This is a genomic window from Flavobacterium profundi (assembly GCF_006491645.1).
In the GTDB taxonomy this organism is placed as follows: domain Bacteria; phylum Bacteroidota; class Bacteroidia; order Flavobacteriales; family Flavobacteriaceae; genus Flavobacterium; species Flavobacterium profundi.
This window is the reverse complement of the sequence record NZ_VDCZ01000008.1, coordinates 1-57,671: the sequence shown is the minus strand read 5'-3', so window position 1 is coordinate 57,671 and position 57,671 is coordinate 1. Positions and strand designations below refer to the sequence as shown.

Below are 57,671 nucleotides of genomic sequence, written 5' to 3'. Positions count from 1 at the left end.
AAACTAATTGGACAATATGCTGAATTTGTTGATGCTTATAGATTACCAAAAGTCTTTAAAAACACCGACGTACCTACAGATATATTAATTTTTAAAAGGAAATAAGATGCAAGAAAAAATCAGAAAAGCAATTGAAAATGAACTTGGTTTAATAACTAAGGAAAACGCTCCAAAAATCTATGATTTTATTCAATCAGAGAATGGATATAAAGAAATTGAAGATAAAATAATTGTTATGATGGTCCAAGAACAATTTACTATCTCAGAATGTTTTATTCATATTGAAGAAAGTTTATAATATGGATTTTGTAGAAATAACCTCGAACAATAGGTTTTTTGAATTACATCCTGAAAAAATTGCAGGTGTAGAGTATGAATCTTCGTCTATTTTTTTTCCTAAGATGATTAAAGGAACAAAAGAAGATGTTTTGAGAGTTACAGGAATGATTAACGATAAATCCAAAAGAATAGCAATTGCAAAAGCAAAAGCAAAAGCTATAAAAATGAGAATTAAATTACTATAAAAGCAACCATTTAACCACATCGCAAAATGAAAATTTACAAAGGTGAACTTAAAGCTTCTACAAAAGCACTTATCGATCAGAATAAAAGGTTTTTTGAAAAAATTTTAAAACCAATTGGTTTAGGGAAAGTATCACAACCTATTTATACCTTAGATGAAACAATAGAGAAACATAATCCTGGCATTTCAAAAGATGAAATAAATGCATGGATTTGGTATAGAAATAAAAAGGGAATCCCAATGAAAAACTGGGGTGATTTTTACCAAGAACCTACTAAAAGTCAAATTATTGATTTTGTCAAAAGAGGTATATTATTCGTCGATAATTCTAATAATAAAGCAGAGCTTGTTCCCTACCCTGTTTTCGTTTTTGGAAATTTATATGAAAAAATAGCTAAGACAAAAAAAATTGAAGAAGAGATAGTTTCAAATTATGGAATCTCTACTTACAATAATCATTTGGAAGTATTAGAAAAGCTAAAACCTAAAGTCCTTTCAATTACAAACCCCGTTGTAAGTGAAAGACCTGTTTTTTTGGCAATTGGTGAGACTGCAAAGTCTTTCGTTGTTAATTCTATTAAAGATATTGTACTTAGAGAACCTGAAACACTACAAGAAGCTTTTAAGGATTGGTTAAGAGCTTTACCTGATGATATGTTTAATAATACTCGTTCTCTCGAGATAATAAACTACTATCTTAACAATGAATCTAAACCAAGAAGAATAGATGAGATTGAATGGAAGTCCATTAAAAAAATTACTCGAGATGAGGGTGAAAGGTTATTTAAGATTTTCTTACATACTGGATTGGAGTATAGAGACCAAGTAAGATTAGATGCAGAATACAATTCCAAATTTAATGCGATTGCGCCTTTACAATATCATAAAATACCAGTAGCTTTTCAGGTTTCTAAACTTTTTAATGGATTACCACTTTCCATTCGTGATGCTCAAAGAGAGGGCATTGCTTTCTTAGAATTAGTTGGTTCAGGAATTGTCGCTTATGATGTTGGAGTAGGAAAAACAATTACAGCAATTATCGAAATGGCAAATGCATTAAACACAGGTAAATGCAAAAGACCTATTGTTGCAGTTCCAAATCCTACTTACAAAAATTGGATTGCTGAAATTATTGGAATTGACGGTAAAGAGGGTATTTTAACAGGTACAGGCATTACTATTAATGAATGGTACAATTTAGGCTCTGATTATTCTCATATTGATTTAGAAAAGAAAGTTCCTGAAAGGTCAATTACATTAGTTACCTATGAGGGTTTACAAAAGATTGGTTTTAGTAAAGAAACTTCTGATGAACATTTTCAAGAACTTGCTAACATCTTATCGCAAAACGATGATAAATCTGAAAGAGATGCTGAAAAAGAAAATGAAAAATTAAGAGAAATCATTGGAGTTGGTAATAAAGAAACTATTGCAGATATTGAAACACTAGGTTTTGATTATATAGTTGTTGATGAAGCACATAATTTCAAAAATGTTTTTTCAGAAGTAAAAGCAGATAAGCAATCCGGTAAACAATTTCATATTAGAGGTGGGCAACCCTCAAATAGAGGAATTAAACTATTCTTTTTATGTAATTACATTCAAAGAACTTATGGAAGAAATGTAATGCTACTTACCGCTACACCATTTACAAATAGTCCATTAGAAATTTACTCAATGTTATCTTTTGTTGCTTATGACTATATGAAATCATGGGGTATCTACAACATTAGAACCTTTTTTGAACAATATATTTCAGAAACCACAGAAGATGCAGTAGGTGTTGATGGTGAAATTCAACAAAAAAATGTTGTCAAGTCATTTAACAATAGGATATCGCTTCAAAAATTAATTAATTCACATATTAATTTTAAAACTGGAGAAGAAGCAAACATTCCAAGACCATGCAAAATTAATTTACCTAAAACTTCAATTATTACAGACGATGGATTGGTAAAGAAACTCACAAAGGATAAGCAGCTGCTTACTTATCTTAAAATGAATCCTATTCAGGAAGCTAATCAACGAAGAATTAATTCAGAAGCTTCAGAAGGAGCTTCACAAGATGATCCAGGCAAACTATTACGTTTAATGTCTCAATCATTAAATAATGCTTTGTCACCATTTTTATATAGTGGCACTCCAAAAGATTATTTAGATTTTATTGAAAACAGTCCTAAGATAAAATATACTTTGGAATGTATCAAAACAGTAAAACAATGGCATGAAAAAAGAAACGAGCCAGTTTCAGGTCAAGTTATTTATATCGATAGAGGAAAGCAATTTTTTCCATATATAAAAGAATATCTCGAGAAAGAATTAGGTTATAAAAAAGGCGTTTCTTTAAAGTCAAATCCGAAACAAAAGGTTGATGAAGTAGAATTTATCACTTCGGGTATTACCCAAGCCAATAAAGAAAAAATTAAAGCAGCATTTAACGAGGGAGTTTGTAAAATAATTATTGGAACTTCAACAATTAAAGAGGGGTTAAACCTACAAAAAAAATCTACTGTTCTGTATAATCTTTATCCAAATTGGAATCCAACTGATTTAAGGCAATTAGAGGGTAGAGTTTGGAGACAAAAAAATGAATTTGGATACGTACGTATAGTTATGCCTTTAATGGAAAATTCTATGGATGTCTTTGTTTTCCAAAAATTAGAAGAAAAGACCTCACGAATTAATGATTTATGGTCCAAATCTGATAGAGGAAATGTGTTAGACGAGGAATCCTTAGACCCTAATGAAGTTAAGTTTGCATTGGTTACAGATTTGGGCGTTTTACTACGTTATCAATTGAAACAAATTGATGCAGATTTGAGAAGAAAAGTAATAGTGCTGAATAATAATTTTAAAGATTTAGAAAATTATACTTCTTTAAAACAAAACTTAGAAAGTTTCCGTACTCATTTTCATAAATCAATTTTAGAGAAAAAAGCATCTTTTAAAAGTCTTATTCTTTTTGATGATTTAAGTTTTAATGAAATTGGAAACTATGAGTTAGAGAGTTTTACAAAGGAAAAACAAAACATAATTGAGAAGTATCAAAGCCTTTATGATAGCATTAATAATATTACTCAAAATTATGATGATAAAGAACTAATTACCGTTAATATGCAATACAGTAGAATAGTTCATAAACTCACTAATTATCAATTAGAGAAGTATAAAGAAACGCTTTCTCAGTATCTAAAAATCAAACGAACAATATTTGAATTAAGAGGTTATTCTGAAAATACAGATTTAGAAATTATAAAAGATGAAATTCAAAAAGAATTGCTTTTAACAGCTACTGAACTTGAAAATATTAATACAGTAGAATTTCAAGAAAAATTAATGGATAAAATTATTGAGGATAAAAAGAAATACTCAATTAAGGGCGGTGAGCTTTCCGATAGAGTAAAAGATTTTTCTTCGTTAAATTATCTTATGAGTTATAAATTTAGTGATATCGATCACACAAGTTGTAGCATTCCTGGTATTGAAAATAAGTCACAAAGTATACCAATTGATAAAGATAGAAGATTAAGACTAGCAAAGGCAAAAGCCAAAGCTTTGAAAATTAAATTAAAATTAATAGCATAGTATAACCATTTAACCAAAAAATATGATAACAATTTCAAATTACCGAAGCCAAAAAGGGTCAATTAATTGGAAAGAATTACCTAAAGAAATTACTAATCTAAAAGAAGATATTGACGAAATTGTTGAATTTTACAACGATGATGATGATATAAAAGAGACTGTAGATTTATTTTTTAAAAAAATAAATGCATTGTTGCCTACCTCAAAAAAAGAAAAAGAAATATTTGTAATCTATAAAGACGGCAATTATTTAACGAAAAAGACCATTGATAGCGGTTATTCATTTACCGACAATCAAAATTTTGCTTATACATTCTCGAATGATGAAAAACAAAATGCAGAAAAAATAGCTGAAAAATATGATGGTTTAGTCCTAACTATTGCTGAAGCAAATAAAATGACGAAACTTTATGATGATGTAAGAAAAAAAGTAGCTAAAAAGTCAAAGTATACTCCATTATTTAAAAAAGGAGATTATGTAGAAATTGTTTCGGGTTCCGAAAAAGGTGCTTTTGGAACAATTATAAAAGTTATTAAAGAACATAGTTCGGCAAATTATGAAATTTTAAATACTGATGATGATGAAATTGAGATAAACGAAAAACACTTAAAATTAGCCGAAAAAATTACAATTGGCAAGGCATTAGATAATACAAAATATTTAAAAAATGTTATGCCTTTAAATCAACAAAAGGTATTAAAAGGTTATGAAGATTCAGAAGAAAAAGATTTTTTTATTAATCTAATTTCTGAATTAGAAAACGACTTCAAATCCGCACTTAAAAGACAGAACAAGCCACTTCATGATAGTATAGTAATGGCGCATTATTTTCATGGACAAAGTCATTGGTTTATTTTGGACTATGAACCAAAAGAAGATAGCTTTTTCGGATATGTAATTCTTAATGGTGATATTGAAATGTCTGAAGCAGGGTATATTTCAATTGAAGAACTTCAAAATATTAAGTCTTTAGAATTGGATTTTTATTTTACTAAAAAGACGCTTGGTAAAATTTTAAAAGAAAGATATCCTGACGTTAATTTTTTTAATGAAGAAATTTCAAAAGACAACAAAATCAAAGAAAATAATAGTTCAAAAACAACTTCTAAAAAGAAAATTACCAAAACAGTAGAGCAAAAAGAAGTTGATAACTACTCTTTTGAATTTCTATTAATCAAAAGGTTTTTCAACATGATTAATCAAGACGAAATTTATCATCCATTTAGAAAAATTCAACTTCTTTACAATGCATTCAACAAAGCTGCAATTGAAAGAAAAGTTAGAAAAACTTCTGAAGATGCCGATTTGTTTAATAAAGTACTTAAAAAAATCACTACTATTTATAAAGATTATGCCGAACCAAAACAACAAGATGTAAAAATTAATTTTACTGATAAAACTCTTTTCAGTGAAATAGAAGAATATGCATCTGGAAGAAAGGTATCTCCAATAATTAATTTAATGAAACGGTTTGTTTCTTTTCAAGGTACAATGCCTGATGTAAAAAAAGCACAAACGCTATTAAATAGTATAAAAAAGAATAGAACTCACCTTTCAAAAGAAAATCGATTTTATGATGTTTCTGAAAAGGCAATTTCTGCACTTAATGAATACATTAAAAAGCCAACTGAAAAAGTTGATGTTTTTCAATTTGGTTTAAGTTCGCCCCGATCATTATGCACAAATAGAATTAAGTGTTCAGGGATTGATAAAAATGGAAAACTTCATAAAGGTTATAAATTTCAAGAGAAAACAGGTAATGTTATCAAGGTAAAAAAAAAAGGCTTAAATAGTTCAATTGATATCGATGAAATTGAAAATTCTCCAGTAGAAACAATAATTATTCCAAATCAAAATATTGCACAAACATTTAATCCAATAATTCCAACACCTATAATTCCTGTTATTGAGAATAATCCTGTTCAGGTAAGAAATAGTGAAATATCAATTGAGAATAAAGAAGTGCAGATACCTGAACCAAGAATAACACCAACAGTAGAAAGAAAACAAGTTAGAGATAGACCAACAAACCCTTATGTTAAATCTATGGCAGATTGCGGTAGTAATGGAAATGCTAATTATTTTGACTTCTATGGACCATTAGGAGAGTTTTTAGGAGATTTAGAAGTAAAGCCTAGTGAAAGTATTGTAATAACCATTGATGCTCCACAAGGCGCAGGAAAAACACGTTTGTTGTTTCAAATTATTAATATGGTGGCATCTGCTGGATATAATCCTTTGTTTTTATCATTAGAAGAGCATCCTGATTCAAGTTTGTTTACTGGAAAAAGAGATGAATACCTAAGTGAAGAAAACAAAGACAAAGTACACACAATGGGTTCATTACCTGAAAATCCATTAAAGCTCTATGAAATTATTGATAATTACGAAATTGTTTTTATTGACAGTTTTGGAAAATTGTATAACGGCATAGACTTAGATAAAGATATAAGAAAGCGTTACAACGGAAAATTATTCTTTGTGATTTATCAGAGAACTCAAGATGGAAAAATGCGTGGTGGTTCAGCTTCTCAGTTTGATGCAGATGCAACCATGAAAGTTGAAAAAGATGCACTAGATTATAAGAATAGTTATGCTTATTTCGACAAACATAGGTATCAATCAATTCCACTTGGTGAATTAAAGTACAATATATTTAGTAAAGAAATTCTATAATACGATTACTAAGTCATCATTAAAAAAGGAATGTAAAATAATTACATTCCTTTTTTGTTGTCTTCATTTGAACCAATGTCTTTTTTAAATTTATCTATGTCCTTTTTGGCTAATTCCTTTATTTTATCATTCTCCTTTTTGTATTTTTCGATGTCTTTTTTTATTCTATCTTTCATAAGAGTATTTTTAATTACTTTAAAAATACGAATTTTGCATAAAAAGAAAAAATGAATGATGATGAATTAAATAAAATTTATCAAATTTTCAAACAGCTAACTCCAAAGCTGGATGAAAACATACAGTTGTACAATCCATTGTACAAAAAAAGAGAACTTCATGTGGTTAAATATGAGAAAGCAAAAAAAATAATTGCAGTATGGCTAGATTTTGATGAGCTTAATCAATGGAAGCTAAAAATATTATTTAAAAGACACAAAGAAGTACAACATCAATTTTTTATTAAAGAGGTTGAAAACTTCTATAGAGTAGGTTGGAAAATTAAATAATTTATCAATTGTCGGCTAATTGTCGGCTAAATTTAAAAACAAAAAAGCCTTAAACCCTTGTTTATAGGGGTTAAGGCTAATTTTACGTGGTCCCACCTGGGCTCGAACCAGGGACCACCTGATTATGAGTCAGGTGCTCTAACCAACTGAGCTATAGGACCAGTTGTTTACGACTTTTATGTTGTTACAACAAACAAAGTCTAAGACTTTATTTTGAGGATGCAATATTACTACTATTTTTTTTTCGTTGCAACATTTTTTATTATTTTATTTTATCTCTTGACAAAGCTCAACCAAAACTCCATTTGTTTCTTTAGGATGTAAAAATGCGACCCACTTATTATCAGCTCCTTTTTTAGGTTTTTCGTTTAACAAAACAAAACCTTCTTGCTTTAATCGTTCCATTTCTTCTAAAATATCTTCCACATCAAAAGCAATATGATGAATTCCTTCGCCTCTTTTTTCAATAAATTTCGCAATAGGACTATTCTCGTTTGTAGCTTCTAACAATTCTATTTTATTTGGACCCACTTGAAAAAAAGAAGTTTTCACACCTTCAGTTACAACCTCTTCTTCTTTATAAGAAGGAACTCCTAACAATTTTTCATAAATTTTGTTTGAAACCTGTAAATCTTTAACTGCAATTCCTATATGTTCAATTTTTTTCATTCTAACAATTTTTCATTTTTCTATTCAACAAAGATATAAGACTTTCTGCAAACATTTAATATTTGCCATCGAATCATCTATGAAAAAATCTGAAAAAGATACGTTTCAAAATAACAAATAAAGCAAAGTTTCTACTTTATTGCTTATTTTTGCAACATGGAAACGAATCGACAAAAAAAAATAGGTGCATTACTCCAAAATGATCTGGTAGATATATTGCAAGGAGAGATAAGAAAAAATGGAATTACCAATTTAGTTATTTCGGTATCTAAAGTAAACGTTACTTCTGATTTATCTATTGCTAAAGTGTTTTTGAGTGTTTTTCCTACTGACAAAGCAGGTGAAATCTTAAATGCAATTAAAACAAACACTCCTTTAATCAAACATGATTTATCTCAAAGAGTAAAAAATCAATTAAGAAAAGTACCTAATCTTATTTTCTATATAGATGATAGCTTGGATTACATTGAAAAAATTGACAATGCTTTAAGCGGGAAAGAGAATCCTGTACTAAATCCAGATCTTTTAGACAAAAGAAAGAAATCGTAAGCTTGAATTTACCATTTTACATAGCCAAAAGATACGCTGTTAGTTTTAGTAAAAATTCAGCAATTAATACTATAACTATAATTTCATCTATAGCTATTGTTGCAAGCGCGATGTCTTTATTTGTATTCTTATCTATATTTAGTGGGTTAAGAGAATTTACCTTAAGTTATAGTAATTCTTCAGACCCTGATTTCAAAATTGAACCCCGTATTGGAAAATCCTTTATTCTAACCAAAGAAGAAGAATCGCAACTAAAAAGCAACAAATCCATTACCTTTTTTAGCAAAATAATAGAGGATAGAGTTCTCTTTCAATATGACAACAAAGAACAAATAGCCACAATTAAAGGCGTTGATAGTGTTTTTAGTAAAGTAACTAAAACTAGTGATTACGTATATATTGGTAATTGGATAAGTCCTAATTCCAATCAAGCAATAATTGGAAGTGAAATTGCTAGAAAACTTTCTTTAGGATTATTTGATTACCAAAACACCTTAGATGCCTATGCCCCAAAACCAGGTAAGGGACTTATTGAAAAAAGTGAAAATGCTTTTAATATTATTGCCTTACAACCAGTAGGCATGTTTAATATAAATGAGGATATTGATGGGAAATATGTTTATTGCGACATTCAATTGGCTCGAAAATTATTTGATTTCAAAAGTAACCAAATCAGCAGCCTTGAGTTTAAAACATCCCTTAACGCATCAGAAGAAACTGTTGTTATAGAATTAAAGAAGATTTTTAAAGACAAGGTAATTATTAAAACAAAAGCACAACTAAATGACTCCTTATATAAGATGTTAAATTCAGAAAATTTATTCATTTATTTATTTAGCACCTTAATTGTCATCTTAACACTTTTCTGTTTAGCTGGTGCTATTGTTATGATAATTATCGATAAAAAGGAAAATATCAATACTCTTTATAATATTGGACTAACCTTTCAAGAGATAAGAAATGTCTTTTTCATACAAGGCATTATCATTACTTTATTTGGACTTTTGTTTGGATTAGTAATAGGAACACTTCTAATTGTAATTCAACAGCAGTTTTCAGTTTTAATGATTACTTCCAGTATAGCCTACCCAGTACAATTTAAATTAACCAACATCCTATTAGTTATTGGAACCATTATACCCTTAGGAGTTATATCATCATGGATAGCTTCAGGAAGAGTAAATAAAGAGATTTTAAAATAAAAAAGCTTCAACAAATGTTGAAGCTTTTAGTACCTTGGGTGGGAATCGAACCCACACTCCGAAGAACACGAGTTTGAGTCGTGCGCGTCTACCAATTCCGCCACCAAGGCAATAAAACAAATCTAAAATTAGATTTTTTTGTTTTCGAGAGTGCAAATGTAATTAATTTTTCAAAAAACTAAACTAAAATACTTGAAAATTTACTTTCAGAGTCCAAATTTATTTCTAAATTTGCACCTCGTTAATACAACACAACACTAAACAACTACTAAACAACAATTTAAGATGTCATACAACGAGCCTGAAGCAAAAATATTTGCATGTTCTCAGAGTGTGTACTTAGCGGAAAAAATAGCAGAAAGCTATGGTGTTCCACTAGGTAAAGTTACGTTCTCAAAATATAGTGACGGAGAATTCCAACCTTCATTTGAAGAGTCAATAAGAGGTCTACGCGTTTTTCTTGTTTGTTCTACTTTTCCTAGTTCAGACAATTTAATGGAATTGCTATTGATGATTGATGCAGCAAAAAGAGCTTCTGCACGTCATATTACTGCAGTAATTCCTTATTTTGGTTGGGCAAGACAAGATAGAAAAGACAAACCAAGAGTTCCAATAGGAGCAAAATTGGTAGCTAAGCTATTAGAAACAGCTGGTGCTACGCGTATCATGACTATGGATTTACATGCCGATCAAATACAAGGTTTTTTTGAAAAACCAGTAGATCATTTGTTCGCATCAACCATCTTTTTACCCTATGTAAAAAGTTTGAATTTGGAAAACTTAACTATAGCTTCACCGGATATGGGTGGTTCTAAAAGAGCCTATGCATACTCTAAGTTTTTAGAATCGGATGTAGTAGTTTGTTACAAGCAACGCAAAAAAGCTAATGTAATAGACACGATGGAACTAATTGGTGATGTTACAGGAAGAAATGTTATTCTTGTAGACGATATGATTGATACTGGAGGAACATTAGCTAAAGCAGCTGACGTAATGATGGAAAGAGGCGCATTAAGTGTTAGAGCTATTTGTACTCATGCCATTTTATCAGGTAGCGCATATGAAAAAATAGAGAATTCTAAATTACTAGAATTAATTGTAACCGATTCTATTCCTTTACAGAAAGAATCAAAAAAAATAAGAGTGGTCTCTTGTGCCAATTTATTTGCAGAAGTTATGCATATGGTACAAAACAACAACTCTATAAGTGGTAAATTCTTAATGTAATTTACCTTATAATTTATTGAATTTTAATTAATTATATATATTTTAACAATGAAATCAATTACGATTAAAGGATCAGAAAGAGAAAACGTAGGCAAAAAAGCAACTAAAGCCGTACGTGATGCTGGAATGGTTCCTTGCGTTATCTACGGAGGAAATCAACCAGTGCATTTTACAGCAGATGAAAGAGCATTCAAAGAATTGGTGTACACTCCAAACGCACACACTGTTGTAGTTGAATTAGAAGGTAAAAAAATGGATGTTATCTTACAAGACATTCAATTCCACCCAGTTTCTGACAAAATTTTACACATTGACTTCTTCCAATTAAACGATGACAAAGAAATCGTTATGGAAGTTCCTGTGAAAGTAGTAGGAAAATCTCCTGGTGTTATGGCTGGAGGTGTATTACGTTTAAACCAACGTCGTTTGAAAGTAAAAGCATTACCAAAAAATTTACCTGACTTCGTTGAAGCTGACATCACTCCACTTGAAATGGGTAATAAATTATATGTTACAAAAATTAAAACAGATAATTTTAAATTAATGCACCCAGACAATACAGTTGTTTGTCAAGTAAGAATTTCTCGTGCTGCGATGAAAGCTGCTCAAGAAGCTGCAAAAGCTGCAAAAGCTGGAGACAAAAAGAAAAAATAATTTTAAATTATTTATATTTTCAAAAGCATCAGTTTTACTGGTGCTTTTTTATTTTAATATGGTATTAGAATGGTAAAGTCAGACACAATTCTTTGTATACTGGTTAAAAGAAATTATTTTTGTTGTACGAACATATGGAAATAAAAAGGGCATTTTAAAACAAATAAATTACAACATGAAATGGCTAAAAAGAATTTTCAAAACAAATGATACGAATATAGATTCTATGAAAAAGTTTTTAATAGTAGGTTTAGGAAATATTGGGTTGGAATATGTTAACACACGTCATAACATTGGTTTTAAAGTGTTAGATTATATGGCTAACCAAGAAAGCTGTGGTTTTCAAACCGTAAAATTAGGTGATGTTGCTGAAGTAAAAATAAAAGGCCGCTCATTGTTTTTATTAAAACCAAATACCTACATGAATTTGAGTGGAAAAGCGGTTAAATATTGGATGGAAAAAGAAAACATTCCTAAAGAAAATATTTTGGTAATTACTGATGATTTAAATTTACCATTTGGAACAATTCGTATCAAGAGTAAAGGAAGTGATGGCGGACATAATGGACTAAAAAACATACAATTGCTTTTAAACACAACTGAATATCCAAGATTTCGTTTTGGTATAAGTGATACTTTTAAGAAAGGACAACAAGTAAATTATGTTCTTGGAGAATGGAGCGAAGAAGAAAAAGAAAAATTAAAAGAAAGATTGGAAGTAGCTACAGAAATTATTAAATCCTTTGCTTTAGCAGGTTTAAACAATACAATGAATACCTTTAATGGTAAATAATTTATTTTTAATTATCTTTATATGAGATAATTAAAAATATAATGAAAGCAATTATAAGTATTATTTTTTGTGTGTTATTTATGTTTTGTTGTCCAATTAAAAACAACGAAATACATCCTGATATAAACAAAAACGGCATTGTTGCTAAACAAAACTTTAAAAATTGCCCCTCAGAAGGAAATTGTACAGTTTCAATACTTAAAAATAAAAAAATAATTATTCAAAGGGATGAAATAAATGGTATTTCTTATACACTTGAAGATGATAATATCTTTTCTTTAATTAAATATACGTATAACAAGCAAGAAATTAATGATGCTGTAGACGGTAATTATACTGAAGAAATACTAATCCCTTTTGAACATGCAAAAGACAATTTAGAATTAAAAAATACTGAACTTAAGGAAAAGCATATCCTTTTTGGTAAACATTGTTTCTGTAAAGGAGAAGCAGGGTACTATCTCATTGAAAAAGGCAAATTATCCTTAAGTATCAAAGAAGGTGTTTATCTATTACAATTTGATTTTGAAATTAGCAATACTACACACAAAATCACTTCAATAAACGTAACTTTTCAATAAAAAAGCCCTATGCTTTAACAAAGGGCTTTTTAGTATTCAAAGAATAAAAAACCTTATTCAATAATCATTCTTTTAACAGTTCTAGCTGTTCCATCAGAAATAGCAACTAAATAAACACCTGATTGTATTTTATTTAGAGTAATGTCTTGATTAAAATTACCTGTATTAGAAAAGGATTTTTGATACACTTGCCTTCCACTCATATCATAAACATCTATTGCTATATCATTAGATGATCTAGATAGTAATATAACGGTAAAGTTTCCATTATTAGGATTAGGATATAAAGCAAAGTTTTCAAAATCAAAACTTTCCGAAGCTAGGGGTTGAACGGTACATACGTTTAAGCTCCAACTGTTCAAGCTACCTCCGTCTTGATTAAAAGCATCTGAAATAGTCAAGGTCCAAGTACCTGTTGAACTTTGACCGTTAAATGCAGATAAAGATTCTCTTGGTATTACCGTTCCAGATATTCCTGGATTATTTCCACAAACAATAGCAACACCAGAATCATCAAAAGTGGCAACTACATTATTAACACTTGCATTAGGGTTACATTCTCTAGAAAACAATTGAACGACAGTTCCTGAAGGGCTGGTTAAAGTAGCTGTTAAATCATTTATCCAAGTATGAGTAACATTCATCGTTATATTTACATCTGCTATAGTTCCCCCTGATGGAATATTTAAAGTAGATGTAATCGTAGGTGTACCTGACGACGAAATGGCTACTGGTACATTAGATGAAGAAGTTGAAGCACAAGAAATAGTACCTGTAGTAAAACGGAAAGGACTTCCAAAAACACCTGTACAAGTAGCGTTTTTAGGTAATACTCTCCAAAAGTAACTTGTGCCTTGAGATAAACCACTAACACTATAAGAGTTTGTAGTCGCATTCCCAGAACTTACAATAGTTGTAAATATATTATCTGTTGCTACCTGAACATCATAAGAAGTTGCATTAGGATTAATATCCCAATTTAAGGCTAACGATGTATTTTGACCGTTCGCATTATTAACAGGACTTGTTAGTAGAACTGGGTTGATACCTAGTGACAAATAAAAGGGAACTGTTTTAGTTATTGCACCTGAAGTAGCACTCACAATAATTTGATAATCCCCTCCAGCAACTGCATCTAAATTGCCTAGAGTAAGTGTAACAACTCCGGTAGCATTCATTGTATTAGGAGTAAATGTAACGGTTGAACCTGCTGGATTACCTGAAATACTAAATGTAGTGTTTGAATTAAAACCACCATATGTAGTGTAATTAATATCGAAATTTACAGTCGCTCCGGAACAATTATAAATATTCTGTGTTCCGGCTACACCTGAAAAAGCAACTGAAAAAGAAGAAGGTGCTGTGGTAATGGTAAAATTAGTATTAGAAATATCATAAAAAATATGATTATATCCTCTAACCATTATTCTATTTTGACTTCCAGGATTATTTGGAACTGTAATGATTTCTGAACCATCATTAGGCACCTTACTTGCTAAAAGAATTGGGTAGGTAATTCCCCCATCTGTAGAAAGTAATATATCAACATAAGAAGCATTGATACCATTTGCATCAGTGCCTGCAACATCCCAAGTTACATTTTGATTTGTTCCTACAGCCCAAGAAACTGCTGTATTTGGTATATTTACTAAAAAAGGACCAACTGATGCTGTTGTTACAACCATTTCATCAATCCCTGTTTGACCTCCATTTGGAGCCCTATTATCCCTAACTGTTAGCGCAAAATTCATTGTTCTTGCTACATTTGGCACAACTTCCCATGTGGGTGCTAAATTGTTATTTACTACATCTTGTATTCTTGGCATATATCTTTCAGGAGAAGTTACAGGCAATCTAGATCTAAAATTCGGTCCAGATGTAGCAGTTTGCTGAGGAGGCTGAACTGATATTTGTGTATTGGTTTGTTCCCAACAATAGGTTAATGCATCTCCATTTGCATCTGTTGCACTACCTTTCAATATAAATGCTGTTCCTCTTGGAATGACGTAATCTGGTCCTGCATTTACAACTGGTGCAAAATTACCATTAGCTGTAGTATTTGCACAACTAGTTCCTAACAAAGTTCTTGTATTGGCTTCTGCTATGCTTATAAAACTAAAATGTGCATCGGAATTTGATTGAACATTTTGAGGAGAACAAATACCTGCATATGCCATTATTGTGGTTCCGCTTCCTGGTTCTACAGCTGTAGCATTATTTCTGTTACCACCACCGCAACTTCCGCTACTTCCATTAAAAGTATGGTTACAACCAAATTGATGCCCAATCTCATGAGCTACATAATCAATATCAAAAGGATCTCCTACAGGTGAACTAGTTCCAGTAACACCTCTTGCTTTTTGAGTATTATTACAAACTACTCCTAGCCCAGCTACTCCACCTCCGTTAGTACTTACTACATGTCCAATATCATAATTAGCTGTTCCAATAACGCTAGTAACATTACTTTGATTCTCTCCTAACATAGCTCCTCCACTATTATTCGTGTAAGGATCGGTAGTTCCATCAGTATAAATTATCAAATTGTTATTTGCTACCAAGGTTAACCTAGCAGCAAAATCCCTTTCATATATACTGTTAACTCTATTCACTGTAACCACTATTGCCGCTTGAGCTCCTGCAACTGTACCTCCATGAAAGGCAGCATATTCACCTGTACAAGCCATTGCTAATCTATACACTCTAAAATTTCCATCACTAGCTCTATTTAATTCATCATTCATTTCAGATTTAAAAATATCATGATTCATTTCATCAAACCCACATTCGAAACCATTTGTTCTAAGTAAATTGGATCTGTTATAAACAATATAGTTTTTTAAATCAGAAGTATATGTATCAATGTAAGTTGTTCCAGAACTACCAGACAAAATCATAGCATGCAATCCAAATTCAGTTATACTAAATCTCATTGTTGCCGTAGGATCATCAATACCTTTTCCTAAATAGGTTTTAATATCAGGGAATTTAATTGCTAAACCATCTTCCATAACTGGTGATTCATAAATGCGAAATTGGTTTAATACCCCGTTTGAAACTGGAAACGTAAGGATTACATTCGACGTTTGTCTTGACAAATCATTTGGCGCAGCTGATAATTTTTCTTTTAAATCAGAGAGGTTTAATTTATACAGTTGAAAGGCTGTAGGCATAGAATTTCTAGTCACTTTTAAATATGTACTCACCTCGCTTTCAGTTGTTTTTTCCCAAATATTTTTTTGAGAGTAACCGCTACAAAATAGTAGAAGCATAAAAAAATGGAATAATGTTTTTTTCATTGTTTAATTTATTTGGTTTCATACAAATATAACAATTAAAAACAAACACAACTCCATTAATCTATTAATCAGATAATTACAAAAAAAAAGAGCATTGATTAATGCTCCTTTAAATGTAAAATGATATTTCTATTATTCTATTATAATTTTTTTCATGATTTTTTGTGAACCATCAGTTACACTCACCATGTAAACACCAGCTTGAACATCATTTAATTCAATATTTTGATTGAAGTTACCAGTATTTGAGAACGATTTCATGTATACTTGTCTTCCACTAATATCAAATATGTTAATATCAATATTGTTTGAAGATTCAGAAATAAATTTAACTGTAAAACTTCCATTATTTGGATTAGGATACAAAGAGAAATCTTTTAATTCAAATTCTTCAGTTCCTAAAGGCTGAACAGTACAAATATTTAAACTCCAACTATTTAATGAACCTCCGTCTACATTAAAACCATCATTTATTCTTAATGTCCATGTTCCTGTTGAGTTTTGACCGTTAAAAGCTGATAAAGGTGATGAAGGCATTCTAGTTCCTGTAAGAGTAGGTGCAGTTGTGTTACAAGTTACAGCTATTCCAGCATCATCAAAAGTAGCATTAATATCGTCTCTTGATGTACATACATTTGCAAACAAAATAACTTGAGTTCCTGATGGACTTATTAAAGTTGCCGTTAAATCACTCACATAAGTATGTGTAACATTCATTGTAATATTTACATCAGAAATATTACCACCTGAAGGTATATTTAAAGTTGAATTGATAGTAGGTGCTCCAGAAGAAGAAATAGCTAATGGAACATTTGTTGAAGAAACGGTTCCACATGAAACAGTTCCTGTTGTAAATTTATAAGTTGTACTAAATGTACCTGTACACGTAGCGTTTTTAGGCAATACTCTCCAATAATAAGCAGTTCCTTGTGCTAAACCAGAAGCAGAGTATGAACTTGAAGTAACATTACCCGAACTAACAATATTAGAAAAACCAGCATCCGTGGCTACTTGAACATCGTAAGATGTTGCACTAGGGCTAGGATTCCAGCTTAATGTTAAACTTGTATTTACTCCATTTGCATTATCTGCAGGATTAGTTAGAACTACAGGACTTACACCAATTGAAAGGTAAAAAGGAACAGTTTTAGTGGTTCCTCCAGATGTAGCATTTACTAAAATTTGATAATCGCCACCAGCAACACTTGTCAAGTTTCCTAGAGTTAAAGTTACGGTTCCATTTGTATTTGTTGGATTAGGATTAAAACTCACCGTCGCACCAGCAGGAGCTCCAGTAGCAGCAAAACTTGTTGTCCCACTAAAACCTCCTAAAGCTGCATAATCAATAGTGAATACAGCCGTTGAAGGGTTACAAGAAGATATATTTTGAACTCCAGAAAACGCTACAGAGAAAGTTGAAGGTGGTGCAGTAATACTGAAATTTGTATTTGAAATATCATAAAACACATGATTATTCCCTTTCACCATAACTCTCTTATTACTTCCTACATTATTAGGTACTGTTACAATTTCAGAACCGTCGTTAGGTACTTTACTAGCTAATAAAATTGGGTAAGTAAGACCCCCATCATTTGACAAATAAATATCAACAAAAGAAGCATTAATATTGTTTCCTGTTGTTCCAGCAACATCCCAAGTAACGGTTTGGTTAGAACCAGCAACCCATGATACCGCTGTGTTAGGTGCTGTAACTAGAAATGGTCCTGCAGTAGCATTTACAGTTATTACAGTGTCGTCAAAACCAGTTTGCCCTTGACCCGCAACATTATCTCTAGCTGTTAATCTAAAGTTTAATGTTCTTGCAACTGAACTTAAGGCTTCAGCTGTTACATCTAATCCAGCCGTTGTTGTACTATTCGCAATAGTAGAATTCAGTATTGGAAAATGTCTTACAGGTATAGATGTATCAGGATAACAAACCCAGTTAGGCCCATTTGTCTTAGTTGCAGATGCAGCACTAGCTGCACCAGTATTTCCAGTAGCGTTATCATATTCTTCCCAAGTATATGTTAAACCAGATGCACCTCCTGCGTCAGTTGCTGAACCAGTCAAAACAAAAGGAGTACTTTTTGGAATAGTATAATCAAGGCCAGCATTTACAACTGGTGCCGAATGTGTTATTGCTACTGAAGTAGGACATGTTTTACCAACCATATTGGCTTGAACTTGAGCAATACTTGCTGCATGAAAAACATCTATAGAATGTAAATGAGTATCATATGAGGTAATTCCTGCATACCCCATAATGGTTACACCTGAACCTACCTCAACATTTACTCCAGAACCTTCGTTTCCGTGTGTAAAAGTATGGTTTGCTCCAAATTGATGTCCAATTTCGTGAGCCACAAAATCAATATCAAAATTATCTCCAACAGGAACTGTACTAGTAGTATAACCGCTTCCTTTTTGATTATTTACGCACACACAACCTATGCATCCTGCATTACCATTATTACCTACGTTACCCATTAAATGTCCAATATCATAATTAGCTTCTCCGACAACTGATGTTAAGGTTGATTGTAATTCTGAGTTGTAGTTTGCATCTGTTGCTCCATAAGGATCTGGACCACTTCCATCGTAAATAATAGTTAAATTATTTACTAAGTTCATATGTATAGCAAAGTCGGTTTCAAAAACACCATTAACACGAGTTAAAGTAACATTGATAGCTGCGAGAGCTAATGGCTTAGTACCTCCATGATAAGTAGTATATTCAGGAGTAACAGACATAGCTAATCGAAAGTTCAATAGTTGCCCTGAACTTGATCTTGAAACAGAATTTGCCCTATTCGTTAAATCAGTAACTAATACCTCATCTACTGTAGAACATGTAAAAGGAACTTTTCCTTTAATTCTTGAGGACTGATATATTGCATGCGTTTTACCATCTACTGAATACGTTTCTATAAATTCAGTTGCTCCTCCTACTCTAGAAATCATTGCATTTAATCCTCTTGGATCTATACTCATTCTTAAACGAGAGTGAGGATTATCTATTCCATTACCCGCATAAGATCGAATATTAGGAAATTGTGCTTGAAGTTCAGGTTCAAAATTAGATGCTTCATATACTTGAAAACGTTCTAATTCTCCTTCAGAGTTAGGTAGAGTAATAATAACACCTTTTGGATTTCTTGAAAATCTATCCGATGCACTAGCCAATGTTTCTTTCATTGAAACTAAATCTAAATCCATTAACGCATAAGTCTCTGGAAAAGATTCTCTTTGGACATATTTATTTTTTTGAACATTTTTATGGGAAACTTTCTCCCAAAACGCTCTTTTTTGTGAATAAGAAGCACTCACTAAAAAGAGGCAAAAAAGCATAAGTAAAAATTTTTTCATAATATTTTATAAAATTTGTTTTGTTTGAAACAAATATAATAATTATTCAAGATTATTTAACCTTTTTAGTTTCAAAAATCACATTATAACTAATGTTTTTATGATTAATACACATTATGTCTACTCTCAATTTTACCTATACCCAATATTAAAAAACAATCTTTTATAAAATAAGTCTCAGTTTAAAAACGTAATAGGTTTATGAGATGAACTATAAACGAATATAAGACATTACGTTTTATTAAAAACTAATCTTTTTTTTTAACTGAACTTAAAATACTTATTTTTGCTAGAAATATTTAGCCTTGAACATTTTTAATTCTATTTCTTCATTTACTAGTACTACAAAAACTATTGTTACCATAGGCACTTTTGACGGAGTACATATAGGTCATAAAAAAGTACTTAACAAACTACACAATTTAGCCCTTGAAAAACAAGCTGAGAGTGTTTTACTTACTTTTTTTCCACATCCAAGGATGGTATTACAACAAGATTTAGACATAAAACTTCTTAATACTATTGAAGAAAAGAAAAAACGAATTGCTTCCTATAATATTGATCACTTAATTATCCATCCTTTTGATTTAGAATTTTCTCGACTTACTGCCGAAGAATTTGTTAAAAATGTGTTAGTCGACCAATTAAACATTTGCGCTATAATCATAGGATATGATCATCGCTTTGGCAGAAACAGAACAGCAACCATTGAAGATTTAATTAATTTTGGTACCAAATATAATTTTGATGTAGAACAAATAACCGCAAAGGAGATAGACGAAATTGCCATTAGTTCGACTAAAATTAGAAATGCTTTACTAGAAGGAGACATCGCAACAGCCAATACTTTTTTAGGATACAACTATACGATACATGGAGAAGTTGTAGAAGGAAAAAAGCTGGGTAGAACCATTCATTTTCCAACAGCTAATTTACAAGTTGATGAAAGTTATAAATTAGTACCTAAAAATGGCGTTTATATGGTTACAGTTGAAGTTAATAATAGAATGTTTTATGGAATGATGAATATTGGCACCAATCCAACAGTATCGGATAGTGAGCAAAGTATTGAAGTCCATCTGTTTGATTTTAATGAATCAATATATCATCAGAATATTACTGTAGGCTTTTTGGAACATATTAGAGAAGAAAAAAAATATGATTCTTTATCCGATTTAAAAGACCAACTAGAAAAAGATAAACTATATTGCTTGTCTAGACTAAAAAACTATTCATGAAAGCATCTTTTTTCAAAACTGTTGACATCGCTCCATTAGTTGTTTTTAGAATTTTCTTTGGATTCTTAATAGCTTGCGAAAGTTTTGGTGCAATTGCAACGGGTTGGGTAAAAAATGTACTTATTACACCTCAATTTACTTTCAGCTTTATTGGTTTTGAATGGCTACAACCTCTACCGGGCAATGGAATGTATTATTACTTCTTAGCCATGGGGATTTTGGGCCTTTTAATTATGTTTGGCCTTCGCTATAGAATAGCAATTTTTAGTTTTTCCATCTTGTGGACAGGTGTTTATTTGATGCAAAAATCATCGTATAATAATCATTATTACTTGCTTATGCTGATAAGCTATATCATGATTTTTTTACCCGCAAACAGATATCATTCATTAGACATAAAATGGGGTTTTATTAAAGAAAAAAAAGTTGTTCCCTATTGGATCAATTGTATTTTTATCATTCAAATTGCAATAGTTTATTTTTACGCTTCTGTAGCAAAAATTTATCCCGATTGGCTTGACGGAACTTTTACCAAAAATCTTTTACAAGGAACAACTAGTAATCCTTTTTTTCTGGAAATCTTTGCAAACAAATGGTTTTATTTATTTATTGCTTATGCAGGAATTTTATATGATTTATTCATTATTCCATTACTCTTATATAAAAAAACAAGAACTCTAGCTTTAATAGCTTCTTTGTGTTTTCATCTCTTTAATGCGATTGTTTTACAAATTGGCATTTTTCCTTTTTTTGCCTTAAGTTTTGCTTTATTTTTCTATGAGCCTGATACAATTAGAAAGCTTTTTTTTAGAAAAAAAGAACCTGTTTTAACACAATCAAACAATTACAACCAAAAATACAATTGGTATTACCTATTTATTCCATATCTTATCATTCAATCGTTATTACCGTTACGACATTACTTTATTAAAGGAGATGTTTTATGGACAGAAGAAGGACACCGTTTAAGCTGGAGAATGATGTTGCGAGAAAGAAGTGGTCATATTTCTTTTGAAGTTATTGAAAACTCTACCCAGCAACGTATGCTATATGATTACACTAAAAATCTATCTTATAAACAAGCCAGACAACTACCCGTTAAACCCGATTTTATTTGGCAATATTGTCAAAAAATAAAACAAGAATACAAAGGAAAGGATATATCAATTTACATCAGGTGCGAAAATTCAATCAATAGAAAACCGTACCAACTTTTAATTGACCCGAACTATGATATGGCGAAAGCCAAATGGAATTATTTCTTTCATAACGAATGGCTTTTAGACTACAATTAACTATTTTTTATAATTTGATAATCAAAGGATTATGATTTTTTCGTACCTTTATAGATAACAAAAAATCAACATATTATGAAAAACTCAATTGAAATTAAAAATGGCCTTCTCATTTTTTTAGGGATTGGCTTATTTTTTCTTACTATGGACATGGTAGGTTTAGCAGATAAAAATTACCTACGAATTTTGAACGCATTTATTGTGTTATATGGAATAAACAGAACCATACAATACAATTTTCATCACGGTAAATCAGATTATTTGGAGAATTTAATTTCTGGTTTTAAAACAGGTATTATAGGTGTGTTTCTTGGAATTGTAGGTTTAATTATTTTCGTCTATCTAAAAGGTGGAGAATCGTATTTAAGTAAACTATCTGACACTTTTTTCTTTGTTGGGAAAACCAATATTATTAAATATGTTAGTGTTTTATTATTTGAAGGTATTGCCTCAAGTTTAATTGGTTCATTTGCATTAATGCAGTATTGGAAAGATGTGGTTGTAAATTCTAAATATTAATTGCAGTAATAATTTTTTTTGGTTCAAAACTAATTCGCTACTTTTGAAAACTAAAAGAATTTTAATGAATACGATTAGATATAATTGGACTAAAGAAGAAATTATTCAACTTTATAATAAACCTTTAATGGATTTATTATTTGAAGCAGCAAGTGTACATAGACAATTCCATAATCCAAATGTAGTACAAGTTTCCACACTACTTTCGATAAAAACTGGCGGGTGTCCTGAAGATTGTGGCTATTGTCCACAAGCAGCACGTTATCATACCAATATTGAAGGTAATGATTTAATGACAGTGTCTCAGGTAAAAGCGCAAGCTTTAAGAGCAAAAGCTTCAGGTTCATCACGAGTTTGTATGGGAGCTGCGTGGAGAAACGTAAAAGATGGTCCTGAGTTTGATCAAGTTTTAGAAATGGTAAGAACTATTAACAAACTTGATATGGAAGTTTGTTGTACTTTAGGAATGATTACCGAAAATCAAGCAAAACGTTTAGCAGAAGCTGGGCTATATGCCTACAATCATAATTTAGATTCTTCCGAAGAATATTATAAAGAAGTAATTTCAACTAGAGGTTATGAAGACCGTTTAGAAACTATTGAAAATGTAAGAAAAACAAACGTAACCGTTTGTAGTGGAGGAATTATTGGTATGGGAGAACAAATTGAAGACAGAGCTGGAATGTTAGTTGCTTTAGCTTCATTAAATCCCCAACCGGAGTCCGTTCCAATTAATGCTTTAGTTGCAGTTGAAGGTACACCATTGGAAAATGAAAAACCAGTTGAAATTTGGGATATGATTCGAATGGTTGCAACTACACGTATTGTAATGCCAGAAACTCAAGTAAGGCTTTCTGCTGGAAGAACTCAAATGAGTAGAGAAGGCCAAGCCATGTGTTTCTTTGCAGGTGCAAACTCTATTTTTGCAGGAGATAAATTGCTTACTACTCCTAACCCTGATGTAAATGAAGACATGAAAATGTTTGAATTATTAGGATTAGAACCTCAAAAACCTTTTATTAAAAAAATGCAACCCGAAACTGTTGAAGCTGAAAATTCACAATATCAACCACTTGGAGAAAAACCAAAATGGACTAGACCTGGACATGTGATTGAAAGAAATTTAGAAGCTTCACAAAAAGGAAAATAAAGTTTTCTTAATTTTTTAAAATTTTGATAACAATTAAATAAATTTGCTCTAAGAAAACTTAGAGCATTTTTTATATGTCTTCACTACATTTAAATGAAATAGAACGTGTAGAGACCATCTCTCAAGAAGATTTTTATACGCATTACGTAAAAAAACAAAAACCAGTAGTTATAGAGAAATTAACTAAAGACTGGCCTGCATATACCAAATGGAACTTAGAATATATTAAATCAATTGCTGGAGACAAAACGGTACCCTTATATGACGATCGTCCGGTTTCGTATAAAGATGGTTTTAATGAAGCTCATGCCAAAATGAAGATGAGTGATTATATTGATTTATTACAATCTAAACCTACAAATTACCGTATATTTCTATACAACTTAATGAAAGAGGCCCCTGCACTCCAAAATGATTTTAAATGGCCTAAAATTGGATTAAAACTAATCAAACAACTTCCTATGTTGTTCTTTGGCGGAGAGAACTCAAAAGTATTCATGCATTATGATATTGATTATTCCAATATTTTACATTTTCATTTTCACGGAAAAAAACAATGCATTTTATTTTCACAAGAAGCCACACCTTATTTATATAAGATACCTCACTCCTTGATTTCAAGAGAAGATATTGATTTTGAAAATCCTGATTTTGAAAAATTCCCAGCTTTAAAAAAGGCCAAAGGATTTATCTGTAATTTAAATCATGGAGAAATGTTATACATGCCTGAAGGATATTGGCATTACATGAAATACATAACACCAGGTTTTTCGATGAGCTTAAGAGCGTTACCTAAAAAACCGAAACATCTTTTCAAAGCAGTGTACAATGTATTTATCATGCGCCATTTTGATAATTTCATGAGAAAAAGAAAAGGCCAAGCATGGATAGACTATAAAAACGAAAAAGCAATCATTGATACCCATAAAAACATAGCTTAAAATCTATTTTGCTATTTTAATTAAGTGGAAAAAATAAGAAGTTGAAAGTAAGTATAGAACAATTATTCCTTTTTATTCGCAAAAGCTCTCTTATTAAATACAATTAAAATACCTACTCCAGTAGATATGGCCATGTCAGCAATATTGAAAATAGCATTAAAAAAGGAAAAATGTTTACCTCCCCAAAAAGGCAACCATTCGGGTAAGTTACCTTCCCAAAAAGGAAAATATAACATATCTACTACTTCACCATGAAACCATGTCCCGTATGGATCACCAGAGAAAGCTGTTGCCACTTGATGATAACTATCATTGAAAACAACACCATAAAAAACAGAATCAATAATATTACCTATTGCTCCTGCTAAAATAAGAGAGATTGCTACAATTAAATATTTGGATTGTTTCTTCTTAACCGAATCCCAAAGCCACCAAGCTATACCAGGAACAACTAGTAAGCGAAAAAGAGTAAGTGCTAGCTTTCCATACTCACCTGGTATTACTGCTCCCCAAGCCATCCCTTCATTTTCAATAAAATGAATACGAAACCAGTCTAAACCAAAAACTTTTATTTCTTCATTAATAAAAAAATGTGTTTTGATATAAATCTTAGAGATTTGATCAACAAGTAGAATAAGGACAACTATTATATAAGCTTTCTTTAATGACATTCTGTTAAAATTTGAACAAAAATAAGGATTTTACTAAAAAAAAACGCTCCTGTAGGAGCGTTAATGTAATTTTATAATAAGATTAACGTTGCGAATTTTTTGCTTCGATACTCATAGTGGCATGAGGAACTACTTTTAAACGCTCCTTACTAATTAATTTACCTGTAACCTTGCATACACCATACGTTTTATTTTCAACACGGAATAAAGCATTCTTTAAATCTCTAATAAACTTTTCTTGACGAGTAGCCAACTGTGAGTTTGCTTCTTTTGACATGGTTTCACTTCCTTCTTCAAATGCCTTGAAAGTTGGTGAAGTATCGTCAGTACCATTATTTAAATCATTCATGTAAGCACTTCTAATTAAATCCAAATCGGCTTGTGCTTTCTCTATTTTTTTTAATAAAATTTCTTTAAACTCAGCTAAATCTGCGTCTGAATATCTTAATTTTTCATCAACCATCATTCTATGTATTAAGGTTATTACTAATAAATCATATCTAAAAAGAGTTTATTTTAGACCCTATTTCGATATTAACACAACTGTTTTTACTTCATCAAACTCAATTTCTATACCATTATCAATTTTAGGCATAAAAATTAATTCTTCGGTTAGTGTTTCCGACTTAATATACGTTTCATTTTCTAATACAGATTGCTCTATTACCGCATTATTTTGAATATGAACTTTTATTTTATCCGTTACTTCAAATCCTGAATCTTTTCTAATATTCTGAATTCTATTTACTAACTCTCTTGCAACACCTTCATTACGTAGTTGATCATCTATCGTAATGTCTAATGCTACTGTTATTCCATTGGAATTTGCTACTAACCAACCCGGAATATCTTGTGAAGAAATCTCCACATCTTCGGTTGTTAAAGTAATACTTTTTCCTGATATTTCAAGCATTATTTCACCGTCTTTATCTAATTGATTGATCTGTTCTGGCGCCATATTTTGTATCTCTTTGGAAACCAGACCCATATCTTTGCCAAAACGTGGTCCTAATGCTTTAAAATTTGGTTTAATTTGTTTTACCAATACGCCTGAAGCATCATCTAACAACTCAATTTCTTTTACATTTACTTCTGCTTTTATTAGGTCTGCAACGGCCTCAATTTCAGACTTAAAAGTATTGTCAAGTACTGGAATCATTACTCTTTGCAGCGGTTGACGCACTTTGATCATCTCTTTTTTACGTAAAGACAATACTAAAGAGGAAACAGTCTGTGCTTTCCACATTCTACTCTCTAGTGATTTATCAACAAAGTTTTCAACCGTCACAGGGAATTCCGCTAAATGTACACTTTCAAAAACTTCTTTCCCAGTAGTTGCATTTAAATCTTTATACAAACGATCCATAAAGAATGGAGCAACTGGAGCACTTAATTTAGCAACGGTTACTAAACACGTATAAAGCGTTTGATAAGCTGCAATTTTATCTGTTCCATACTCTCCTTTCCAAAATCTTCTTCTACACAAACGAACATACCAATTGCTCAAGTTTTCCTGTACAAAGTCAGATATAGCACGTGTTGCTTTGGTTGGTTCATAATCAGCATAAGCCTCATCTACAGTTTTAATTAAAGTATGCAATTCAGATAAAATCCAACGATCAATTTCTGGTCTTTCATTTAAAGAGATTTCTACTTCATTGTACTTAAATCCATCAATATTGGCATATAACGCAAAGAAAGAATAAGTATTATATAGTGTTCCAAAGAATTTTCTTCTTACTTCTGCAACACCTTCAATATCAAACTTTAAGTTGTCCCAAGGATTGGCATTTGAAATCATATACCAACGTGTAGCATCAGGTCCATATTCTGCTAAAGTGGTAAAAGGATCTACTGCATTACCTAAACGTTTCGACATTTTTTGTCCGTTTTTATCTAGTACTAATCCATTTGAAACCACATTTTTATACGCAATTTTATCAAAAACTAAGGTTCCAATAGCATGTAGTGTATAAAACCATCCACGCGTTTGATCCACACCTTCTGCTATAAAATCGGCAGGAAAATCTTTATTTGCATCAATTTTATCTTTGTTTTCAAAGGGATAATGCCATTGTGCATAAGGCATCGCACCTGAATCGAACCAAACATCAATTAAATCGGTTTCGCGTTTCATTGGTTTACCAGAAGGAGAAACTAAAACGATGTTGTCTACTACATTTTTATGTAAGTCAACTAATTCATAGTTTTCTTCCGACATGTTTCCAATCACAAATTCCTTATATGGATTTTCTTTTTGGAAACCAGCCGCTATTGCTTTTTCAATTTCAAAGTATAACTCTTCTACAGAACCAATGATAATCTCTTCTGTTCCTTCTTCATTTCTCCAGATAGGTAAGGGTATTCCCCAATATCTAGAGCGCGATAAATTCCAGTCGTTTGCATTCTTCAACCAATTTCCAAAACGTCCTTCTCCAGTTGCCTTTGGTTTCCAGTTAATGGTTTCGTTTAAATCAAACATACGCTCCTTTACTTCAGTAACTTTAATAAACCAAGAATCTAAAGGATAGTATAAAATAGGCTTGTCCGTTCTCCAACAATGCGGATAACTGTGTACATATTTTTCAACCTTAAAAGCTTTGTTTTCTTCTTTTAATTGGATGGCAATTTCTACATCAGCGGAACGTTCTGGTGCTTCTCCATCGTTGTAATATTCATTTTTAACGTATTTCCCTGAATAGTCACCTAAACCTTGAATAAACCTTCCTTGTAAATCTACTAAAGGTACTAAATTCCCATTAGTATCTTTAACTAACATAGGTGGCACTTCAGGCGTAGCTTCTTTCGCCACTTTAGCATCGTCTGCTCCAAAAGTTGGTGCTGTATGTACAATTCCTGTTCCATCTTCTGTAGTTACAAAATCTCCAGCAATAACTCTAAAAGCATTTTCTGGATTGTCATTTGGCAACACCAATGGCATTAATTGTTCGTAACGAATACCTACTAAATCAGCTCCTTTGAATTCTTTTATGATTTGAAAAGGAATTTTTTTATCACCTTCATTGAAGTTTTCAAAATCACTAGATTCTGTTGATTCAAAATAGGTTTTTCCAAATTGTTTTCCTACTAAGCTTTTTGCTAAAATCACTTTTACAGGTCGGAACGTATATTGATTGAAAGTTTCAATTACAACATAGTCTATTTTTGGTCCCACTGTTAAAGCCGTGTTACTTGGCAATGTCCATGGGGTAGTAGTCCAAGCTAAGATATGTATATCTCCTAATCCTTGTAAAAAACCTGGTAATGTTGCAGTAATTGCTTTAAATTGAGCTACCACAGTAGTATCAGTAACATCTCTATAACTTCCCGGTTGATTTACTTCATGTGAAGATAAACCCGTTCCTGCTTTTGGAGAATACGGTTGAATCGTGTAGCCTTTGTACAATAAATCTTTATCATAAATTTGCTTCAACAACCACCAAACGGTTTCCATATATTTGGATTTGTAAGTAATATATGGATTTTCCATATCTACCCAATATCCCATTTTTTCGGTAAGATCATTCCAAACATCAGTATAACGCATTACCGTACGTTTACATGCTTCGTTGTATTCTGCTACCGTTATTTTAGTGCCAATATCTTCTTTAGTAATACCCAATTCTTTTTCGGTACCTAATTCTACAGGCAATCCATGTGTATCCCAACCTGCTTTACGCTTCACTTGGAATCCTTTTTGCGTTTTATAACGACAAAAAATATCTTTAATAGCACGTGCCATTACGTGGTGAATACCAGGCAATCCATTTGCTGAAGGAGGTCCTTCAAAAAACACATAAGGGGTATTGCCTTCACGAGTGCTCACACTCTTATCGAAGATGTTTTCTTTTTTCCAAAAATCCAATACTTCAGACGCAACTGTTGGCAAGTCAAGTCCTTTATATTCAGTAAATTTAGTACTCATTATATCGCTTTCTAATTTGAAGATGCGAAAATACTAAATTTCAAATAATTGTGGGGGTTTTTTAACCAAAAAAAGAGGGGTAGTCTGTTGTTGCATTAATTCCTCCTATCTTACTCCACTTATATAAAGCTTTAAAAGGGCTTAGTAGCTTTTTTAAAGGCTCATAAATGAAAAAGGATAAAATATTTTAATTCTAATATTCTTGATCCTTTTTTAAGAAATACTTTACGTAACTTTGATACTCTTATTTTGTTACAAACACAACTCAAAGAATGAAAGCATATCTACTGATTTTAGGTCTTTTTTTTATAAACTTAATCGCTTGTACTTCCCATAACAAAAACAAGGAAGCCACAGAAACTTCAAAAGAAGTAATAGCAAGTAAATCAGACACTTTTACCAAACATCTAAAACCTTTTAATCCGGAACTTCCTACAATTGGATTGCTGATGTACAATGGTGCTTTGCAGAGTGAAGTTGTGGCAACTTCAGACGTTTTTGGTAAACCAACAGAAGATGGCAAACAACTTTTTAATGTCGTTGCAATTGCCGAAACTAAAAACCCAATTACAACCGAAGAAGGGTTACACTTTGTTCCAGACTATACGTTTGAAGACTGTCCAAAACTAACCGCACTATTTGTTCCAAGTGCCTATGATATGTATGCACAAGTACACAACAAAAATATAGTTGATTTTATTAAGAATAAAAATAAAGAGACTGAGTACACAGTAAGTAATTGTGGTGGAGCTCAATTAATTGGAGCTTCAGGAATAGCAGACGGACATAAGATTGTGACTTGGATTGGAGGAGGAAAACAATTGCAGATAGACTATCCTAATTTAAAAGTACAAAACGACAGTTTGGTAACCTATATGGAGGATGGTAAGTTTCTTTCTTCAAATGGAAATTTAGCAAGTTATATTTCTGCATTACAATTGTTAGAAAAGATGACGTCACCCGAACACCGTAAATTTGTAGAAAGTTATTTATATTTAGACCGCCTTCAAAACTGGAAAGACTAAAAAAGTTTGAAATATGATTGCTGAAAATGAAATTTATAGCTCTAGAATTTTAGAAACACCTGTTGAAAAAGTATATCAAGCTTTTGCACAACCACAACATTTAAAAAATTGGTGGGGTCCTGAAGGATTTACGAATACTATTCATGAGTTTAACTTACAACCCGATGGAAAATGGGTTTTAACTATGCACGGTCCAGAAAAAGGAAATTATGAAAATGAATCGGTTTTTACGGTTGTACAACCTGAAAAATTAGTGGCTTGGAAAAGAATCTCTCAACCATTATTCAACATGGAAATACATTTTAAAAAAATAGATGAGAAAAGTTCCGAGATTGCTTTTCGAATGATTTTTAAATCGGTTACGGAATGTGAAAAAATTAAATCTTTCGCAGGCTCTAAAAACGAAGAGAATTTTGACAGACTAGAAAGAGAACTGCTTCGCGTAATCACTTGACTATGAAAATTCTTTTTTATTACAGCGCAACTTTTTAGCAAAAAAATCATCTAGAATGAAAACGAACAAGTACAACGTCATGAAAAAAACTTTTTTTACTCTTATTGTAGTTATTCTTTTCTTTTCTTGTAGTGATGATGATCACGACTGTCCAGATAATGAGTTTGTTGGTAATTGGAAATTAATTGAAGTATTAGCAGATCCGGGTGATGGCAGTGGAACTTTTCTTCCCATAGAAAGCACAAGAACTTTAACTTTTAAAAATAACGGAATTATAACTACTAATACCTCATTATGTAATCCTTATTCCGATGAAATTAGGACTTCGGGGACTTACGATGTATTGGACAAAAAAATTCACACCAATTGCGAAGGGACTAACATTGCTACCATTTTCTTTAAAATGGAAAATGGATATTTAATTTTAGATTTTTTTTCTTTGGAAGGCTATTCACAAAAATTTGAAAGAGTTGAATAACTGATTCTTTTTACGCTCAATTTTTTAAAAATCACAAATTATATCTATTCGAAAATTTGTGTTAAAACATCTATTGACTTAATTTTCTTACTGTTTTCAATATTAAAACTATAGTAATCAATGATTGTTTTAAGTAAAATTCTTCTTTGATTAGATGAAAAAAGTTTTTCTGTTGTATATATATTTAAAGCAAGTAATTTTTTTAAAAGCATCGATTCTTCTTCAGATAAAGAATGTAACGCAGGGAACTCCGTAAAAACGCCTTCACTTATATTAAAAAAATTATTTTCGATATGATTTTCTTGAGGATAAAAACCAAGAAATTTGGTCAACTGCATTAATAATATCAAATGAAAATTAAAGCTATCATCGTGTGTATCAAACCATTGCAAAGATGTTTCTAAATAATCAAATAAGTGTTCGTCTTTCCAATGTTCTTTAATAGTATAATGCAGCATTTCAGACAAAAATAATACAATAGAGGATTTTGTAATATCTAAATAAACCGAATGATATGGATAATAAATTTTAACCTCTTTGATTCGGTGCAAGTTTTTTTTGAGATTATGATTGGCTTCAATTTCAATTTGATTCAACGGTTGAAAAAAAACCTTTTTTTGCTTGTTATTTTTACCCGTAAAAGCGTTGTGTATAAAATAGGTCTGCACTCCTTCTTCTCTTGTCAAACACTTAACAATCAAACTTTTGTCATTATACTTTACAGAAGAAATTACAATTGCTTTTGTTTTTATAAGCATTATCTAATAATCATTACTTTTTTCACAGTTGAATCCAATCCATCTTGGGTAGCAATAAAAATCATATAAACTCCCGAAGCCACATTATAATTTCCAAAAGCAGAAGTATTCCATTCAATTGTACCTCCTTCAGAAGTTGTTTCATAGACTAAATTACCTTCTATATCTGTAATTTTCACATTAGCTTTATCAGTCAATCCCGCTATTTTAACGGTTCCTGAAAATTCAGGTCGCACTGGGTTAGGGTATACATAAACATTAGATAAATCACCACTCGCTTTTGTGGAAGTACCCAAAAAAGACACTAATCCTTTATCTGTAGCAAAGAATACTTCACCTGAAACGTCGTCTATTTCTATATCATTTACATTATCACTAGGTAGTGGTGAATTCGCTTTTGTAAATCTGTAAAGTGTTTGCTGTCCATTAGAAGACACCAAAAACACACCTGCACCAGCAATGGAAACCCATTTTCTATTGGCACCATCCACACGAATATCCAAAATAGCCTGTTGATAAAATAATTCCTGAGCTAAATCTCCTTCCTGTATGATAATAGGATTTGTTGACAACTCATTTTCAGACAAGAATTGGTCCACACTTGAAAGTATTCTTAGTCCTTTAGCGGTTCCAATCCATACTTGATTTCGGTTATCGATAGCAACACAATTAACAACTTTGTCTGGCAAATTACTATTGGCAAAATCAATTACAATAAATTTATTATTCATTTGATCATTAAACGCAAGCAAACCTTCATTATAGGCAGGTATCCATTTTGTATTGTTTTTGTCAATTGCCATAGATCCATAACGTCCAACAGTATAATCAGACAAAATCCCATCCACACTATAAGATTGCCATTGACCATTACTTCTTAAAACTTTAATGGCTCTTTCCACAAAAGCATTTGTAACCCATAAATTATTCTCCTTGTCAAAAGCAGGACTATTGATTCTTATATCAACATAGTTTGGATCAGGTGGACTCAAAACCAAAGACTCTAATCCGTTTGGACCTGTATTGGTACTGTTTAATAAAGTAATGTCTGAACCATCCATTTTTACTATACCTGAAAAGTAAGAGGTAAAATAGATTTGAGTTGAGTTATTTGGATTAATTACTAAATCGCAAATCGATTTCGCTTGTAATACGTCTTCATAGGAAATATTTACCCATCCATTATTAGAAGAATAGCTGCTAGTTGGCAACTGATCTAAAGGATATGGGTTATATTCTCTAGAATAGTCTCCATAAACTGCCCACAATTGATTTGGTGCTTTTTTTACCCGAAATATGTTGTTTCTAAAAGGCCCATTTGGTGTAATATTTTCAAATAGCGAAGGGTTAGATAATGTAGTAGCAAATACTCCATTCATTTCGGTACCAATAAAAATTTGACCGTTAACTACATGCGCAGCAGTAAATTGAACATCAAAATCGGGAATCACAGTGATATGTGCCAATTGATTCCCTTGCGTATCCAAAACAAAAACATTGTTTTGAGTAGTAACAACAAGTTCATTACCATTTGTTTTTATTTTTCTCCCTATTTGACTTTGATTGAGAATACTTTGAAAAGATCCATTGTAACGGTAAGTATTCCCATCGGTACTCATAGCCACAATTTGATTGTTTAAAGTGACTATTCCTAACCAATAGCCGCTATCAAAGGTTTGCCATTGATTATAATCGTATAAAAAAGGGTTTGACAAACTTGCTTTTCTAATACCACTTTGTCTCGTTACAGCATAAAGTTCTTCATTTAATACTGTAGTTTGCAATACCTCAACTTCTTCACCTGAAGTTCCAATAAAGTAAGTACTAATAAACTCTAATGTATTTAGGTTTAAAACCGATATTCCATAATCTGTGGCAATGTATAATTTTTCCTGATATTCATAAAAATCATTTATTTTTTTCTTATTTGGTGCAACTGGTATTTCTTCAATGATATCGACTTTTGTAATGATGGTTCCATCTTCATTTACCAATATTAGTAGCCCATTTTGATCACCAGCTATGGTTTTTTTAAAACTTTCCGAATAATGAATTGCCGTTATAGCGTTTGGTTTAAAACCGTTAATCGAATTGAGGATATTAACATCTTGCTGCGTTGTATTTTTATAAAAAATACAATTTTCGGTAGCGGCAAAAAAAGTTGTAGAAGACACCTCTACATCTACAATTTCGTTGTATGAGAAATACCCTTTCCATAACAAATTTCCTTGTGGGAAACACCATTGACCTACGAGTAAAATGAAAATAAGAAAAGTTAACCTCATGATTATAATTTTTACAAATATACTATAAACGCAGAATATTAATTTTAGGTATGCCATAAACAAATAAAAAAGGCTTACTGTAAAGTAAGCCTTAATTCTATCTAATTATAAAAATTATACAACACCTTGACCCAACATGGCATCTGCTACTTTAACAAATCCAGCAATATTAGCTCCTTTCACATAGTCAACATATCCATCTGCATTTTTGCCATATTTTACACAAGATTCGTGGATGTTTGCCATAATTCCTTTTAATCTTTCATCTACTTCTTCTCTAGTCCAACTTAAACGTAAAGAATTTTGTGACATTTCTAAACCAGAAGTAGCTACACCACCAGCATTAGAAGCTTTTCCAGGAGCAAATAAAATTTTAGCTGCTTGGAATACTTCAATTGCTTCTGGAGTTGAAGGCATATTTGCACCTTCAGCCACACAGATACATCCGTTACTTACTAATGTTTTAGCTTCATCAGCGTTCAATTCATTTTGAGTTGCACATGGTAAAGCAATATCACATTTCACTTCCCAAGGACGTTTCCCTTCAACAAATTTAGCGTTAGGATATTTTGCAACATAATCACTGATACGACCATAATTTACATTTTTAATTTCCATGATATATGCTAACTTATCTGAATCAATACCCGCTTCGTCATAAATATATCCTGATGAATCAGAAGCAGTAACAACTTTACCACCTAATTGAGTTGCTTTTTCAATAGCATATTGCGCTACATTTCCTGAACCAGAAACTACAACTGTTTTTCCAGAAAAACTTTCACCTTTAGTAGCTAACATGCTTTGAGCAAAATAAACATCGCCATATCCAGTAGCTTCTGGTCTAATTAAAGACCCACCGAAAGTGATTCCTTTACCAGTTAAAACTCCAGTAAATTCATTTCTTAATTTTTTATATTGACCAAACATGTAACCTACTTCTCTACCTCCTACACCGATATCTCCAGCAGGTACATCTGTATCAGCACCAATATGTCTTGATAATTCTGTCATAAAAGCTTGACAAAAACGCATAATTTCAACATCAGATTTTCCTTTAGGGTCAAAATCTGAACCTCCTTTACCACCACCCATTGGCAAAGTAGTTAAAGAGTTTTTAAATACTTGTTCAAAAGCTAAAAACTTTAAAATACTTAAGTTAACGGAAGGATGAAAGCGCAATCCTCCTTTATAAGGACCTATAGCCGAATTCATTTGTATTCTATAACCTCTATTCACTTGTGTTTTACCAGCATCGTCAATCCAAGCCACTCGGAACATTACTACTCTTTCTGGTTCAACCATTCTTTCCAAAAGCATTTTGCCTTGGTATTTTTTATTTTCTTCGATAAAAGGAATAACAGTTTCTGCTACTTCCTTAACTGCCTGCATAAATTCAGGCTCGTTTGGGTTTCTTTTAGCTACAGCTTCAATAAAAGATGATACACTTTCTTTCATGATTTTTGGGTTTAATTTGTAATAAATTTAGTTTCCGTTTTTACTTAATGAAAACGTTTTCGTAACTGCGGTGCAAATATACATTTAATTAAATCATGTCGTATTTAAATTGCTAAAAAAAACACCTTAAAATCTCTTTTTTAAGAAAAATTTATCTAAAAAAAAGAAAAAAATTTTTACCTGTCTTTAGATTTTATATATTTGTCTATAAATGAAAAATTTTTAAGATGCCTAAAATATTAAGAAACCTGCTGTTTTTAACTGTTTTTATACCATTTTATGGAAACTCACAGTTAGGATTTTCCCACGAACTAGGAGTTTTTGTGGGTGGTGTTGCTTTTCAATCAGACTTTGGAGTTAGACATGATTTCGAAACCAATAAAGGAAATACAGGATTTGCAGTTGGTATTGTACATTATCTCAATTTTGCTTATCGTGCAGAATGTAATTGTTACAGTCCTGATAGCTATTTTAATGATCATTTCAAATTGCGCTCTGAATTATCTTTCAACAGTACTAAATTAGAGCATTTTGGAGAATATGCAGATAAAGACTCTGAACTAGGCCGCTTACTAAAAGCTATGAAAGGCGAAGCTAAAGTAACTGACATCGGTATGCAATTAGAATATTATCCATGGAGTATTAGAGAATTTACTTCTGCTAGAAATGGTGCTTGGGCACCTTTTATAGGTTTAGGAGCTCATTTTTCATTTTTTCAAAACAACACCTATTCAGAACTTGGGCCTTTAGGAACTACTGCTACAACTTATCCTTCATATTTACCTGACGGGTATTCTTCAGAAGGTGGAAACACTTTTTCGGTAGTATCTAGTGTTGGTACAAGATATAAATTGACAGAATTATCGGATCTTTTTGTAGAGTTGAGATGGCAATACTATTTTTCAGACTGGGTTGATGGTTTAAGAAAAAATCCTGATTTATATAAAGAAAACAAATCTAATGATTGGAATCTTTGGTTGAACTTTGGTTACATTTATTATTTAGATTAAAAAAATAAAATATACTAAAAAAGAAAAGCCTAGATTAAAATCTAGGCTTTTCTTTTTATAAAAATGTATAGGATTTGTTATTGAAGTGCTTGTTCTAAATCTGCTAATAAATCGTCAATATCTTCTACCCCTACACTTAAACGAACTAAATCATCTGTAATACCAATTTCCGCTCTTTTCTCTGCTGGAACCGAAGCATGTGTCATAGATGTTGGGTGATTTGCTAGAGATTCAACTCCACCTAATGATTCTGCTAAAGTGAATACTTTTACTCTTTCTAAAAATCGAACAGCATTTTCCAGCTTTCCAGAATTAAAAGTAAAAGTCACCATTCCACCAAAACCGCCTATCATTTGCTTTTTCGCAATATCATGATGAGGATGCGTTTCCAAACCTGGATAATATACTCTTTTAATTGCTGGATGTTTGCTTAAAAATTCAGCAACTTTTGCACCATTTTCGCAATGTCTTTGTACTCTTAAGTGTAAGGTTTTAATTCCTCTAAGAACTAAATAACTGTCCATAGGTCCTAGTGTGCCTCCAGTTGCAAACTGTGCAAAATGCAACTTTTCTCCTAAAGCTACATCTTTTACAACTAAAGCGCCCGCAATAACATCGGAATGACCCCCTAAATATTTTGTAGCGGAATGCATAACAATGTCAGCTCCTAAATCTAAAGGCTTTTGCAAATAAGGAGTTGCAAATGTATTATCTACTGCAAACAACAGGTTATTCTTTTTTGTAATCTTTGCGATTGCTTCAATATCGGCTAGTTTCATCAATGGATTAGTAGGCGTTTCTACCCAAACTAACTTCGTGTTTTCATTGATTAAACTTTCCAATTTTTTCAAATTGGTCATGTCTACAAAATGAAATTTGATTCCAAAATCTTGATAAATACGTGCAAACATTCTATAGGTTCCGCCATACAAATCATCCATTGCAATAACCTCATCGTTCGGCTTTAATAGTTTCATTACAGAATCTGTAGCCGCTAATCCTGAAGCGAATGCCAAACCTCTAGTCCCATTCTCAATACTTGCTAACGCATCTTCCAAAGCTGTTCTTGTTGGGTTTGCAGCTCTACTATATTCATATTCACCAACAGGTTTTCCTGGAGAGGTTTGTGCATAAGTAGAAGTTTGAAATACAGGAGGCATGACTGATCCTGTAACTTTTTCATGATGTTGCCCACCATGTATTGTTTTTGTATTGAATTTCATTGCTTTTATCTTTACTAAGGTATTACGTTTATAGGAATTTTCTAATTTGTAGTATAATACCTAAATGGATCCCTTCATGAAAATTATTAAATTCAGCTGCTTGATTAGCATTTTCCATAGTAAAACCAGTACTTTTTGTTGTATATTCATGAAAAGTAACAAAAATATTTTTTGAAAAATCTTCTTGTGTTTGCTCTACAGTAGTAAATAAAATACTTTTAATATAATCTACTTCTTCTTGAGTAGTTTTACCTGTAGGAATTGTTCCATTTCGATAGGTGTCAATAAATGCATCTGAAACTTGCATAGGTAAGCCAGACAATTTATAGATTAACGATTGTTGGGTAGCTATACAATGTCCAATGTTCCAAATTATATTATTACTAAATCCTTGTGGAATGGTATTTAATTGTTCTAAAGTATAATGATCCATAAAATATAAAAACTGTTTTCTTATATTTTTTGTAATTCGAAAAAGTGTATCCATATCGCTAAATTTCTTACGAATATACTTAATTTATCAAGGTTAAAAAACGAATTTGACAACAAATAAACCTCTTCCAAATAGGAATTTATTAATTTAACTATATTTTAACGAATGGCTCTTTTATAAAGCTATTTTCCAAACTAATTTAGTAGTTTATTTGATACACGTAAAAATTCAACATATGAAAGCTTTATATCATTTTATCGTACTCGTTTTTGCTCTTTTTTCTGCAAATACTTACAGTCAAGAAACAACACATCAACAAGAGATTCAAAAAGTCTATGTATTAAAGTCTGTTCCAAATAATGCGTATCAACATATTTATTTTCCAAAAACAAATTTTATTAAAAAAAGAGGTGGTTTTGAGAATTATGAAGCATTACTTGGAAAAAAAGTAGTCGTTGTGAATAAAATTAAAGAAAAAAAAGACGGCTGGATTGTCCTTTTAAAATTAGAAGATGGTGCTAAATTTTTTGGAGTTTATCCCACTATTGAAGCTCATTTAGAAAAAGCTATTGAAAAAGGCGAACTAGAAATTGCGCTTTAATTATATTCCTTTAATCTATACTTTTGTAAAAAAGAATTCATGCGAAAAATTTACTTTCTAAAAACTTGCGATACTTGTAAACGTATTATTAAATCATTGCCCAATACAGACACCTTTGTTTTTCAAGACATAAAAGAAGAGCCTATTAGTGTAAAACAATTAGAAGAGATGTACGCTTTGACCAATAGTTATGAAGTTTTATTCAGCAAAAGAGCAAAACTCTATAAAGAAATGGGATTAAAAGAAGAAGTTTTACAAGAAAATGATTTCAAACGCTACATCTTAGAGCATTATACCTTTTTAAATCGCCCTGTAATTATAGTGGAGGATAAAATATTTGTGGGTAATAGTCCCAAATCGGTACAAGCTGCCATAGATACCTTAAGCTAATGAGTAAAAGATCTTTAGCGCTTTTAGGTGCCACTTTTGTAGCTTTGATTTATGGAGCTAATTTTACCATTGCAAAAGATGTGATGCCTACTTATGTACAACCGTATGCTTTTATTTTGATTCGGGTTATCGGCGCGTCTATTTTATTTTGGTCGCTTACTTTTTTTGGTCCTAAGGAAAAAATTGCGCTTCAAGACTTTCCTCGAATTATTGCAGCATCTTTATTTGGTGTTGTCATCAATCAATTGTCATTTTTTAAAGGACTGAGTTACACTTCACCCATTAGTGCTTCCGTTATTATGGTTACAGCACCTATAGTCGTTTTAATATTATCGGCCATTTTGCTTCGCGAAAAAATTGAATTTAAAAAAGTCCTTGGCATTTTAATTGGTTTAACTGGAACCTCCATTTTAATTTTATATGGAAAAGACATTGGTGATAGTACGAATGCCGGTTTAGGTAATTTTTTAGTTTTTGTAAATGCTTCGTCTTATGCCGTATATCTGATTATTGTTAAAAAATTAATTTCAAAGTACCATGCTTTTACCTTTATAAAATGGATTTATACATTTGGGTTGGTGTTCACATTGCCTTTTGCTTTTGAAGAATTTAAAGCCATTCAATGGGAAAACATTCCTACTAACATTTATTACAACATAGGTTTTGTCGTTTTATTTACCACTTTTTTTGCCTATTTAATCAATTTAATGGCTATGAAAGAATTGAAACCTACTACCCTTTCCGTTTTTATTTATTTACAACCTTTATTTGCCACCATAATTGCTATAAGTTTACAAAAAGACGAATTAAATAATGTAAAATTAATTTCTGCGTTGCTTATTTTTATAGGTGTTTATTTGGTTACCCAAAAAAAAGCCATTCCTAAAGAATAATTTGCAAATCGTCTTATTTCGAAATATCTAGTTACTTTTTACGTATCACTTCTCACTATTTCTTATCTTTGACTTCTTTTTAAAATATGATATGATACTATCCATGACTGGTTTTGGTAAAGCCACTAAGCAATTGCCAAATAAAAAAATAAATGTTGAAATTAAATCTCTAAATAGTAAAGGATTGGATTTAAATATGCGCATGCCTTCTGTCTATAGAGAAATGGAGTTAAGTTTACGCAATGATATTTCACAAAAATTAGAGCGTGGAAAAGTAGATTTTTCGTTATATATCGAAGTTACGGGAGAAGAAACAACTGCAAAAGTGAACACTCCAGTAATCAAATCCTACATCAATCAAATGAAAGCCATTTTACCGGAAGCTGATGCTACAGAATTAATGAAAATGGCGGTTAGAATGCCTGATGCTCTTAAAACAGAACGTGATGAAATTGATGAAAATGAATGGTCTGAAATTGTATTAGTTGTAAATGAAGCCTTAGAAAACATTCAAACCTTCAGAAAAGACGAAGGGAAATCGTTGGAAAAAGAATTTCAATTACGTATTGCCAATATTCGTTTGTATATGGAACAAGCCTTGTTGCTAGATCCAGAACGTGTTAAAAATATTAAAGAACGCTTACAAACCGCAATTGAAGAATTAAAAGTTACGGTTGACGAAAATCGATTTGAACAAGAATTAATTTATTATCTTGAAAAATTAGATATTACGGAAGAAAAAGTGCGTTTGACAAATCATCTGGATTATTTCTTACAAACCTTAAATGGAAAAGAAGCCAATGGTAGAAAATTAGGTTTTATTACGCAAGAAATGGGAAGAGAAATTAATACAATGGGTTCCAAGTCAAATCATGCAGAAATGCAGAAATTAGTCGTAATGATGAAAGACGAATTGGAGAAAATTAAAGAACAAGTATTGAATGTTTTATAAAAAACATAAAAATAAACTACAACACAACGACAAGCTTAGTGCCTTTGGCTTAAAGCTTAAAGCTTAAAAGAATGACAAAAGGAAAATTATTTGTGTTTTCAGCACCATCTGGATCAGGAAAAACCACCATTGTAAGACACTTATTAGAACAACCTGATTTGAATTTAGAATTTTCTATCTCTTGTGCTACGAGAGATCCTAGAGGAGAAGAAGTAAATGGAAAAGATTACTACTTTATCTCATGGGAAGAATTCAAACAACACATTAAAAACGAAGATTTTATTGAATGGGAAGAAGTGTATACCAATAATTTTTACGGTACATTAAAAAAAGAAGTGGAACGCATTTGGGCATTAGGAAAACATGTTATTTTTGATATTGATGTGGTGGGCGGTTTGCGTATTAAACACAAATTCCCAGAAGAAACCTTAGCCGTTTTTGTAAAACCTCCTAGTGTAGATGAATTGAAACGCAGATTAAAATTACGTTCTACCGAAAGTGAAGATAAAATTAATATGCGTATTGCTAAAGCTTCGGTGGAATTAGCCACGGCTCCACAATTTGATAAAATTATTAAAAATTACGATTTAGATACTGCGAAAGAAGAAGCGTATCAATTGGTGAAGGAATTTATTGGAAAATAGTACTTAGTGGTTAGTCCTCAGTACTTAGTAAAAAGTGAATTTCTAGTAGTTAGTATTTAGATAAACTATTTTATGAGTGGGATTAAGTCTTATAGAGAATTACTTATTTGGCAAAAAGGTATTAGAATTGTTGTTCTAGTATATAAACTAACTCAGAATTTCCCTAAAGAAGAGATTTATGCTCTGACCAGTCAGATTAAAAGGGCTAGTGTATCTATTCCTTCTAATATTGCTGAAGGTTTTGGACGTCAAACAGACAAATCATTCCATCATTTTTTGAATATTTCTAGAGGTTCCTTAAACGAATTAGAAACACAACTTATTCTTGCAAAAGAATTAGAATTCAATTTAGATGAAAAAATTTTTAATGAAATTATGCTTTTGATTGAAGAAGAAAGTAAAATGATACATTCTTTTTCAAAAAAGCTAAAAAATTAAAAAAAGTAATTTAGCACAAAACATTAAAAACTAAGGACTAACAACTAACCACTGAGCACTAAAATCATGAAAATCGGTTTATATTTCGGAACATTTAATCCTATTCATATTGGTCATTTAATCATTGCCAATCATATGGCGGAACATTCCGATTTGGATCAAGTTTGGATGGTGGTTACCCCTCATAATCCTCATAAAAAGAAGAGTACTTTATTAGATGATTATCATCGGTTGCACATGGTACATTTGGCTACAGAAAATTACACCAATATTCAACCTTCTGACATTGAGTTTAAACTTCCTCAGCCTAATTATACCGTTCATACTTTGGCACATTTACAAGAAAAATATCCGAAGTACGAATTTTCTTTAATTATGGGCGAAGACAACTTAAACTCGTTACACAAATGGAAAAACTATGAGGTAATTCTAGAAAATCACGACATTTATGTGTATCCTAGATTAAACGCGGGTGACATGGACGAACAGTTTGCCAATCATCCTAAGATTCATAGAGTTGGAGCACCCGTTATTGAATTATCTTCGACTTTTATTCGAAATAGCATTAAAAACAACAAAAATGTTGTCCCGATGTTACCTAGTACAGTTTGGGAATATGTGGAGCATAATTTGTTTTATAAGAAGTAGGGAAGAAGTTTTAAGATTTATGGATAAAGAAGATGTTTAAAAAACAATCTTTTTTTTAATTTCCTAAAAAAGCATGCTACTTCAAATACTGATTAAGATCTAAAAAAACAAATTACTTTATTTTAAAAATCTTTCGAATGGAAAAATGAATAAAAACTTTTAAAGTTAAATATTCAAAAAAAATTAAATAACCTTATATTTGTTTTTTTTAATTTATAGCCCAAAATTTATGAATAAATTACTTGTTTTTACTTTATCTATTTTACTTCTTTCATGTAGTAAAGATGACAATGACGATTCAAATCAATCCTCTACCCGTTTAGCTGTCAATGGTAAATCATATGAAATTTCTAAAGCAACTGCTGTAGATAATTACAGGTTTTCAAGTGAATCACATGCTGAATTTGATTTTTTAATGACAAATGGAAATTTAACTATTTTGGCTGAACCAATGTCTTATTTTGGTTTTGAAGCTACCAACGCATCCATTTTATTAAATGTTCAAATGTTTTCATATAATTCTTCTTTTTCAAATGGAGTATATACTTATGTACAAAATGGAGATATGTTAAATCCGCAACCATCTTCAAACTTTTTTAATCAGTTAGGTATTCAAATAGATGGAAATAATGATAACGATTTCAATGACCTAGAAGATAGCTATTTAACTGCTACAGATGGAACGGTTACAGTTTCTGGAACTAGTCCAAATTACACATTAGCAATAGATGTAACACTATCTAACAATGAAAATTTTAGATATACATATAGTGGCGGCTTTGAATACTATAACAATAGAGGTAATTAAATCAATATTTATATTGAATTAAAATCCCACTAAGTTTTACCTAGTGGGATTTTTCTTTCGTCAAAATGAACTGTTTTATTTCCAAATTACCTCACTCGCTTACGAATATCTTCCAAAGCATGATCCACCAATAATTTTCCATCTCGGAACACTTCTTGCATTTCACCTTGTTGTTCTTCTTCCCAAGAAACTTCATCTTTTAAGTTGTATTTTCCATCTAAAAGTTCGATTTTCATTAAACCTTTAGCCGATTTTTTGGTACCATCATCTGTAATAGGATCTTTAAAAATGGCTCTTCCTTCTCCATTTACTTCACCATAAGTTGCTTTCATGGCAAAACCAAACGTATCTCTAGTATTGTATTGATACGTAAACGAACCAATTCCTAAAACCACATTCGTAGATGCAAATCCTTTTTTCTTTAATTCTTCACATATTCTCGTCGCTCTGTCCATCGTAATGCTATCGCCATAAATCGCTCCAATTTGTGGAACTAGTTCTTTATATCCTTTCGCATTAATTGTTCCTCCAAAAGTATCCCAAAGTAACTCTACAACACCTTTTCTTTCTTGTTCGGTTTTTCCATTCGGGTTACCGCATAAAATATGAATGGGATCACCACTATCTGGTCGAATCACCACTTTACCATCTCTCGTTATAATTTCTTCTTTCAATCGTGGTAAATAATCGGTTAGTACTTTCCATAAATCCCAAGTATCGGAAACGATGGACACAATCCCTTTTGGATACACCTCACAAATTAATCGTTTGAAGGTATCATATTCTCCTTCAGTTGTTCCCATACACATTACCGAATGCTCTGTAGCTGCAACCGAACCACCAATTAAAGCAGTATCGGAATTGGCATTGTAATAGGTTTCTAGAAAATCAATGGCAGGAATGGTATCTGTTCCTGTAAAACTCAATAAATGTCCGGCTGCAGAAAGAACCGCTGCTTCAATACCAGCCATACCACGCATAGAGAAATCGTGTGCTTGCCAATCTACAAATTCTGGAATGGAAGCAGTATCTTGCGCATAGTGATCTAAAATTTTGCGATATTGCTTCGCAATAGTAGCCGAATTACATGGCAACCAAACTACAGCTGAAAGTAAAGTTTCAAAATAATTGGTTAACCAAAAGAATTCCGATTGGGTATTATACATGGTAAACATGGGTGTACGAATGGGTACACTAACACCTTCGGGTAAGGCTTTGAATACCATTGGAATGTATCCTAAATCATGTAAATCTTCAATATGTTGAATTCCAACTTGATTTTCACCCAAATAATTATTGATGCGACGTGCATATTTTTGCACCACTTCTTCCTTTGGTTTCCCAAAAAAATGATTTTGAAAATCTTCTAAGATGTATTTTTTGATAAAATATTGTAATCCAAAGAATACCACTTCATTTACGCCTTCAATTCTAGATTTTCTAGGTGTCCAATTGGAATATACTAAACTTGTTCCATTTGGATATTGTCTTCGGTGATCAACTTTATAACCGTCTGTTAACAGTAATGGGTTCATATAACTTTTATTTTATTTGTTTAAAAAACTTTGATTCTGGTCCGTAAGAACCATAAATGGCATCAAATGTAGCGCTTAATTTATTTATATTAAGGTTGTGTTTGTATTGATCCAAACAAGTAATTACTAAACTCTTTTGGGTTGCTTTTGAATATATTTGATCTATTCGTAAAGCATGAAGTAACAATTCTTCATCTAATTTTCCAAATCGCAGTTCTTTTTGATATTCGTTAAATACACACGTTTCTTCCTCATTATTTATTAGTTCAAGCGTTTCTTCATTTGGCATCCAACCGCTTCCATGTCTTGTCATATAAGATCTTGTTACATAAAACAACTCTATATCTTCAATGTGTACTTGTTTACAAATCTCTACTGCATTTTTGGAGGTTGTATTCGCATACGTTACGTTGGGAAACACGCCATGATCCATATCCAATAAGATACCCTGACTTCCTTCAAAAATAAGGGTTTTATAGTTTTCCAAGATATCGTAATTAGAAATTTTCCAATCTATTTTTGCAATACAGTCTAAGAAATAGGCAACTTCGTTTTCCAACTGATTATCATTGGAAACACCGTAATATGATGCTATATTTTTTAATTTTTCGATTAGGAAATTTTGTGGTCCAATTAAGTCAATAGCAAATAACTTGTAGGCGCCTTCATTGCGCTTCATGGTGGCTCCAATTCCTTTGCCACAAGAACCATGTGTTAAATTCTTTGTATTATTTTTGTTTTGCCAAACATCAAAAGGCGTGGTTATTTTAGCTAACGGATGAATGAATAAGTTGGTATTTCCTCCTTTTTCTTTTAATTCTAAAAATTCATTGTACAAAAGTGACGGATGAATTGTGCAATGTTCGCTAAAATAAGAAGGTAAGCCACGCAATGCTCCACTAGCAAAACTGGAATGCACATGCTTTTTCCCATTAAGCATTACAGTGTGTGCCGCTTGTTGGCCTCCAGAAAAGCGGATGCCTATAGCATCTGGGTTTTGGCTACAAAGGAAATCGGTGGTGATGCCTTTTCCCTCGTCTCCAAATCCTAAACCTATAACAATTTTGGCATTCTTCATTTATAACATATCAATATGATCGAACCCTGTTGTTCCAGAAACACCTGAATCTCCAGTAAATCCAGATTTGTGTCTTTCACATACAATGGTTTTAATCACATCTGGAATGGTTTTATAATCTTCAACAGAAATGCAATTTTCTCCTAATACTTCTTTCCATCCAATTTCTGCTGTTTGAGCTCTTCCAGAATGTAAAACACTAATGTGATACACTTCGTATTTTTTTTTAGCTTCTTCTAATAATTCTAAATCGCTATACGTTTGTTCTCCGTTACCCATGATTTCTTTGATGGCAGAAGCAGGTAATGTTTTTAAATTGGGTTCGTCTCCAATCGTAAATAACAAGCCTTTTTGACCTCTTTTTTCAAAAGCATCTGTTCGTGTATGAAAAGCAGCAAAATACCAAGCTAATAGATAACTCTCTCCAGCATTGCCTCCACCACCTGATTCGATATAAGTTCTGGTTAACCACATGTCTAATTCTTCATCACCAGATTCAAATTGTCCTACTTGCAATGGATAACTATCACATTCATGGTCTCCAATACCCAGAAAAAGAAGTGCTGGATCTGGAACACCTCCATCAATAATACCACCCATTAATTTAGGTAACCCTTCTTTTACTAATTCATGTGGAATATGTCCCATACTTCCAGTAACGTCTAATCCTAAAATGATAGGATATGAATTAGGGTTTGCTTCAGAATCTCTTGCTTCTCTAAAGGTTACTCCGTTAGGATTCATTGACTCATGAGCTCTTCTTAATTGATTTTGTTTAAAAATTTCATTGGCAGCTTTTGAAGCATATCCTTCTGCTGTTGCTTTACTAAGACGTGCACTAAAATTATATTTTGTTCCTCCCATGATTACAATGTTTTTCCAAATAAATATTCATATCTAGTTTTTGCTATTTCAAATTGAATCTTTAGGTTTCTGATGTTCAAAGACAATTCAATATCTTTTTGAACAAAAGTTTCTGGATTGAAATCGGCAAAAGTTAAACTGTTTTTGTCTAACGGACTGATGTCGATACTACTTTCTTGTTCTCTTTCCAAACGTTTTATTTTTAATTCGATATCTTCAATACGTCTTCTGTAGATTAATTCTGAATCTTCTGCAATAGCGTTTGCTCTATCTTCTCTTATTTGATCGTTGTTTCTTCGTAAAGCATCAACGAATCTTGGTTTTAAATCGTCACTCATATTTTTAGTTTTATTTTCTTATTATTATTTTCAGTTATCTAACTCAAAGATACATTCGTAAATCTTACTTCAAATCATCATATATAATGATTTTAGTATTATCAATTTATATAAATCTCTTTATTTATTTACTTATCTTTTATTCTTAAAAATATATTTTAAAAGTCTATTCCTTCAATTTCACGTTGTAATTATTTCTCCCTCTTTCATTGGGATATAAGTTTTGCACTACATCACTTTGCCAAAATTCTTTAGTTTCTATATCTAAGCACGATATTTTCCCCATAAAAGCAGCTCCAGTATCAACATTCCAAACGTTAGCTTTATGCATGGGTATTGGTATACCATAGTTAATTGTTGGCGTGTGACCAATATAAATTTCAGCAAACAATTTTAATCTTCTTGGATAAAAAACACTATCTTTTTCTATTCTATCATCTAAAGCAATTGCTGTTTCCCACAAACTTCTGTCCCAGGAATAATTAGACGAATACACTTCTCGACTTGGTCCATGCATGGAAGAAAAACCAGCATGAATAAACAATCTGTTTTGTGCATCCACATGATAATCTTTCATTCTTTCAAAGAAATTGATATGATTTAAAAAATCTTGTTCTCTATTCTTATAACTTTCCCAAGTTGATTGTCCACCATTAAATAACCATTCATCTGATATCCGATTCGTTTTAAGATAATTTTCACACCATACATCATGATTGCCTCTAATAAAAATACAATCTTGTTTTTCAGCTGTCTCAATTAAAAATTGAATTACCGCAGCAGATTCGCTCCAACCATCAACATAATCTCCTAAGAAAATTAAAGTATCATTGGTAGTAATTTCAGCTCTTTCAAATAGTTGTTGCAAAGCTCTTAAACCACCATGAATGTCTCCAAAAACTAAAGTCCTTTTTTGCATTTTAATAATCCCAAATTAATCCCTTTTCATTTAATCTGTATTGAAACTTTTGAGTGTCTCCAAATGTTTGATAGTCTTTATAATTTTCATTAATTATTTCATCGTAAGCTAAAAAAATTTGATTGGATGCAATAATAAAAGGCATTCGACCACACCCTGTACACAAACCAGGAATAGCTACCGTCTTAATAGCTTCATTGTTTTTACAAGCTATTAGAATCGCTTTCATAGCTAAATAAGCATTTACAGAAGATGCAATATTAAAACTCATAGGTACTCTCATTGTAGGTGCAGAAATTAAATATGGAATGGTATCATTTCCTGTAGTAAGCGTAATAGATTTTCCAATGAGTAATTCCTTTTCATCTAATTGAGCAATTTGAGCTTGTAACTTTTCTTGTAAATGCCAACCTAATTTCTCAGAAATATGTAAATCCAATCCACCATCCATAAAACCAAAAGAATTGGCCGGACTAAAAATAGCATCGCAAGGAACTTCTAAAATATCTTGTCCTATGATTTCTACATTTGGACAATCTTTAAAATCTTCTTTCCAAGCGTTGCCTAATGCTTCTTCTCTGTAAACTAATTTAACTTGTAACATATTAAAATTCTATATATTCTACAGGTACTTGGTCTGTTAACCAAACTCCGTTTTCTGACACATAAAAAGAATAGCCATCTGCATGCATTTTAGGTGCATTGATACTTAAAATAACAGGTTTTCCTCTTCTACTTACTACTTTGATAGCCGTTTCCTTATTTTGACTCAAATGCACATGTTGTCGACTCATTTTTTGCAAGCCTTCTTTTTTAATGGATTCCACAAATTTATCTACAGTGCCATGATAAAAAAATGCAAAGGTTCAACAGTTTTTAATTCTAACGCTACATCAATAGAATGTCCTTGACTCGCTCTTATTTTAGTTTTGTCTTCATTGAAAGCGAATCGTTTTTTATCATTATTGATTACTACATATTCTAGTAATTCAGTGTTTAATTTTTTATGATGTTGGTTGCATTTTTCAATCAACTCATTAACTGAAGCCCAGCCATTCTCATCTAATTTTAATTTGATGGTTTCAGGAGCATGTCTTAGTATTAAACTAAGAAATTTACTTATATTTTTAGTTTCTTTTTCATTCATTTTTACTCCATGTTTAGTCATTTCATTTAGAAATCTTTAATTTTCTATTCAATTCTTCATCTGAGAAATAAAATGGTTTTTCTTCAGGAATTAACAATTTATCTAAATCTTTACTTTTTACGAACTCATATTGTTCTGCAACAAATGGAGATATATCTTCTATTAAAAGCACATCTTCTTTTGAAAAAGTACGAATGTATTCGTTTCGCAATCCAATTTGAATAGCTCTTCTGTCTAATTTATCCCCATAAGGATCATGATCGGGATCCCATTGTAAGCGTACATTTGAACTTTTAATCGCATCTTTCCATGCTTCCTGTGTTATTCCTGCCACTTGATTAAAAGAAGAATAAACGGCGTTTTTCAAATACCTTTCAAACGCTTCAAGTTTTAAATGTATAGCCAAAACGACTTCTTGTCCTTCTTTGGTTCCCCAACCATTGCGATACATCATCCAAAGGAAAATAGGTTTAATCCAAGTCATTCGATCCAAACTAAAAGCACCTCCAAAAAATTGATTTTCAGCTGCAAAATGTCCTATTTCCTTTCGATAGGATTGGTAAACGATTATTTTTTCATGGTCATATTGCGCCATGATATGATGGCCGTCTTTGGGCCATTCTAAAAGTTGTTCTGTATATTTTTTTAATTTTATTTTCATTTTAAAAGTTGTTTGTACAACTTGTAATTTTCTTCATCAAAACAGACAAAGGTTATTTCTTCTAAGTTCTTTGCAGAAAATTTTTGAACTGTGTCTATGGTTATTTGAGCGGCTTCTTTCTTTGGAAAACCATAAATCCCTGTACTTATGTTTGGAAAAGCGATTGATTTTAATTGGTGTTTTTCAGCTAATTGTAAGCAATTGTTATAACAACTAGCTAATAACTGCTTTTTTTCTTCTTTATCGCCATTCCAAACTGGTCCAACGGTATGTATGACATATTTTGAAGGCAAATTTCCAGCAGTAGTAATAACCGCTTCACCTACTTTACAACCGCCTTGTTTGTTTCTTATAACCATACATGCTTCTAAAATAGCGTTTCCTCCTGCTTTATGAATGGCGCCATCTACACCGCTTCCACCTAATAAAGAAGTATTAGCAGCATTGACGATTGCATCAACTTTCATTGTTGTAATATCTCCTTTGCTTACAAGAAATTTCATATGTTTATTTTTTTAATCTCCTCCCTTTATTAATACATCAAATACTTTTTGCATTCCTATGGTTGCTTTTTCTTTAATATAAATAGCTCTTCCTCCATAATTGCCTCCATCATGGTCTGGGTTGATAATGATCAGTTGCGCATCGTCTTTTATAAAGTTTAAAAGGTTAGCTGCTGGATAGACTTGTAAAGACGTCCCAATTACCATAAAAATGTCGGCTTGTTTCACCATTTCAATAGCCACAGGGTACAAAGGTACTTCTTCACCAAACCAAACAATATCAGGTCGTAATTGGGAACCATCTTCTGCTTTGTCTCCTATTTTGATATCATCAAAGCAATCATAGGTTATTTTTCTATTGAGAGACGAACACATTTTATTTAATTCGCCATGAAGATGTAAAATATGGGTTGAACCTGCTCTCTCATGCAAATCATCTATATTTTGTGTGATGATCTGTACTTCAAAATGATCCTCTAGCTGTTTTACTAAATGGTGCGCTTGATTAGGTACCACTTGTTTTAATTGTTGTCTTCTTAGGTTATAAAATTCCAATACCAATTCGCGATTCTTTCTCCATCCTTCAGGTGAAGCTACATCTTCGACTTTATGGTTGTGCCATAACCCGTTAGCATCTCTAAAGGTTTGAATACCGCTTTCTGCACTAATTCCTGCTCCTGTTAAAATGGCTATTTTTTTCATTTTACGCTTTAATTAATTCATCTAACAAAATGTCTAGTGAATCATATTTTTGAATATGATATCTTTCACAGACAATATCTATATTTCCTTTTCTCCAAAAACCGTCTTCAACTACAACTTTCATTTTATTAGAATGTGCAAACAATCCTAATTCTAATAATGAAATGGGTGATTGGGTATTATTTGCAAAAAACATAATGATATTATCGGCTTGCTCAAGTGCATTTAATTCCCAAACAACTTGTTCTTTAAATTGAGGATTGTCTATGGTTTGTTCCCAACTCCTATTCCACGAGTCTCTTCTTGGGTTGAAAATAATATATTTTTCTGACAAAACTTGTTCACATTTATGTTGCCAATGTATCGCTTTATCCATCTCAATAGAACCTGCTAGGAAAATTGATTTTCTTGTCTTGTTTCTATTATCAATGTTTTCTGGTGATTTATAGATTGTTTTCATTTTATAATTAATGGTAATACTTCTACTTTATCGTTAACAATATCTTTGAAAGAATTGGTGGTAAATATCTTTTTAAAGACACTTAAACTTTCAAATCCTTTGTTAAAAATACCGTGACTCACTGCTAAGTATAAATTACCTGCATTTTTATTTTTTAGTTCTTCTGCTAAACCAATAAAAGTGCCACCTCCATCGCAAATGTCATCAACAATTAGACAATCTTTCCCTTCTAGGTCATCTGAATAGACCTTAAAGCCTGACAGTTTTCCTGTTTTTACATCCCTGCTTTTACTACATTCCACTACCTCAACACCCCCTAAATATTCTGATACTTTATAAATCTTCTTTAAAGCACCACCATCAGGAGAAATCAATAAGACTTCGTTTCCTATCTTTTGAATCACTTCTTCAACAAAATAGTAATTTGGAATTACGGCACAGTTATTTAAAAGGGCTGGAGTAACTTCTGAATGTGGATCCAAAACTTGGATTTCATCTAACTGTAATGCATTGATAATATCCGCATATACTTTAACAGACAAAGGTTCACCAGGTATCATGACACGATCTTGTCTTGCTGCAGGAAAATAAGGAATTATTGCTTTGATAGTTTTTACACCTATTCTTCGAAGGGCATCTATTGCCAAGCAAAACAAACCTAAGTCATTAAAAGAATTCAGTCTATGAGTAATAGAAACGGTTTCTGAGATATCGAAATCCGCAGCAATCTTTATATGTGGCTCCCCACCTGAAAAAATAAAACTTTGAAAAGCAATTGCATTTTGAGTTCCAAGCGGTGCAAAACAAGGGTCTAAATTAAGTATCATAATATTTGCGTTTATTTTACACAAATTTAAAACTTAATTTTTTATTGACCAAACTTTATTTTGTATTTTTTTTACGCTAATTTAATTTCAAAGTAAATTCCTTCTTTTTCAAGGCGTTTGTATTCACTCACATTGAAGGTATATAATTTAGCTGGACGCCCAGTTTTTTTATTAGCAAATTCCTCGGTTTCGGTAATAAATCCAAAACTTAACATTTTCTTTCTAAAATTACGTCGGTCAATTTCTTTACCAATAATGGTCATATATAAATTTTCCAATTGTGAAAAAAGAAATTTTTGAGGTAATAAGTCGAACCCTATAGGCTGGTACGTTAACTTATTCTTCAAGCGTTGTAGTCCCATTTGAACAATTTCATTGTGATCAAATGCTAAATTGGGAATTTTATCAATTTCTACCCAAGACACATGATCAGCATCTGTATTAGCAATTAAAGTAAGTTTAGAAGAATCAACTAGAGCAAAATAGGCTACAGAAATGACTCTATTTCTAGGGTCTCGAGTAATATCATCACCAAAAGTATACAATTGTTCCAAATAATTTACTGCTACATTTGTTTCTTCTTTCAGTTCTCTTTTAACAGCTTCAATAAGCGTTTCATCTTCCTGAACCAAACCGCCAGGTAAAGCCCAATAGGTATTTTGGCTACCAAATTTTTGTTGGATTAACAAGACATATAATTTTGATTTTTGATAACCAAAAACAACAGCATCCACTGCTATTCTAATATTTTGATGATGTGCAGACATAAAACCGTGTATATACAACGCAAATATAACTTATTTTAATTGTAATAGTACACTTTCGCTATGCTATTTAAATTACAAAACCTTTTAGATTGCATTTATGAATAAGTTTAAACAGCTATAAGATTAACTATAAAGTTACTATAACCTTACCTTAAACTTTCTATAGATAAAATATAATTATAGTATTTATACAACTTTAATATGTGTTACTAACAAGGGAATTACAAAACACTTATTCTTTTTTAATGGTAATCTTGTAGGTAATTAAATACGTTTCATTTAATTTAAAATGCAAGTCGTAGGTTCCTTTTGTTTGAAATGTAGTTTTAATTTCTAGAAGTTGGTTATCTAAACGAGTTACCGTAATTTCATTCGCTTTTCTATAAGAACCAGAAACCAATTCGGCCGATAGATAACTTATTTCAATGGGTTTACTGTCTTGCAAATAAAAAGTCATCTCTTCACCTCTTTTACACTCAATTTGTAAGGTTTTAGGTTGAATTGCAATTACGCCATGAGTATGCGTACTATTGTAAACAATTGGCCCGTTTATAAAGTTTTCAATTACACCTTTAGAATTAGTTAGCAACCATTTAGAATCAATAGGATAATGATTTTTAGAAAATAAAATAGGATCAGTTAAAAAATAAGTATCATTATAATTGGAAATAAACCGATTGGTATTTATATCGTAAAAACCAGCAGACCAAGTGGCATCACATAAGTACCATTTATTATTTAAATAGACTGCATTCCACGAATGATTTGGTTGTGTTAATTTTTTAATATTATATTCAGCAGTCCTTCCGTAACCGTTTATAATTTCACACTTTAAACCTGCGAATTGAGCCATTTCTTGAATAAGATAAGCATAACCCGTACAAACAGTTTTCTTTTCTTTTTTTAATTTCTCAAAAGTTTTCTTACTAAATGAAATATTCCAATTCCTAAGTTTTATACTATCTTTTCTTAATTTTTGACGACCATTTTTATTTTTAACAAAAGCATAGTAATCATTTTCGATGTTCTTACATACCCAAGTATAAATTGCTCTAAATTTTTCAACATCAGTTGTTAAACTGTTTGTTAAATTATAGGATAAAATAGGTAAACTCTCCAAACTTGCTCCTTGATACTGCTCTGCTATATTATCTGCTTTTGTTAAATCGATAGTTTTAAAATCAGACAACTGCGCAATAAGCATGCAGGGTAAATATAAAAGAATCCAAACCACTCCTTTTTTAATCATTTCTAAACCAATTGCGAATTCTTTGGAAAAAAGAAGGCTTTGAATGGTATTCTTTAGCAACTGTTACTTCTCCAATCATAGTTATAGTATCACATAAATTATTCATTTTCAAAAAAATGGAATTTGTTTCTTTTAAAACAACAACTTCATGATATTCAAATCCAACGTAAGTTACTATAAGTATATCTCCTTTTTTTAAAGGCTTGGGGAAAGTAAATTCCCCATTAAAATTTGTAGTAACACCTATATTAGAATTTTTTAAAGCAACATTTGCACCTGCTAGAGGTCCAAGTTCATCCGAAACGATACCCGTAACAATTATTCCTTCTGTTTGTGGGTTCTCTTTTTGCTGGTTAGGTGTTTGTACGATTTCAGGGTTTTCTTTGGTTTGCGCAGTTGCAGTACCTACAGCTAATAAAGACAATAAAGAAAAACTAGCTATTCCAACATTTAATGAAGTCTTTTTATGCTGTATTTTTTGAAAATTTGAGTGTGAATAGATTTTCAATTGGTCTTCCGCAAACAAACCGCAAGTCTTATGCGTGGTGTTTTTGAAATAGTTTGCAATAGCTTCATCGTTCCAATTTCTAAAATCGATTACTTCTTTCTGACAAGTAGTACAAAAGCCTCCTTTTTTTGTTTGCAAAAAATTGTCGAACTTTTCACTACAAGGCGTTTTTATGGAAAGGGTTGTTTTTTGGTACATAACAATAAGTCTTATCTTATCAAATATAGGAAATTATATTATAAGAAAGTAGCATTTTTTTGCTACTGCTTTTTAAAAAATATTTTTTATTACTATTATTCGTATATTTGATTTTTACAAAAAAGGAGCTATGGACCAACCCATATCAATAGAAACATTTTATAACGACATTAATGTTGCCTTACCCCATGATGTTAAGGAAGACATTGGTCATTTTAATGTTTTTGAGATTCCCAAAGTGATGGCCAAATACAAAGAACAGGCTGTTATGCCATACAATAGAAGGTCGTATTATAAGATAAGTTTGATTTGCGGTAAAAACAAGGCCGAATATGCAGATAGAACCTTTACCATAGAAAACAATGCTTTATTGTTTGCAACACCTAAAATTCCATATCATTATTATCCAATAGATGAAAATCAAGAAGGTTATTTTTGTGTTTTTACAGAAGATTTTTTGGTAAAGAACCAAAGTCAGCTTGCTTTGAACACCCTACCTATTTTTCAACCCGATGGATATCCAATTTTTGAACTTACGGATGAAGAAGTTAAAGAGTTCTACTACATTTTTGAAAAAATGCAAAAGGAAATCAATTCTGATTATACTTATAAATATGACTTGTTGCGCATGTATGTGTTAGAATTGATTCATCAAGGCCAGAAATTACAACCCGTGAATGCAACCTATTCAGAAGTGAATGCGACCAGTAGAATTACGTCCTTATTTATTGAATTATTAGAACGACAATTTCCAATTGAAGCTCCACAACAACGGTTAGAATTAAAAACTGCCAAAGAATATGCGGATCGATTGTCTATACATGTGAATCATTTGAATAAAGTACTGAAAGAAAGCACGGGTAAGACTACAACAAATATCATTAATAATCGTATTCTTAAAGAAGCCAAAATACTCTTGCATCAAACGGATTGGAATATTTCGGACATTTCCTTTGGTTTAGGCTTTGAGGAACTGTCTCATTTTTCCAATTTTTTTAAAAAACAAACCTCACTTACCCCTTTAAAGTATCGATCTGCTTCAAATTGATTGAAATTTACAATTTATTGCTTGTTGGTTGTAACTTCTTAGAGGTTGCAATAAGTACCTTTGTTCTTATAATAAAAATACAAAATAATCATGAACAAAAACAAAATTGCATTAGTAACGGGTGGTAGCCGTGGTTTAGGGAAAAACATGGTTGTCAGCTTAGCAAAAAAAGGATTTGATGTTGTTTTTACCTATCATAGTAATTCAGTAGAAGCGGGAAAAGTAGAAGAGGAAGTGCAACAATTGGGTCAAAAAGCAGCCAGTATTTCATTGGACACTTCCAAAACCAACACTTTTGATGCTTTTAAAGATAATTTAGAAAAACTTTTAAAAGAAAACTTTCAAGCTGAAAAGATTGATTTCTTAATCAATAATGCAGGAATTGGAATTCATGCGTCATTTGAAGAAACCACTGAAGAACAATTTGACTTACTTTTCAACATTCATTTGAAAGGCGTATACTTTCTATCTCAAAAATTAGTTCCAATGTTACAAGATGGTGGCGGTATTGTAAATATTTCAACTGGATTGGCCCGATTTACGACACCAGGATATGCAGCATATGCGACAATGAAAGGCGGTATTGAAGTTTTAACCCGTTATCAAGCAAAAGAATTAGGTGCTAGAAAAATAAGGGTTAACACCGTTGCACCAGGGGCAATTGAGACTGATTTTGGTGGAGGTGTTGTAAGAGACAATAAAGATTTAAATCAGTTTATATCTTCTATGACTGCATTAGGAAGAGTGGGTTTGCCCGATGATATTGGAGGGGTAGTGGCCTTTTTATGTACGGAAGACGCAAATTGGATTAACGGTCAACGCATTGAGATTTCTGGCGGAATGATGCTATAAAAACACATGTTTTACATAAAAAAAGAGCCTATGATTGCACTGCCCCCAAAAAGTTAGACACTATTTGGGGGTATTTTTATGGAAAGAAAAGTCAAGTACGATTATGCATTTAAATTAGAATGCGTAAGATTAGTTTTAGAAAAA

57 protein-coding genes, 2 tRNA genes and 1 pseudogene (1 of these 60 running past the window's edge) are annotated in these 57,671 nt (G+C 31.6%); 31 read left to right on the top strand and 29 right to left on the bottom strand.

Features of this window, described 5'->3' with window-relative positions; all coding sequences use genetic code 11:
- The 5 genes in view from FHG05_RS11210 to FHG05_RS11190 are tightly spaced (at most 26 nt apart) and all read left to right on the top strand, a layout consistent with a single transcriptional unit that may run on beyond the window.
- Nucleotides 1-105: the final stretch of an Eco57I restriction-modification methylase domain-containing protein gene (locus FHG05_RS11210; RefSeq protein ID WP_140998118.1), read on the top strand. It extends 606 nt beyond the left edge of the window; the window shows 105 of its 711 coding nt (coding positions 607-711); the start codon falls outside the window, past its left edge; the stop codon is at nucleotides 103-105.
- Nucleotide 106: 1 nt separating this feature from the next.
- Nucleotides 107-298 carry a hypothetical protein gene (locus FHG05_RS11205; protein ID WP_140998117.1) on the top strand — a complete coding sequence of 64 codons (192 nt, stop codon included), beginning with the start codon at nucleotides 107-109 and terminating at the stop codon, nucleotides 296-298.
- A 1-nt stretch (nucleotide 299) separates the two neighbouring features.
- On the top strand, nucleotides 300-524 hold the full coding sequence (locus FHG05_RS11200) for a hypothetical protein (protein WP_140998116.1): 225 nt from the start codon (nucleotides 300-302) through the stop codon (nucleotides 522-524).
- A 26-nt stretch (nucleotides 525-550) separates the two neighbouring features.
- Nucleotides 551-4,108, top strand: a complete 3,558-nt coding sequence (locus tag FHG05_RS11195) for a helicase-related protein (RefSeq protein WP_140998115.1) — start codon at nucleotides 551-553, stop codon at nucleotides 4,106-4,108.
- Nucleotides 4,109-4,130: 22 nt separating this feature from the next.
- Nucleotides 4,131-6,785 (top strand): P-loop NTPase family protein, encoded by a 2,655-nt coding sequence (locus FHG05_RS11190; RefSeq protein WP_140998114.1) that lies wholly within the window; start codon nucleotides 4,131-4,133, stop codon nucleotides 6,783-6,785.
- A 41-nt stretch (nucleotides 6,786-6,826) separates the two neighbouring features.
- Here the strand turns inward: FHG05_RS11190 and FHG05_RS18640 are convergent, their stop codons facing one another.
- The gene (locus FHG05_RS18640; RefSeq protein ID WP_262710450.1) at nucleotides 6,827-6,961 is read right to left on the bottom strand and encodes a hypothetical protein; all 135 of its coding nucleotides are present in this window, start codon (nucleotides 6,959-6,961) and stop codon (nucleotides 6,827-6,829) included.
- Between the two features lie 51 nt (nucleotides 6,962-7,012).
- Here FHG05_RS18640 and FHG05_RS11185 point away from each other — a divergent pair, with 51 nt between their 5' ends.
- A complete protein-coding gene (locus FHG05_RS11185; protein WP_140998113.1) occupies nucleotides 7,013-7,291 on the top strand; it encodes a hypothetical protein in 279 nt (92 codons plus the stop codon).
- A gap of 87 nt (nucleotides 7,292-7,378) precedes the next feature.
- Here the strand turns inward: FHG05_RS11185 and FHG05_RS11180 are convergent.
- Nucleotides 7,379-7,452, bottom strand: a tRNA-Ile gene (locus tag FHG05_RS11180).
- 106 nt (nucleotides 7,453-7,558) lie between these two features.
- Complete coding sequence (gene mce / locus FHG05_RS11175; RefSeq protein WP_140998112.1) at nucleotides 7,559-7,960, bottom strand: methylmalonyl-CoA epimerase; 402 nt, start codon at nucleotides 7,958-7,960, stop codon at nucleotides 7,559-7,561.
- A 156-nt stretch (nucleotides 7,961-8,116) separates the two neighbouring features.
- On the opposite strand from mce, the gene rbfA reads away from it, so the two are divergent.
- Nucleotides 8,117-8,509 (top strand): 30S ribosome-binding factor RbfA, encoded by a 393-nt coding sequence (gene rbfA, locus FHG05_RS11170; protein WP_140998111.1) that lies wholly within the window; start codon nucleotides 8,117-8,119, stop codon nucleotides 8,507-8,509.
- A gap of 2 nt (nucleotides 8,510-8,511) precedes the next feature.
- Nucleotides 8,512-9,711, top strand: a complete 1,200-nt coding sequence (locus tag FHG05_RS11165; RefSeq protein WP_140998110.1) for an ABC transporter permease — start codon at nucleotides 8,512-8,514, stop codon at nucleotides 9,709-9,711.
- Nucleotides 9,712-9,741: 30 nt separating this feature from the next.
- Here FHG05_RS11165 and FHG05_RS11160 read toward each other — a convergent pair.
- A tRNA-Leu gene (locus FHG05_RS11160) sits at nucleotides 9,742-9,821 on the bottom strand.
- Between the two features lie 175 nt (nucleotides 9,822-9,996).
- Between FHG05_RS11160 and FHG05_RS11155 the strand changes: the two genes are divergently transcribed.
- The 4 genes from FHG05_RS11155 (at nucleotide 9,997) to FHG05_RS11140 (ending at nucleotide 12,966) form a co-directional block, all read left to right on the top strand.
- Nucleotides 9,997-10,938: a ribose-phosphate pyrophosphokinase gene (locus FHG05_RS11155; RefSeq protein WP_140998109.1), complete on the top strand. Its 942-nt coding sequence runs from the start codon at nucleotides 9,997-9,999 to the stop codon at nucleotides 10,936-10,938.
- Nucleotides 10,939-10,986: 48 nt separating this feature from the next.
- Nucleotides 10,987-11,592: a 50S ribosomal protein L25/general stress protein Ctc gene (locus FHG05_RS11150; RefSeq protein ID WP_140998108.1), complete on the top strand. Its 606-nt coding sequence runs from the start codon at nucleotides 10,987-10,989 to the stop codon at nucleotides 11,590-11,592.
- Between the two features lie 175 nt (nucleotides 11,593-11,767).
- Entirely contained in the window at nucleotides 11,768-12,385 is a 618-nt protein-coding gene (gene pth / locus FHG05_RS11145) for an aminoacyl-tRNA hydrolase (protein WP_140998107.1), read from the top strand.
- Nucleotides 12,386-12,426: 41 nt separating this feature from the next.
- Nucleotides 12,427-12,966, top strand: coding sequence for a hypothetical protein (locus tag FHG05_RS11140; protein ID WP_140998106.1), 540 nt, complete (start codon nucleotides 12,427-12,429; stop codon nucleotides 12,964-12,966).
- A 53-nt stretch (nucleotides 12,967-13,019) separates the two neighbouring features.
- Here FHG05_RS11140 and FHG05_RS11135 read toward each other — a convergent pair whose 3' ends face one another.
- Together FHG05_RS11135 and FHG05_RS11130 are read right to left on the bottom strand one after the other, a co-directional pair.
- Complete coding sequence (locus tag FHG05_RS11135) at nucleotides 13,020-16,265, bottom strand: reprolysin-like metallopeptidase (protein WP_140998105.1); 3,246 nt, start codon at nucleotides 16,263-16,265, stop codon at nucleotides 13,020-13,022.
- Nucleotides 16,266-16,397: 132 nt separating this feature from the next.
- The gene (locus FHG05_RS11130) at nucleotides 16,398-19,634 is read right to left on the bottom strand and encodes a zinc-dependent metalloprotease (protein ID WP_140998104.1); all 3,237 of its coding nucleotides are present in this window, start codon (nucleotides 19,632-19,634) and stop codon (nucleotides 16,398-16,400) included.
- Between the two features lie 305 nt (nucleotides 19,635-19,939).
- Here FHG05_RS11130 and FHG05_RS11125 point away from each other — a divergent pair, with 305 nt between their 5' ends.
- The 5 genes from FHG05_RS11125 (at nucleotide 19,940) to FHG05_RS11105 (ending at nucleotide 24,777) form a co-directional block, all read left to right on the top strand.
- Nucleotides 19,940-20,872: a bifunctional riboflavin kinase/FAD synthetase gene (locus FHG05_RS11125; RefSeq protein WP_140998103.1), complete on the top strand. Its 933-nt coding sequence runs from the start codon at nucleotides 19,940-19,942 to the stop codon at nucleotides 20,870-20,872.
- The gene (locus FHG05_RS11120; RefSeq protein ID WP_140998102.1) at nucleotides 20,869-22,167 is read left to right on the top strand and encodes an HTTM domain-containing protein; all 1,299 of its coding nucleotides are present in this window, start codon (nucleotides 20,869-20,871) and stop codon (nucleotides 22,165-22,167) included. The genes FHG05_RS11125 and FHG05_RS11120 overlap by 4 nt, the downstream gene beginning before the upstream one ends.
- Nucleotides 22,168-22,242: 75 nt before the next feature.
- Nucleotides 22,243-22,686, top strand: coding sequence for a hypothetical protein (locus FHG05_RS11115; protein ID WP_140998101.1), 444 nt, complete (start codon nucleotides 22,243-22,245; stop codon nucleotides 22,684-22,686).
- Nucleotides 22,687-22,750: 64 nt separating this feature from the next.
- The gene (gene bioB / locus FHG05_RS11110; protein WP_140998100.1) at nucleotides 22,751-23,836 is read left to right on the top strand and encodes a biotin synthase BioB; all 1,086 of its coding nucleotides are present in this window, start codon (nucleotides 22,751-22,753) and stop codon (nucleotides 23,834-23,836) included.
- A gap of 74 nt (nucleotides 23,837-23,910) precedes the next feature.
- A complete protein-coding gene (locus FHG05_RS11105; RefSeq protein ID WP_140998099.1) occupies nucleotides 23,911-24,777 on the top strand; it encodes a cupin-like domain-containing protein in 867 nt (288 codons plus the stop codon).
- A 62-nt stretch (nucleotides 24,778-24,839) separates the two neighbouring features.
- Here the strand turns inward: FHG05_RS11105 and FHG05_RS11100 are convergent, their stop codons facing one another.
- The 3 genes from FHG05_RS11100 to ileS all read right to left on the bottom strand — a co-directional run bounded on the left by FHG05_RS11100 (nucleotide 24,840) and on the right by ileS (nucleotide 29,373).
- Nucleotides 24,840-25,448 (bottom strand): lipoprotein signal peptidase, encoded by a 609-nt coding sequence (locus FHG05_RS11100; protein WP_140998098.1) that lies wholly within the window; start codon nucleotides 25,446-25,448, stop codon nucleotides 24,840-24,842.
- A gap of 82 nt (nucleotides 25,449-25,530) precedes the next feature.
- Nucleotides 25,531-25,911, bottom strand: a complete 381-nt coding sequence (locus tag FHG05_RS11095) for a TraR/DksA family transcriptional regulator (RefSeq protein ID WP_130736387.1) — start codon at nucleotides 25,909-25,911, stop codon at nucleotides 25,531-25,533.
- A 60-nt stretch (nucleotides 25,912-25,971) separates the two neighbouring features.
- Entirely contained in the window at nucleotides 25,972-29,373 is a 3,402-nt protein-coding gene (gene ileS / locus FHG05_RS11090; RefSeq protein ID WP_140998097.1) for an isoleucine--tRNA ligase, read from the bottom strand.
- Between the two features lie 272 nt (nucleotides 29,374-29,645).
- On the opposite strand from ileS, the gene FHG05_RS11085 reads away from it, so the two are divergent.
- From FHG05_RS11085 to FHG05_RS11075, 3 genes are all read left to right on the top strand, one after another.
- Entirely contained in the window at nucleotides 29,646-30,398 is a 753-nt protein-coding gene (locus FHG05_RS11085) for a DJ-1/PfpI family protein (protein ID WP_140998096.1), read from the top strand.
- 13 nt (nucleotides 30,399-30,411) lie between these two features.
- Nucleotides 30,412-30,852, top strand: coding sequence for an SRPBCC domain-containing protein (locus FHG05_RS11080; protein ID WP_140998095.1), 441 nt, complete (start codon nucleotides 30,412-30,414; stop codon nucleotides 30,850-30,852).
- Nucleotides 30,853-30,931: 79 nt separating this feature from the next.
- Nucleotides 30,932-31,330 carry a hypothetical protein gene (locus tag FHG05_RS11075; RefSeq protein ID WP_140998094.1) on the top strand — a complete coding sequence of 133 codons (399 nt, stop codon included), beginning with the start codon at nucleotides 30,932-30,934 and terminating at the stop codon, nucleotides 31,328-31,330.
- A gap of 44 nt (nucleotides 31,331-31,374) precedes the next feature.
- On the opposite strand, the gene recO is transcribed toward FHG05_RS11075, so the two are convergent.
- From recO to gdhA, 3 genes are all read right to left on the bottom strand, one after another.
- Entirely contained in the window at nucleotides 31,375-32,088 is a 714-nt protein-coding gene (gene recO / locus FHG05_RS11070) for a DNA repair protein RecO (RefSeq protein WP_140998093.1), read from the bottom strand.
- A complete protein-coding gene (gene porZ, locus FHG05_RS11065) occupies nucleotides 32,088-34,373 on the bottom strand; it encodes a type IX secretion system anionic LPS delivery protein PorZ (protein ID WP_140998092.1) in 2,286 nt (761 codons plus the stop codon). The genes recO and porZ overlap by 1 nt, the downstream gene beginning before the upstream one ends.
- Nucleotides 34,374-34,487: 114 nt before the next feature.
- Entirely contained in the window at nucleotides 34,488-35,831 is a 1,344-nt protein-coding gene (gene gdhA / locus FHG05_RS11060) for an NADP-specific glutamate dehydrogenase (protein WP_140998091.1), read from the bottom strand.
- 227 nt (nucleotides 35,832-36,058) lie between these two features.
- Between gdhA and FHG05_RS11055 the strand changes: the two genes are divergently transcribed.
- A complete protein-coding gene (locus tag FHG05_RS11055; RefSeq protein WP_140998090.1) occupies nucleotides 36,059-36,841 on the top strand; it encodes a THC0290_0291 family protein in 783 nt (260 codons plus the stop codon).
- A gap of 77 nt (nucleotides 36,842-36,918) precedes the next feature.
- On the opposite strand, the gene FHG05_RS11050 is transcribed toward FHG05_RS11055, so the two are convergent.
- Both FHG05_RS11050 and FHG05_RS11045 read right to left on the bottom strand, forming a co-directional pair.
- Nucleotides 36,919-38,073 carry a cystathionine gamma-synthase gene (locus FHG05_RS11050; protein ID WP_262710451.1) on the bottom strand — a complete coding sequence of 385 codons (1,155 nt, stop codon included), beginning with the start codon at nucleotides 38,071-38,073 and terminating at the stop codon, nucleotides 36,919-36,921.
- Nucleotides 38,074-38,092: 19 nt separating this feature from the next.
- A complete protein-coding gene (locus FHG05_RS11045) occupies nucleotides 38,093-38,551 on the bottom strand; it encodes a DinB family protein (protein ID WP_140998088.1) in 459 nt (152 codons plus the stop codon).
- A gap of 181 nt (nucleotides 38,552-38,732) precedes the next feature.
- Between FHG05_RS11045 and FHG05_RS11040 the strand changes: the two genes are divergently transcribed.
- The 8 genes from FHG05_RS11040 to FHG05_RS11005 all read left to right on the top strand — a co-directional run bounded on the left by FHG05_RS11040 (nucleotide 38,733) and on the right by FHG05_RS11005 (nucleotide 43,871).
- Nucleotides 38,733-39,098, top strand: a complete 366-nt coding sequence (locus FHG05_RS11040; RefSeq protein WP_140998087.1) for a dihydroorotase — start codon at nucleotides 38,733-38,735, stop codon at nucleotides 39,096-39,098.
- 39 nt (nucleotides 39,099-39,137) lie between these two features.
- The gene (locus tag FHG05_RS11035) at nucleotides 39,138-39,488 is read left to right on the top strand and encodes an arsenate reductase family protein (RefSeq protein WP_140998086.1); all 351 of its coding nucleotides are present in this window, start codon (nucleotides 39,138-39,140) and stop codon (nucleotides 39,486-39,488) included.
- Nucleotides 39,488-40,381, top strand: coding sequence for a DMT family transporter (locus FHG05_RS11030; RefSeq protein WP_140998085.1), 894 nt, complete (start codon nucleotides 39,488-39,490; stop codon nucleotides 40,379-40,381). The genes FHG05_RS11035 and FHG05_RS11030 overlap by 1 nt, the downstream gene beginning before the upstream one ends.
- Nucleotides 40,382-40,472: 91 nt before the next feature.
- The gene (locus tag FHG05_RS11025) at nucleotides 40,473-41,333 is read left to right on the top strand and encodes a YicC/YloC family endoribonuclease (protein WP_140998084.1); all 861 of its coding nucleotides are present in this window, start codon (nucleotides 40,473-40,475) and stop codon (nucleotides 41,331-41,333) included.
- A 71-nt stretch (nucleotides 41,334-41,404) separates the two neighbouring features.
- Entirely contained in the window at nucleotides 41,405-41,977 is a 573-nt protein-coding gene (gene gmk, locus FHG05_RS11020; protein WP_140998083.1) for a guanylate kinase, read from the top strand.
- 72 nt (nucleotides 41,978-42,049) lie between these two features.
- Nucleotides 42,050-42,415: a four helix bundle protein gene (locus FHG05_RS11015; RefSeq protein ID WP_140998082.1), complete on the top strand. Its 366-nt coding sequence runs from the start codon at nucleotides 42,050-42,052 to the stop codon at nucleotides 42,413-42,415.
- A 66-nt stretch (nucleotides 42,416-42,481) separates the two neighbouring features.
- Entirely contained in the window at nucleotides 42,482-43,063 is a 582-nt protein-coding gene (nadD, locus tag FHG05_RS11010) for a nicotinate (nicotinamide) nucleotide adenylyltransferase (RefSeq protein ID WP_140998081.1), read from the top strand.
- Nucleotides 43,064-43,292: 229 nt separating this feature from the next.
- Complete coding sequence (locus tag FHG05_RS11005; RefSeq protein ID WP_140998080.1) at nucleotides 43,293-43,871, top strand: hypothetical protein; 579 nt, start codon at nucleotides 43,293-43,295, stop codon at nucleotides 43,869-43,871.
- 86 nt (nucleotides 43,872-43,957) lie between these two features.
- Here the strand turns inward: FHG05_RS11005 and FHG05_RS11000 are convergent, their stop codons facing one another.
- From FHG05_RS11000 to FHG05_RS10930, 15 genes and pseudogenes are all read right to left on the bottom strand, one after another.
- On the bottom strand, nucleotides 43,958-45,406 hold the full coding sequence (locus tag FHG05_RS11000; RefSeq protein WP_140998079.1) for a nicotinate phosphoribosyltransferase: 1,449 nt from the start codon (nucleotides 45,404-45,406) through the stop codon (nucleotides 43,958-43,960).
- Between the two features lie 7 nt (nucleotides 45,407-45,413).
- Nucleotides 45,414-46,484 carry an adenylosuccinate synthetase gene (locus FHG05_RS10995; RefSeq protein ID WP_140998078.1) on the bottom strand — a complete coding sequence of 357 codons (1,071 nt, stop codon included), beginning with the start codon at nucleotides 46,482-46,484 and terminating at the stop codon, nucleotides 45,414-45,416.
- Nucleotides 46,485-47,348 carry a hypothetical protein gene (locus FHG05_RS10990; RefSeq protein ID WP_140998077.1) on the bottom strand — a complete coding sequence of 288 codons (864 nt, stop codon included), beginning with the start codon at nucleotides 47,346-47,348 and terminating at the stop codon, nucleotides 46,485-46,487.
- Nucleotides 47,349-47,350: 2 nt separating this feature from the next.
- Nucleotides 47,351-47,686: a hypothetical protein gene (locus FHG05_RS10985; RefSeq protein WP_140998076.1), complete on the bottom strand. Its 336-nt coding sequence runs from the start codon at nucleotides 47,684-47,686 to the stop codon at nucleotides 47,351-47,353.
- A 166-nt stretch (nucleotides 47,687-47,852) separates the two neighbouring features.
- Complete coding sequence (locus FHG05_RS10980; RefSeq protein WP_140998075.1) at nucleotides 47,853-48,605, bottom strand: metallophosphoesterase family protein; 753 nt, start codon at nucleotides 48,603-48,605, stop codon at nucleotides 47,853-47,855.
- 1 nt (nucleotide 48,606) lies between these two features.
- Nucleotides 48,607-49,209, bottom strand: coding sequence for a macro domain-containing protein (locus FHG05_RS10975; RefSeq protein ID WP_140998074.1), 603 nt, complete (start codon nucleotides 49,207-49,209; stop codon nucleotides 48,607-48,609).
- 1 nt (nucleotide 49,210) lies between these two features.
- Nucleotides 49,211-49,752 (bottom strand): annotated as a pseudogene (locus FHG05_RS10970) (RNA 2'-phosphotransferase).
- 22 nt (nucleotides 49,753-49,774) lie between these two features.
- On the bottom strand, nucleotides 49,775-50,413 hold the full coding sequence (locus tag FHG05_RS10965) for a DUF4291 domain-containing protein (protein ID WP_140998073.1): 639 nt from the start codon (nucleotides 50,411-50,413) through the stop codon (nucleotides 49,775-49,777).
- Nucleotides 50,410-50,916, bottom strand: a complete 507-nt coding sequence (locus FHG05_RS10960; RefSeq protein ID WP_140998072.1) for an O-acetyl-ADP-ribose deacetylase — start codon at nucleotides 50,914-50,916, stop codon at nucleotides 50,410-50,412. Before FHG05_RS10960 ends, FHG05_RS10965 begins: the two co-directional genes overlap by 4 nt.
- A 12-nt stretch (nucleotides 50,917-50,928) precedes the next feature.
- Nucleotides 50,929-51,618, bottom strand: a complete 690-nt coding sequence (locus tag FHG05_RS10955; protein ID WP_140998071.1) for an SIR2 family NAD-dependent protein deacylase — start codon at nucleotides 51,616-51,618, stop codon at nucleotides 50,929-50,931.
- Between the two features lies 1 nt (nucleotide 51,619).
- Entirely contained in the window at nucleotides 51,620-52,078 is a 459-nt protein-coding gene (locus FHG05_RS10950; protein ID WP_140998070.1) for a nucleoside 2-deoxyribosyltransferase domain-containing protein, read from the bottom strand.
- Complete coding sequence (prs, locus tag FHG05_RS10945) at nucleotides 52,075-52,905, bottom strand: ribose-phosphate diphosphokinase (RefSeq protein WP_140998069.1); 831 nt, start codon at nucleotides 52,903-52,905, stop codon at nucleotides 52,075-52,077. Before prs ends, FHG05_RS10950 begins: the two co-directional genes overlap by 4 nt.
- 71 nt (nucleotides 52,906-52,976) lie before the next feature.
- Entirely contained in the window at nucleotides 52,977-53,672 is a 696-nt protein-coding gene (locus tag FHG05_RS10940) for an NUDIX hydrolase (protein ID WP_140998068.1), read from the bottom strand.
- A gap of 232 nt (nucleotides 53,673-53,904) precedes the next feature.
- Entirely contained in the window at nucleotides 53,905-54,921 is a 1,017-nt protein-coding gene (locus FHG05_RS10935; protein WP_140998067.1) for a transglutaminase domain-containing protein, read from the bottom strand.
- Complete coding sequence (locus FHG05_RS10930; protein WP_140998066.1) at nucleotides 54,914-55,627, bottom strand: carboxypeptidase-like regulatory domain-containing protein; 714 nt, start codon at nucleotides 55,625-55,627, stop codon at nucleotides 54,914-54,916. Before FHG05_RS10930 ends, FHG05_RS10935 begins: the two co-directional genes overlap by 8 nt.
- 130 nt (nucleotides 55,628-55,757) lie before the next feature.
- On the opposite strand from FHG05_RS10930, the gene FHG05_RS10925 reads away from it, so the two are divergent.
- Nucleotides 55,758-56,675, top strand: a complete 918-nt coding sequence (locus FHG05_RS10925; RefSeq protein ID WP_140998065.1) for a helix-turn-helix domain-containing protein — start codon at nucleotides 55,758-55,760, stop codon at nucleotides 56,673-56,675.
- Between the two features lie 90 nt (nucleotides 56,676-56,765).
- Complete coding sequence (locus tag FHG05_RS10920; RefSeq protein ID WP_140998064.1) at nucleotides 56,766-57,527, top strand: SDR family NAD(P)-dependent oxidoreductase; 762 nt, start codon at nucleotides 56,766-56,768, stop codon at nucleotides 57,525-57,527.
- Nucleotides 57,528-57,671: the final 144 nt, after the last annotated feature.

Coding starts and splice junctions, on each gene's coding strand:
- FHG05_RS11120 (WP_140998102.1), top strand. CDS start 20,869: ATGAAAGCATCTTTTTTCAAAACTGTTGACATCGCTCCATTAGTTGTT.
- FHG05_RS10975 (WP_140998074.1), bottom strand. CDS start 49,209: ATGTTACAAGTTAAATTAGTTTACAGAGAAGAAGCATTAGGCAACGCT.
- FHG05_RS10920 (WP_140998064.1), top strand. CDS start 56,766: ATGAACAAAAACAAAATTGCATTAGTAACGGGTGGTAGCCGTGGTTTA.
- FHG05_RS10925 (WP_140998065.1), top strand. CDS start 55,758: ATGGACCAACCCATATCAATAGAAACATTTTATAACGACATTAATGTT.
- FHG05_RS11190 (WP_140998114.1), top strand. CDS start 4,131: ATGATAACAATTTCAAATTACCGAAGCCAAAAAGGGTCAATTAATTGG.
- FHG05_RS10985 (WP_140998076.1), bottom strand. CDS start 47,686: ATGAGTGACGATTTAAAACCAAGATTCGTTGATGCTTTACGAAGAAAC.
- FHG05_RS18640 (WP_262710450.1), bottom strand. CDS start 6,961: ATGAAAGATAGAATAAAAAAAGACATCGAAAAATACAAAAAGGAGAAT.
- FHG05_RS11115 (WP_140998101.1), top strand. CDS start 22,243: ATGAAAAACTCAATTGAAATTAAAAATGGCCTTCTCATTTTTTTAGGG.
- FHG05_RS11105 (WP_140998099.1), top strand. CDS start 23,911: ATGTCTTCACTACATTTAAATGAAATAGAACGTGTAGAGACCATCTCT.
- FHG05_RS10990 (WP_140998077.1), bottom strand. CDS start 47,348: ATGGGAGGAACAAAATATAATTTTAGTGCACGTCTTAGTAAAGCAACA.
- ileS (WP_140998097.1), bottom strand. CDS start 29,373: ATGAGTACTAAATTTACTGAATATAAAGGACTTGACTTGCCAACAGTT.
- FHG05_RS11195 (WP_140998115.1), top strand. CDS start 551: ATGAAAATTTACAAAGGTGAACTTAAAGCTTCTACAAAAGCACTTATC.
- FHG05_RS11080 (WP_140998095.1), top strand. CDS start 30,412: ATGATTGCTGAAAATGAAATTTATAGCTCTAGAATTTTAGAAACACCT.
- recO (WP_140998093.1), bottom strand. CDS start 32,088: ATGCTTATAAAAACAAAAGCAATTGTAATTTCTTCTGTAAAGTATAAT.
- prs (WP_140998069.1), bottom strand. CDS start 52,905: ATGATACTTAATTTAGACCCTTGTTTTGCACCGCTTGGAACTCAAAAT.
- FHG05_RS11030 (WP_140998085.1), top strand. CDS start 39,488: ATGAGTAAAAGATCTTTAGCGCTTTTAGGTGCCACTTTTGTAGCTTTG.
- FHG05_RS11100 (WP_140998098.1), bottom strand. CDS start 25,448: ATGTCATTAAAGAAAGCTTATATAATAGTTGTCCTTATTCTACTTGTT.
- mce (WP_140998112.1), bottom strand. CDS start 7,960: ATGAAAAAAATTGAACATATAGGAATTGCAGTTAAAGATTTACAGGTT.
- FHG05_RS11200 (WP_140998116.1), top strand. CDS start 300: ATGGATTTTGTAGAAATAACCTCGAACAATAGGTTTTTTGAATTACAT.
- FHG05_RS11140 (WP_140998106.1), top strand. CDS start 12,427: ATGAAAGCAATTATAAGTATTATTTTTTGTGTGTTATTTATGTTTTGT.
- FHG05_RS11150 (WP_140998108.1), top strand. CDS start 10,987: ATGAAATCAATTACGATTAAAGGATCAGAAAGAGAAAACGTAGGCAAA.
- FHG05_RS11045 (WP_140998088.1), bottom strand. CDS start 38,551: ATGGATACACTTTTTCGAATTACAAAAAATATAAGAAAACAGTTTTTA.
- FHG05_RS10940 (WP_140998068.1), bottom strand. CDS start 53,672: ATGTCTGCACATCATCAAAATATTAGAATAGCAGTGGATGCTGTTGTT.
- FHG05_RS11135 (WP_140998105.1), bottom strand. CDS start 16,265: ATGAAAAAAACATTATTCCATTTTTTTATGCTTCTACTATTTTGTAGC.
- FHG05_RS11075 (WP_140998094.1), top strand. CDS start 30,932: ATGAAAAAAACTTTTTTTACTCTTATTGTAGTTATTCTTTTCTTTTCT.
- FHG05_RS11015 (WP_140998082.1), top strand. CDS start 42,050: ATGAGTGGGATTAAGTCTTATAGAGAATTACTTATTTGGCAAAAAGGT.
- FHG05_RS11155 (WP_140998109.1), top strand. CDS start 9,997: ATGTCATACAACGAGCCTGAAGCAAAAATATTTGCATGTTCTCAGAGT.
- FHG05_RS10950 (WP_140998070.1), bottom strand. CDS start 52,078: ATGAAAACAATCTATAAATCACCAGAAAACATTGATAATAGAAACAAG.
- nadD (WP_140998081.1), top strand. CDS start 42,482: ATGAAAATCGGTTTATATTTCGGAACATTTAATCCTATTCATATTGGT.
- FHG05_RS10960 (WP_140998072.1), bottom strand. CDS start 50,916: ATGAAATTTCTTGTAAGCAAAGGAGATATTACAACAATGAAAGTTGAT.
- FHG05_RS11040 (WP_140998087.1), top strand. CDS start 38,733: ATGAAAGCTTTATATCATTTTATCGTACTCGTTTTTGCTCTTTTTTCT.
- FHG05_RS11005 (WP_140998080.1), top strand. CDS start 43,293: ATGAATAAATTACTTGTTTTTACTTTATCTATTTTACTTCTTTCATGT.
- FHG05_RS10965 (WP_140998073.1), bottom strand. CDS start 50,413: ATGAAAATAAAATTAAAAAAATATACAGAACAACTTTTAGAATGGCCC.
- FHG05_RS11185 (WP_140998113.1), top strand. CDS start 7,013: ATGAATGATGATGAATTAAATAAAATTTATCAAATTTTCAAACAGCTA.
- FHG05_RS11205 (WP_140998117.1), top strand. CDS start 107: ATGCAAGAAAAAATCAGAAAAGCAATTGAAAATGAACTTGGTTTAATA.
- FHG05_RS11085 (WP_140998096.1), top strand. CDS start 29,646: ATGAAAGCATATCTACTGATTTTAGGTCTTTTTTTTATAAACTTAATC.
- FHG05_RS11055 (WP_140998090.1), top strand. CDS start 36,059: ATGCCTAAAATATTAAGAAACCTGCTGTTTTTAACTGTTTTTATACCA.
- FHG05_RS11000 (WP_140998079.1), bottom strand. CDS start 45,406: ATGAACCCATTACTGTTAACAGACGGTTATAAAGTTGATCACCGAAGA.
- rbfA (WP_140998111.1), top strand. CDS start 8,117: ATGGAAACGAATCGACAAAAAAAAATAGGTGCATTACTCCAAAATGAT.
- FHG05_RS10955 (WP_140998071.1), bottom strand. CDS start 51,618: ATGAAAAAAATAGCCATTTTAACAGGAGCAGGAATTAGTGCAGAAAGC.
- gmk (WP_140998083.1), top strand. CDS start 41,405: ATGACAAAAGGAAAATTATTTGTGTTTTCAGCACCATCTGGATCAGGA.
- FHG05_RS10930 (WP_140998066.1), bottom strand. CDS start 55,627: ATGTACCAAAAAACAACCCTTTCCATAAAAACGCCTTGTAGTGAAAAG.
- gdhA (WP_140998091.1), bottom strand. CDS start 35,831: ATGAAAGAAAGTGTATCATCTTTTATTGAAGCTGTAGCTAAAAGAAAC.
- FHG05_RS10935 (WP_140998067.1), bottom strand. CDS start 54,921: ATGATTAAAAAAGGAGTGGTTTGGATTCTTTTATATTTACCCTGCATG.
- FHG05_RS10995 (WP_140998078.1), bottom strand. CDS start 46,484: ATGAAGAATGCCAAAATTGTTATAGGTTTAGGATTTGGAGACGAGGGA.
- FHG05_RS11130 (WP_140998104.1), bottom strand. CDS start 19,634: ATGAAAAAATTTTTACTTATGCTTTTTTGCCTCTTTTTAGTGAGTGCT.
- FHG05_RS11025 (WP_140998084.1), top strand. CDS start 40,473: ATGATACTATCCATGACTGGTTTTGGTAAAGCCACTAAGCAATTGCCA.
- bioB (WP_140998100.1), top strand. CDS start 22,751: ATGAATACGATTAGATATAATTGGACTAAAGAAGAAATTATTCAACTT.
- porZ (WP_140998092.1), bottom strand. CDS start 34,373: ATGAGGTTAACTTTTCTTATTTTCATTTTACTCGTAGGTCAATGGTGT.
- FHG05_RS11035 (WP_140998086.1), top strand. CDS start 39,138: ATGCGAAAAATTTACTTTCTAAAAACTTGCGATACTTGTAAACGTATT.
- FHG05_RS11095 (WP_130736387.1), bottom strand. CDS start 25,911: ATGGTTGATGAAAAATTAAGATATTCAGACGCAGATTTAGCTGAGTTT.
- pth (WP_140998107.1), top strand. CDS start 11,768: ATGAAATGGCTAAAAAGAATTTTCAAAACAAATGATACGAATATAGAT.
- FHG05_RS10980 (WP_140998075.1), bottom strand. CDS start 48,605: ATGCAAAAAAGGACTTTAGTTTTTGGAGACATTCATGGTGGTTTAAGA.